36 protein-coding genes and 8 pseudogenes are annotated in these 44,779 nt (G+C 70.5%); 27 read left to right on the forward strand and 17 right to left on the reverse strand.

The annotated features are described in order from the left end of the window. Nucleotides 1-123 precede the first annotated feature (123 nt). Entirely contained in the window at nt 124-492 is a 369-nt protein-coding gene (locus ACIPSC_RS37870) for a PRC-barrel domain-containing protein (protein WP_400834545.1), read from the reverse strand. A gap of 115 nt (nt 493-607) precedes the next feature. On the opposite strand from ACIPSC_RS37870, the pseudogene ACIPSC_RS37875 reads away from it, so the two are divergent. Continuing rightward, nucleotides 608-1,501: pseudogene (locus tag ACIPSC_RS37875) on the forward strand (thiamine pyrophosphate-requiring protein); the annotation flags it as partial. Between the two features lie 753 nt (nt 1,502-2,254). Here the strand turns inward: ACIPSC_RS37875 and ACIPSC_RS37880 are convergent. After that, nucleotides 2,255-3,088, reverse strand: a complete 834-nt coding sequence (locus ACIPSC_RS37880) for an enoyl-CoA hydratase/isomerase family protein (RefSeq protein WP_400834548.1) — start codon at nt 3,086-3,088, stop codon at nt 2,255-2,257. A gap of 122 nt (nt 3,089-3,210) precedes the next feature. On the opposite strand from ACIPSC_RS37880, the gene ACIPSC_RS37885 reads away from it, so the two are divergent. After that, entirely contained in the window at nt 3,211-3,600 is a 390-nt protein-coding gene (locus ACIPSC_RS37885; RefSeq protein ID WP_400834551.1) for a winged helix-turn-helix transcriptional regulator, read from the forward strand. 112 nt (nt 3,601-3,712) lie between these two features. On the opposite strand, the gene ACIPSC_RS37890 is transcribed toward ACIPSC_RS37885, so the two are convergent. Next, nucleotides 3,713-4,753 carry an epoxide hydrolase family protein gene (locus tag ACIPSC_RS37890; protein ID WP_400834554.1) on the reverse strand — a complete coding sequence of 347 codons (1,041 nt, stop codon included), beginning with the start codon at nt 4,751-4,753 and terminating at the stop codon, nt 3,713-3,715. Nucleotides 4,754-4,790: 37 nt separating this feature from the next. On the opposite strand from ACIPSC_RS37890, the gene ACIPSC_RS37895 reads away from it, so the two are divergent. Beyond that, entirely contained in the window at nt 4,791-5,351 is a 561-nt protein-coding gene (locus tag ACIPSC_RS37895) for a TetR/AcrR family transcriptional regulator (RefSeq protein ID WP_400834557.1), read from the forward strand. Nucleotides 5,352-5,789: 438 nt separating this feature from the next. Here ACIPSC_RS37895 and ACIPSC_RS37900 read toward each other — a convergent pair. Then, nucleotides 5,790-6,319 (reverse strand): annotated as a pseudogene (locus tag ACIPSC_RS37900) (hemerythrin domain-containing protein). Nucleotides 6,320-6,751: 432 nt separating this feature from the next. Here ACIPSC_RS37900 and ACIPSC_RS37905 point away from each other — a divergent pair. The 6 genes and pseudogenes from ACIPSC_RS37905 (at nt 6,752) to gndA (ending at nt 11,940) form a co-directional block, all read left to right on the forward strand. After that, complete coding sequence (locus ACIPSC_RS37905) at nt 6,752-7,087, forward strand: hypothetical protein (protein ID WP_400834560.1); 336 nt, start codon at nt 6,752-6,754, stop codon at nt 7,085-7,087. 3 nt (nt 7,088-7,090) lie between these two features. Continuing rightward, entirely contained in the window at nt 7,091-7,330 is a 240-nt protein-coding gene (locus ACIPSC_RS37910) for a DUF6296 family protein (RefSeq protein ID WP_400834563.1), read from the forward strand. Nucleotides 7,331-7,818: 488 nt separating this feature from the next. After that, nucleotides 7,819-8,935 (forward strand): annotated as a pseudogene (locus ACIPSC_RS37915) (molybdopterin-dependent oxidoreductase); the annotation flags it as partial. A 588-nt stretch (nt 8,936-9,523) separates the two neighbouring features. Beyond that, nucleotides 9,524-9,898: pseudogene (locus ACIPSC_RS37920) on the forward strand (DNA methyltransferase); the annotation flags it as partial. A 401-nt stretch (nt 9,899-10,299) separates the two neighbouring features. Then, nucleotides 10,300-10,482: a hypothetical protein gene (locus ACIPSC_RS37925; protein WP_400834644.1), complete on the forward strand. Its 183-nt coding sequence runs from the start codon at nt 10,300-10,302 to the stop codon at nt 10,480-10,482. Nucleotides 10,483-10,491: 9 nt separating this feature from the next. Further along, entirely contained in the window at nt 10,492-11,940 is a 1,449-nt protein-coding gene (gndA, locus tag ACIPSC_RS37930; RefSeq protein WP_400834566.1) for an NADP-dependent phosphogluconate dehydrogenase, read from the forward strand. Between the two features lie 73 nt (nt 11,941-12,013). Here gndA and ACIPSC_RS37935 read toward each other — a convergent pair whose 3' ends face one another. Then, entirely contained in the window at nt 12,014-12,328 is a 315-nt protein-coding gene (locus ACIPSC_RS37935) for a hypothetical protein (protein WP_400834569.1), read from the reverse strand. A 79-nt stretch (nt 12,329-12,407) separates the two neighbouring features. On the opposite strand from ACIPSC_RS37935, the gene ACIPSC_RS37940 reads away from it, so the two are divergent. Next, nucleotides 12,408-12,650 (forward strand): hypothetical protein, encoded by a 243-nt coding sequence (locus tag ACIPSC_RS37940; protein ID WP_400834572.1) that lies wholly within the window; start codon nt 12,408-12,410, stop codon nt 12,648-12,650. A 277-nt stretch (nt 12,651-12,927) separates the two neighbouring features. Then, nucleotides 12,928-13,098: pseudogene (locus tag ACIPSC_RS37945) on the forward strand (glycosyltransferase family 2 protein); the annotation flags it as partial. 102 nt (nt 13,099-13,200) lie between these two features. Here the strand turns inward: ACIPSC_RS37945 and ACIPSC_RS37950 are convergent. Then, a complete protein-coding gene (locus ACIPSC_RS37950) occupies nt 13,201-13,896 on the reverse strand; it encodes a response regulator (protein ID WP_400834575.1) in 696 nt (231 codons plus the stop codon). Beyond that, complete coding sequence (locus ACIPSC_RS37955; RefSeq protein WP_400834578.1) at nt 13,896-15,122, reverse strand: sensor histidine kinase; 1,227 nt, start codon at nt 15,120-15,122, stop codon at nt 13,896-13,898. Before ACIPSC_RS37955 ends, ACIPSC_RS37950 begins: the two co-directional genes overlap by 1 nt. Nucleotides 15,123-15,359: 237 nt before the next feature. Between ACIPSC_RS37955 and ACIPSC_RS37960 the strand changes: the two genes are divergently transcribed. After that, the gene (locus ACIPSC_RS37960; RefSeq protein WP_400834581.1) at nt 15,360-16,757 is read left to right on the forward strand and encodes a tannase/feruloyl esterase family alpha/beta hydrolase; all 1,398 of its coding nucleotides are present in this window, start codon (nt 15,360-15,362) and stop codon (nt 16,755-16,757) included. A gap of 128 nt (nt 16,758-16,885) precedes the next feature. Here ACIPSC_RS37960 and ACIPSC_RS37965 read toward each other — a convergent pair whose 3' ends face one another. Then, nucleotides 16,886-17,839: a helix-turn-helix domain-containing protein gene (locus ACIPSC_RS37965; protein WP_400834584.1), complete on the reverse strand. Its 954-nt coding sequence runs from the start codon at nt 17,837-17,839 to the stop codon at nt 16,886-16,888. 72 nt (nt 17,840-17,911) lie between these two features. Here ACIPSC_RS37965 and ACIPSC_RS37970 point away from each other — a divergent pair, with 72 nt between their 5' ends. After that, on the forward strand, nt 17,912-18,568 hold the full coding sequence (locus ACIPSC_RS37970; RefSeq protein WP_400834587.1) for a DJ-1/PfpI family protein: 657 nt from the start codon (nt 17,912-17,914) through the stop codon (nt 18,566-18,568). Between the two features lie 162 nt (nt 18,569-18,730). Here the strand turns inward: ACIPSC_RS37970 and ACIPSC_RS37975 are convergent. After that, a pseudogene (locus tag ACIPSC_RS37975) lies at nt 18,731-18,904 on the reverse strand (pirin family protein); the annotation flags it as partial. Nucleotides 18,905-18,996: 92 nt separating this feature from the next. Here ACIPSC_RS37975 and ACIPSC_RS37980 point away from each other — a divergent pair. Continuing rightward, a complete protein-coding gene (locus ACIPSC_RS37980; RefSeq protein ID WP_400834590.1) occupies nt 18,997-20,151 on the forward strand; it encodes a tyrosine-type recombinase/integrase in 1,155 nt (384 codons plus the stop codon). Between the two features lie 99 nt (nt 20,152-20,250). Here ACIPSC_RS37980 and ACIPSC_RS37985 read toward each other — a convergent pair whose 3' ends face one another. After that, nucleotides 20,251-20,988, reverse strand: a complete 738-nt coding sequence (locus tag ACIPSC_RS37985) for an SDR family oxidoreductase (RefSeq protein WP_400834647.1) — start codon at nt 20,986-20,988, stop codon at nt 20,251-20,253. A gap of 93 nt (nt 20,989-21,081) precedes the next feature. On the opposite strand from ACIPSC_RS37985, the gene ACIPSC_RS37990 reads away from it, so the two are divergent. Then, a complete protein-coding gene (locus ACIPSC_RS37990) occupies nt 21,082-21,921 on the forward strand; it encodes a LysR family transcriptional regulator (RefSeq protein WP_400834593.1) in 840 nt (279 codons plus the stop codon). A 255-nt stretch (nt 21,922-22,176) separates the two neighbouring features. Continuing rightward, on the forward strand, nt 22,177-23,028 hold the full coding sequence (locus ACIPSC_RS37995; protein WP_400834596.1) for an IS701 family transposase: 852 nt from the start codon (nt 22,177-22,179) through the stop codon (nt 23,026-23,028). Nucleotides 23,029-23,269: 241 nt separating this feature from the next. Here ACIPSC_RS37995 and ACIPSC_RS38000 read toward each other — a convergent pair whose 3' ends face one another. Next, a complete protein-coding gene (locus ACIPSC_RS38000; protein WP_400834599.1) occupies nt 23,270-25,231 on the reverse strand; it encodes a ricin-type beta-trefoil lectin domain protein in 1,962 nt (653 codons plus the stop codon). A gap of 393 nt (nt 25,232-25,624) precedes the next feature. Between ACIPSC_RS38000 and ACIPSC_RS38005 the strand changes: the two genes are divergently transcribed. Beyond that, nucleotides 25,625-27,556 carry a protein kinase gene (locus tag ACIPSC_RS38005; RefSeq protein WP_400834602.1) on the forward strand — a complete coding sequence of 644 codons (1,932 nt, stop codon included), beginning with the start codon at nt 25,625-25,627 and terminating at the stop codon, nt 27,554-27,556. 908 nt (nt 27,557-28,464) lie between these two features. Here the strand turns inward: ACIPSC_RS38005 and ACIPSC_RS38010 are convergent. The 3 genes from ACIPSC_RS38010 to ACIPSC_RS38020 form a co-directional block, all read right to left on the reverse strand. Further along, nucleotides 28,465-29,703: a serine hydrolase domain-containing protein gene (locus ACIPSC_RS38010; RefSeq protein WP_400834605.1), complete on the reverse strand. Its 1,239-nt coding sequence runs from the start codon at nt 29,701-29,703 to the stop codon at nt 28,465-28,467. Nucleotides 29,704-29,994: 291 nt separating this feature from the next. Then, a complete protein-coding gene (locus ACIPSC_RS38015; RefSeq protein WP_400834608.1) occupies nt 29,995-30,372 on the reverse strand; it encodes a DUF1048 domain-containing protein in 378 nt (125 codons plus the stop codon). Nucleotides 30,373-30,374: 2 nt separating this feature from the next. Then, nucleotides 30,375-30,704 carry a PadR family transcriptional regulator gene (locus ACIPSC_RS38020; protein ID WP_400834611.1) on the reverse strand — a complete coding sequence of 110 codons (330 nt, stop codon included), beginning with the start codon at nt 30,702-30,704 and terminating at the stop codon, nt 30,375-30,377. Between the two features lie 140 nt (nt 30,705-30,844). Between ACIPSC_RS38020 and ACIPSC_RS38025 the strand changes: the two are divergent. Then, a pseudogene (locus ACIPSC_RS38025) lies at nt 30,845-31,495 on the forward strand (amino acid transporter); the annotation flags it as partial. Nucleotides 31,496-31,720: 225 nt separating this feature from the next. Here the strand turns inward: ACIPSC_RS38025 and ACIPSC_RS38030 are convergent. Together ACIPSC_RS38030 and ACIPSC_RS38035 are read right to left on the reverse strand one after the other, a co-directional pair. Then, nucleotides 31,721-32,248 carry a universal stress protein gene (locus tag ACIPSC_RS38030; RefSeq protein ID WP_400834614.1) on the reverse strand — a complete coding sequence of 176 codons (528 nt, stop codon included), beginning with the start codon at nt 32,246-32,248 and terminating at the stop codon, nt 31,721-31,723. A 150-nt stretch (nt 32,249-32,398) separates the two neighbouring features. Further along, nucleotides 32,399-33,139 (reverse strand): GNAT family N-acetyltransferase, encoded by a 741-nt coding sequence (locus ACIPSC_RS38035; RefSeq protein ID WP_400834617.1) that lies wholly within the window; start codon nt 33,137-33,139, stop codon nt 32,399-32,401. 285 nt (nt 33,140-33,424) lie between these two features. Between ACIPSC_RS38035 and ACIPSC_RS38040 the strand changes: the two genes are divergently transcribed. The 5 genes from ACIPSC_RS38040 (at nt 33,425) to ACIPSC_RS38060 (ending at nt 38,297) form a co-directional block, all read left to right on the forward strand. Further along, entirely contained in the window at nt 33,425-33,979 is a 555-nt protein-coding gene (locus ACIPSC_RS38040; RefSeq protein ID WP_400834620.1) for a universal stress protein, read from the forward strand. Between the two features lie 7 nt (nt 33,980-33,986). Then, the gene (locus tag ACIPSC_RS38045; RefSeq protein ID WP_400834623.1) at nt 33,987-34,418 is read left to right on the forward strand and encodes a hypothetical protein; all 432 of its coding nucleotides are present in this window, start codon (nt 33,987-33,989) and stop codon (nt 34,416-34,418) included. 512 nt (nt 34,419-34,930) lie between these two features. Beyond that, nucleotides 34,931-35,779, forward strand: a complete 849-nt coding sequence (locus ACIPSC_RS38050) for an SDR family NAD(P)-dependent oxidoreductase (RefSeq protein WP_400834626.1) — start codon at nt 34,931-34,933, stop codon at nt 35,777-35,779. Nucleotides 35,780-36,249: 470 nt separating this feature from the next. Continuing rightward, nucleotides 36,250-37,218 (forward strand): hypothetical protein, encoded by a 969-nt coding sequence (locus tag ACIPSC_RS38055; RefSeq protein WP_400834629.1) that lies wholly within the window; start codon nt 36,250-36,252, stop codon nt 37,216-37,218. Further along, nucleotides 37,215-38,297, forward strand: coding sequence for an NAD(P)/FAD-dependent oxidoreductase (locus ACIPSC_RS38060; RefSeq protein WP_400834632.1), 1,083 nt, complete (start codon nt 37,215-37,217; stop codon nt 38,295-38,297). Before ACIPSC_RS38055 ends, ACIPSC_RS38060 begins: the two co-directional genes overlap by 4 nt. Before the next feature lie 40 nt (nt 38,298-38,337). Here the strand turns inward: ACIPSC_RS38060 and ACIPSC_RS38065 are convergent, their stop codons facing one another. After that, a complete protein-coding gene (locus tag ACIPSC_RS38065; RefSeq protein WP_400834635.1) occupies nt 38,338-39,552 on the reverse strand; it encodes a saccharopine dehydrogenase family protein in 1,215 nt (404 codons plus the stop codon). Between the two features lie 592 nt (nt 39,553-40,144). Here ACIPSC_RS38065 and ACIPSC_RS38070 point away from each other — a divergent pair. The 4 genes and pseudogenes from ACIPSC_RS38070 to ACIPSC_RS38085 form a co-directional block, all read left to right on the forward strand. Beyond that, a complete protein-coding gene (locus ACIPSC_RS38070; RefSeq protein WP_400834638.1) occupies nt 40,145-42,178 on the forward strand; it encodes an APC family permease in 2,034 nt (677 codons plus the stop codon). Nucleotides 42,179-42,515: 337 nt separating this feature from the next. Beyond that, a complete protein-coding gene (kdpF, locus tag ACIPSC_RS38075) occupies nt 42,516-42,605 on the forward strand; it encodes a K(+)-transporting ATPase subunit F (protein WP_238863773.1) in 90 nt (29 codons plus the stop codon). A 1-nt stretch (nt 42,606) separates the two neighbouring features. Continuing rightward, entirely contained in the window at nt 42,607-44,271 is a 1,665-nt protein-coding gene (kdpA, locus tag ACIPSC_RS38080; protein ID WP_400834641.1) for a potassium-transporting ATPase subunit KdpA, read from the forward strand. Continuing rightward, a pseudogene (locus tag ACIPSC_RS38085) lies at nt 44,271-44,779 on the forward strand (potassium-transporting ATPase subunit B); the annotation flags it as partial. The gene kdpA and the pseudogene ACIPSC_RS38085, both read left to right, overlap by 1 nt.

Raw genomic sequence — 44,779 nt, forward strand, 5'->3', positions numbered from 1 at the left:
GCCTGGACCGGTTGAAGGCCATCGCACTCAGCCCGCACTGGCGGCGGTAGCCGGGGGGGGGGGGGGGGGGGGCGCCCCCCCCCCGGGGGGGGGGGGGGCCCCCCCCCCGCCGCTCGGCGACCGTCAGATGATGCGGCCTCCGTAGTAGGGGTTGTAGTAGAGCGCGTAGCGGTCGCGGTAGTCCGAGTCCGGTTCGTGGGTGTGCTCGTTGTAGTCGGGGCTGTTCTTGATCTCGTCCTTCGTGCGGTCGAGGTAGACCTTGCGTTCGCCGAGTTCGATGCGGGTGACCGTGCCGGCGGGCAGCAGAACGTGCTTGCCGAAGATCCAGGGGCCCGTGTCGACGACCAGGTACTGGGCGCCGACGTCCTCGGAGAGCTTGTGGACCTTGCCGATCGGTCCGTCGGCAGCCTCGACGTGGAACCCGATGAGGTCGGTGCCGGCGGTGTGACCGGAGGCGGTTCGGAACTGCCAGATGTCGACGTTGTCGCTCATGCGCTGCCCTTTCACTCGGGACCGGATTCGGACTGACCGGCCTTCGGGCTTGCGCGTGCCCCCACGTGTGCTTTCCATGCCCGCGTCCGGCGGCCCTTCCGCGAACGGGGACCGCGAGATGGTCACCGTCCCCGCACAGCTCCCGAACGTCCTGGGCCGAGCCATGCGCATCGCCGCGACCCGCCGGACCGTGACGGCGCTGATCGTCCCCGCCGACGTGCAGGAACTCGACTACGAGGCGCCCGCGCACGCTTTCAAGCAGGTCCCCTCCAGCCTCGGCGTGCCCCATTACGCGCCCGTGCCGGCCGACGAGGACCTCACGCGCGCGGCGGCTGTCCTCAACGCGGGCGAGAAGGTGGCCGTGCTCATCGGCCAGGGCGCCCGCCACGCCCGCCCCCAGGTCGAACAGATCGCCGACCGGCTCGGCGCCGGCGTTGCGAAGGCACTGCTCGGCAAGGACGCCCTCCCCGACACGCTCCCGTACGTCACCGGCTCGATCGGCCTCCTCGGCACCAGGCCCTCCTACGAGATGATGCGCGACTGCGACACCCTTCTCGTGGTCGGCTCCAGCTTCCCCTATACCCAGTTCCTGACCGAGTTCGGGCAGGCTCGCGGGGTGCAGATCGACCTCGACCCGTCCATGGTCGGACTGCGGTACCCGTTCGAGGTGAACATCGTCGGCGACGCCGCCGAGACGCTGCGCCGTCTGATTCCGCTGCTGGAGCGAAAGGGAGACCAGGCCTGGCGCAAGACCATCGAGGACAACACCGCGCGGTGGTGGGATGTCATGCGGCGACGCGCCGAGGTCACGGCCGACCCCGTCAATCCGGAGTACGTCGTCCACACCCTCGATTCGCTGCTGCCCGAGACCGTCATGCTCGCCGCCGACTCCGGGTCGGCCGCGAACTGGTACGCCAGACACCTGCGGATTCGCGGCACCATGCGTGGTTCGTTGTCCGGGACGCTGGCGACGATGGGCCCGGGTGTTCCGTACGTGATCGGTGCGAAGCGAACGCGATCGCACCCGCCGTGCTGGACCGCTACCTGGCGCGCACCGGCTTCGACTCGCAGCAGAGCGGTGAACGGCGCCGCGCCGGTGATCCGGACAACCTCTTCGAGCCGGCCGACACCGGGCAGGATTTCGGGGCGCACGGCAGCTCGCGGCTGAAGTACCAGCACACGCTGGGATCACCAGCGGTGCAGTCGCATTTCGTCAGGAGGAACGACAGGCATACGGCGTACGGCGTCCTGACGTCGAAGCGCAGCTCGGAGGTGACGGGGACGTCGGGTAACGGGCTGTCGGGGAAGGTGACGGGCACCGGGTGGACAGCAGACCTCATCGGGTCAACCCCCCTCGGGATCGTTTCGTCCGTCCCTGCCTCGGGGCGGCCCTGTACGGGCGTTCGTGTACCCGGTGGTTGCTCGGCCAGTCACCGTGCCCGGTACCTTGACGAACCCAGCTGCGCATCGGTACGCACACCGGTCGGGTAGAGGTCGCAGCGGGCGAGGTGGCGGCAGCTACCGTCGGGGGAGAGCTCCACAAGCAGCCCGCCCGCCGTGTCACGGAACACCGGCCGGCCGGGCCAGAAGTGCCAGCAGCCAGTGCCTGGCGAGCGCGTCGGCGGGTGTCGCCGAAGATGCCGGGCCCGCCGTGGAGGCGTCGGCGCCGCGTCAGGCGGTGCGGTTCAACTCGGCGGCGGTGCCGAATGCGGTGTGCGGGTCGGAGCCGAGCCGGTCGTCGTGAGCCCCGCCCGCGTTCGTCCTATCCGGGCAGTCCCCGGAGCAGGCCTTCCAGATCGCGCTCGCCGTCGCGAGTCTGGGCGCCGCGGGCGAGTCCGCCACGGATCAACCGTTCGGCCGCGGGACGAATGAACTGGCCCGCCCATGCGTGGTGCTCCCGCAGGAGACCCTCGGCCAGGTCCTGGGGGACGATGGCGCGCTTGGCCGCCGCGACGACGCCCTCGGGCAGGGCGGCGATGTTGCGGGCGAGGCGGTCGACGAAGTCGTCCAGCTCGCCGGCAGGAACGGCCCGGTTCACCCAGCCGTAGCGCTCCGCGGTCTCGGCGTCGAACAGGTCGGCACCCAGCACCGCCTCCAGAGCGCGACTGCGGCCGACCCGGCTGGCGAGGTACTGCGTGCCCCCTCCACCGGGGACGATGCCCATGAGAGCCTCGATCTGACCGATCCCGGCGCGGCCGATCGCCGCGAACGCCATGTCCGCGGACGTGACGAACTCGGCACCTCCGCCGCGTGCGAGCCCGGCAAGCTTGACTATGGTCACCTGGGGCTGGTGCCGGAGCAGTTCCCCCAGAGCCTGGAAGACGTTGACGCCGTCCGGAAGGTCGGTCGCGAGCTCGTCGAAGGCGTCCGGCGTGTCGACGAGCGTCATGTCGACGTGGGCGATGAAGAACTCCGGGTCGGCGCTGTCGAACACGATCACCCGGACCGAGTCGTCGTCCCTCAGCGCGGTCAGCAGGTGCCGGAGCTCGGCCATCAGGGTGACGGTGAGGACGTTGACGGGTGGGTTGTCGAGGGTGACGCGGGCGATGCCGTCCTCGCGACTCACCCGCAGGGCCGCATAAGTGTCGTGGTTCATGGAGGTCTCCGATCGGTACCCGCTATGCATCTAGGTTCCTGATGCATACTTACGATGCGATGGCGTGCGACCGGCGTCAATGACGCACTTTCAGCATCCCAAGGATCGCGAAGGATACCGACATGGCCACTTATGACACCGGCGCCGACGCGGGCGTGGACATCGTCTATCGGGCTGACTGCCCCAGCCGCCCGATCCTCGACCAGATCGCTGACAAGTGGTCGATGATGGTGATGGCAGTCCTTGACGAGCCCCGTCGGTTCAACGAGATCAAGCGTCGTCTTGAGGGCGTGACCCAGCGAGTCTTGACGCAGGCCCTGCGCCGCCTGGAACGCAACGGGATGGTCGTGCGGCGCGTGCTGCCGACATCGCCGGTCGGGGTCGAGTACTCCCTCACTCCGCTCGGCGAATCCCTGCGGGAGCCGTTCGGCAGGTTGTACGACTGGACGGTCGACAACGCGGACGAAATCCGGGCGCACCAAATGGACTACGACCAACGCGTCCAGAGCTGAGAGGGCGAGCCCGGGCGGCGACGAGCCCGACCGCCGAAGTTCCCGGCCGTTCGGGCCGCCCCGCGCGGGGCCGTCAGTGCGGGGCGGCGGTGGAGCATGCGCAAGCTCCGTCTCAGCCGGCCAGCTTGACTGCGCGGCGTACGTCGTCGGCGTAGGCCTCGGGCTGTTCCCAGGCCGCGAAGTGGCCGCCGGCCTGGTGTTCCACGTAGTCGCGAATGTTCAGGAACGCCTCGGCGTAGCTTCGCGGCTCCGGTTTGATGTCGTGCCGGAACACGGAGAGCACGGTCGGCGTGTCGATCCGGTCGGGCAGATCGACCGGCTCGACGTAGGTGGTGAAGGAGGTGCCGATCGTGCCGGTGGCCCAGTAGGCGCTGACCCAGGTGAGAAGCTCGTCCGTAGTGAAGGCCGGCCCGTCGGACCAGGACTCCAGCTTCTCGACCATCCACGCCGCGAGGCCGGCGGGGGAGTCGCCGAGGGCGACGGCGAGCGTGTTCGGCCGGGTCGACTGCTCGGCGATGTACCCGCCCTCGGTTCGGAACCACTGCGCCGCCCGGCCGAGGTAGGCCGCTGCGTCGGGTGCGAGCTTCGCCGGGTCCGCCGTGAGCGCACGCTGCGGGGCGATGTTCGTGAGGTGCAGGGCGGCCACCCGGTCCGGGCGCTGGGCCGCGAGGATTTCCGCGATGGTGCCCCCTACGTCACCGCCGGACACCGTGTACCGCGAGCAGCCGAGCGCGTCCAGCCCGTCGGCGAGGATCCCGGCGATCCGGTTGGCCGACATGCCGGGCGCGGTGAGGGGGGCCGCGAACGGGAAGCCCGGCAGCGCGGGGACCACCACGTGCACGTCGGCGAGCAGCGGCAGGACGCGCTCGAACCGCAACACCGAGTCCGGCCAGCCGTGCAGCAGCACAACCACCGGGGCGCCGGGATTCGTGGACCGCTGGTGGATCAGCCGCAGATCGTGGTCGCCCGCCCGCACCGTCGCCCAGGGGAACTCTCCGATGCGGCGCTCGTGCACGCCCCAGTCGTATCCGGTCTCCCAGCGTTCGAGCAGTTCGTCGAGGCGGGCGCCGGTGGTGCCGCGCCTCTCGTCGTTGCTCCACGGGGTCGTGACACGCCGCGTCCGGTGGAGCCGCTTCCTGATGTCGTCAGTCATGTGTATGAGCGTACACATGATGTGTATGATGATACACATGACTTTGCGCAATGCGGCCGCCACCAGGCAGCGGATCCTGGACCACGCGCGACGCCAGTTCGCCCGGCATGGGTACGCCGCAGTCGCGGTCAAGGGCGTGGCCGACGCGGCCGGCGTGTCGCCCAACCTCATCACGCGCTACTTCGGCGGCAAGGACGGCCTCTTCCTGGCGGCGACCCGGGTCGAGATCCCGGTCTCCGACTCCTTCGACGGCGCCAGATCCGAGCTGGGCGCGCGCCTCGCGGCGAACATCGTCCAGCGCTGGTTCGGTGCAGCGGGGGAGGATCCGCTGCTCGCACTGCACCGCGCGTCCGGCGAACGCCCGGAGGCGGCCGAGGCGCTGGCCGCCTTCCTCGACACCAACTCGCTGGAGCCGCTGCACCGTTACCTGCGCGAGAGCGGTCTGGACGACACGGAGGCCCGCAGCCGGGCTGCGGCGATCGACGCCTTCGTGCTCGGCGTCTCGACCCGCCGCCGGGTCCTGCGTTCCGAACTCGGCGACCCCGCGCATCTCCAGGCCTGGCTGAGCGCGGCCATCCAACGCCTCGCCGACGGGTGAGGGAGAGCGGCAGGGCGCCACTCGGTGCCTGGCGCCTCCTGGAAGCGGTGGCCGCGCGATTTGCACCGCGACGTTCACGGGTACCGGCGCTACGGATCGGATGATCGAACCGTCCCGCCGGTTTGGTCGAACCAGCCCCGTAAGGGCGGGGCGGCCAGCCAGTCCGGATGCCCGTCCCGGGGGTCAGGGTCGCCGCGAAGGCCCGGGAGCGGACACGGGCGCCGCAACCACTACCAGGGCCCCGCGAGCTGCGGTTGTGGAGCTCCGCTGCTCCGCTTGTGGAGCTTCGCTGCTCCGCTTGTGGCGGACCGGTGTAGGCAGGGTGGGCCGTGTGGCGGCATGATGCGCGTCACCCCTGCCCGCTCGGGTGACAGGCCCAGTGTTCGCCCCCGGGCCCGGCGCCGGAGGGGCCGCCGGGCCCGGGGGACCCGGGGTGGGTCAGGAGTTCTTGCCGCGGCCGGTCACGAAGTCGCGGGCCCGGTCGACCAGCCCGGCACGGGTGCCAGCAGCTTGCTGGCCATCGGGGTGTCCGGCGCGGCTGGATGCGGTCGGGTGGGAGCCATGGACTTGGCGCGGCGGACCTTGTCTCCGAGGTCGTTGAGCATCTCGGGCGTACAGGCCTGGCGGAGCATGGGGAAGAGGTTGGACTCCTCGTCCTGGACGTGGGCGGCGACCTCGTCCATGAGCTGCTGCAGCAGCGGACTCATCTGCGGATCGTCGGTCCTGGTCTTCTCCAGTTGCTTGAGGAGCTTCTCCACGCGCCTGTGGTCCTCGAGTTCCTTGTCCGCAAGCCGGTCCCCGCCCTCGATGTGCTCGCGGACCGCCGGGTAGAGGTACTGCTCCGCGGCGACCGAGTGCCGGACCAGCTCGATGGTGACCTCGTCCACGAGGTCACGCAGCTGTTGGTCGCCGCCGGTCATGGCTTGGATACGGGCGAACATCTCCTCCACCTCGCGGTGGTCGGCCATCAGCTCGTCGATCACGTTCCCGCCGTGCCCCGTCTCGCCTCCTGTTCCCTTCGGGCGGGCCTGTCCCGCCCAGCCCGGAGGGGTCCCGGAAGCGCCTGCGGTCACCGGCCGCGCGCGTACGGCTCACCTGATCGGACGCAGGGTTCGAGCCGCACAGGCAGGCGCCGGTCAGGGGCCGGTGCTGGGCCGGCGGACGGGTGGGCACGGTGGTGACGGGCACGTTCAGGCCGCGGACGGTGACCAGGCCGGCGGCGGACCATTCCCCACTGCAGCCTGTGCGGCCGGCCGATGCGTGGCGGTCCTTCGTTCATCCGGTCAGGGCAGGGATTGTCGCGCCGAGCGCGCGTACCTGCAGGGAATCCGGCACGGTGGTGCGAATGCCGATACGAAGGTCTCAGGGTGGACGAGTACCTACCCCTCGCGAGGTGATACGTGCTGTACGAGTCGACGGAGAAGTTCATCGCGGTGCGCTCACGCGAGCAGATCGCCGCCGAGGCGGCTGAGCTCGCAAGGCGTTGTCAGGGCCCGGCCGCGGAGGCAGCCGGTGCCCTTGCGGTCTACCGCTGGGTTCTCAACCCGCGGGGCTCGGCGCCGGTCACCGGGAGGGCCGTTGATACCCCGCTGGCCGACCTCGATCTTGTTCTGGAGGAGCGGGCCGCCATTCGAGCTTCCCGTGACAGGAGCCGGAGTGGACCCGAACGGGACCGTGCGGCGGGGGCGGCCCGCGCCCTGGGCTGGGTCCTGGGCTTCGTACCCATGGGCAGATGAGTCGTGGCCGCCCCCGTCCCCTTGCGCCCCTTGGGGTCCGGCTACCTGTTGTGGCTCCGGGACGCCGCCGGCTCGGTCAGCGCCTCGTCCGTTGTCGCCACTGGCCGTCTGGGCCCGGCAGGGCACGTCGTGTACAGCGATTGCGACGGCCACCTGCAGGTCGAGATCACCGCCGACGGTCGCCACCGGGTGCTCACCCGTCCGGCCCGGACCCATGTCGTGGCGACGGAGCCCTTGCCGTGACGGGGGGACGCCCCGCCTGTAACGCAGACCTTCGACCGAACGCAGTCGCCGCGACGGGCCGAGCTCTCCACGGGACGTCGCCGACGGCGCTGAAGGTCCCCGACGGTGGTGGCCGCCGGTCGAGACGGCCGAGCACCTCGACTGTCGGCAACACACCGGCCGTCCTTCGTGCCTCGTACGTGCAACCCGAGGCTGTTGGAGATCTACGACCAGGGCCCGACCATCGCCGAGGCGCTGCCCGACCTCGCGGCTTGTCCCGAGGGGGCCCGGGTTGCCCGGGACCGGCGAGGAGGCGGAGCGGGCCGTCCTCGATGTGCTGAGGGAGCACGGCTCCGGCCGACTTCGACGGACGTCCCCACCGGGTGAGCGTGCGTGGAACACGGTCGGTCGGGTACCCGTCCGGTCCGGACGCGAGCACGGAGGTGGCCGATGCGGCGCGAAACGGACCGGATCGCGGACCCCTGGGGCGCCCGCACACCGTACGGGCCTACACCCTCGCGGTGATCGCCCGGGCCGGAATCGGCACCAACCACCTGGACGGCAACACCCGCCTGTGCACCGCCACCGCCGCCGAGGCGCTGAAGGAGAGCTTCGGCTGCGACGGCCAGCCCGCCTCCTACACCGACGTCGACCACTGCGACACGCTCGCGCTGTTCGGGCACAACATGGCGGGAGACGCAGCCCGTCCTGTGGATGCGCGTTCTCGACCGGCTGGCCGGGCCCGAGCCGCCCCGGCTGGTGTGCGTGGACCCCCGACCGACGGTGGTGGCACGGCACGCCACGGTGCACCTCGCTCCCCGCGCCGGCACCAACGTGGCCCTGCTGAACGCCCTGCTGCACGAGATCATCCGCACCGACCGGATCGACCGCGAGTTCCTCGACGCCCACACGGTCGGCTTCGCCGAACTCCGGTCGCAGGTCCGGACGTGCACCCCGGCGTGGGCGGCCGGCATCTGTGACGTCCCGGCCGCGGAGATCGAGCGGGCGGCGGAGGTCCTCGGCGGCGCCGAACGCCTCCTGTCCACCGTCCTCCAGGGCGTCTACCAGTCGCACCAGGCGACCGTCGCCGCCTGCCAGGTCAACAACCTCCAACTGATCCGCGGCATGCTCGGCCGCCCCGGCTGCGGCGTCCTCCAGATGAACGGCCAGCCCACCGCCCAGAACACCCGCGAGTGCGGCGCCGACGGCGACCTGCCGGGCTTCCGTAACTGGGCGAACGAGCGGCACGTCGCCGACCTCGCCGAGGTCTGGAACGTCGAACCGCACCGGATCCCGCACAACGGCCCGCCCACCCACGCGATGCAGATCCTGCGCCACGCCGAAGAGGGCACGATCCGGATGCTGTGGATCTCCGGCACCAACCCGGCCGTGTCGCTCCCCGAACTGCCCCGGATCCGCCGCATCCTCGGACAGAAGAGCCTGTTCACCGTCGTGCAGGACCTCTTCCCGACCGAGACCGCGCAACTCGCCGACGTCGTCCTGCCGGCCGCGACCTGGGGCGAGAAGACCGGCACGTTCACCAACGCCGACCGGACCGTCCACCTCTCGGAGAAGGCCGTCGACCCGCCCGGCGACGCCCGCCCGGACCTCGACATCCTCCTGGACTCCGTGGGCAAGCGAGCTTCGGAAGCCCAACCGCCCCGCGCGGACGGGAGGGCACCACCACGGTGCCCCCTGTCATGGGTCAGCGGTTTCACTTCCGGGACGCAGGAGCTCGTGGAGGAGTTGAAGGGCGACGCGACCGTCGTGGTGGTGATCCGGAGGGTGACCTTGTCGCCGTCGGGGTCCGCCGAAGATCCCTGGCGCCGGGTGGACACGAGCGGGCCTCCTACCCGCCGGGGGGAGCCGTTCGCTTCCATCATGCGTCGCACGTCGCGTCCGCCCAGCCCGCAGCCAGGCCTGGCCCCGTCGTGCTGGAAGCGGTCCTCTTCAGGTCTCCACGAGCCGCTGCACGACCATGGCGAGGGGGATTGCGGAACTCCCCTACCATCAAGGCGTTTTCCTGATGCTCGGTGGGCCGGCGACAGCCCGCGCCGCGCCTGCGACTGCCCGCATCTCGAGGGGAGAGGGATGCGGGCAGGGGATGGATGGCTCCGACGGCAGCAATGCCGCCCGCCCTCTCCACCGTACGCCGATCGGGCCGGGGCGAGGTCAGGGCCTGTCGTCGTGGTGGCCGCACAGCCAGGCCGGCGCCCGCCGTACAACAGCGGTGGCCGGACAAGGGCCGAGCGCATCAGCCGCGACGCCCGCGCCAAGTACGTCACCAGCGGCTCTGCCCACGACCTCAAGACAATTCCAGGCGAGAACCGCGACCAGCGCTCCTACCGCTCCTGGCTGACCGAGCTGCTGACCGAGGCATACCGCGCCTCCACCGAACACGCCGTCGCGATGGTCCTCACCGACTGGCGCCAGGAGCCCACCACGAGCGACGCCCTGCAGATGGCCGGCTGGACCTGGCAGGGCACCATCCCGTGGATCAAGCCCGCAAGCCGGCCCCGCGAGGGCGGCTTCAAACAGAGCGCGGAGTTCATCACCTGGGGCGTCAAGGGCACCCTCGGTGAGCGCCGCGGTGGCTGCACCGCGACCAGGATCCGCGACGGAGCCGGGCGGGTGCTCGGCTCGACTGTGCCCGGGCGGCCCACCGGACGAGCATCTGCTCGACGGGGCGTCGGCGGGCCGGGCGCGCCACCGCGCGATCCTGCGGAGCCGCACTTCGGCGGGCGAGGCGTCGGGCAGCCCGACTCCATGAGGCCGAAGGCCTGTGGTCATACCGTGCAGGATTCGGGAACCCCGGCAGAATCGAATGTGGACCGCTTCGTCCGCGCCTCCGTCGCCCGGTTCCGCCGGTCCCCCTGCTTGCACCCGTACCGCCCAGTTCAGAGGAGCACCCCATGCCCGACTTCTACCCGGAGCACGATCGCCTGGTCGTCAGGCCGATCGGGGAACCCGCCGCGGACGCCGACACCCGTATGGGCGAGGTGGTGGCGGTGGGACCCGGCCGGCCCCTGGAGAGCGGCAAGCCGCACCCGGTGGACGTCAAGGTCGGCGACCGGATCGTCTTCGCCGCGTTCTCCGGCTCTGCGATCGAGGTCGAGGGGGAGACGTACCTGGAGGTCCCCGAGGACGAGGTCCTCGCGCTGTCCGCCGAGTAGGAGAGCCTCATGACCGAGCAGCCGCAGGCCCGGATCGGCGTCACCGGACTGGCCGTGATGGGCCGCAACCTGGCCAGGAACTTCGCCCGGCACGGCTACCGCGTCGCCGTGCACAACCGTACGCAGGCCAGGACCAACGCCCTGCTGGACGAGTTCGGTCACGAAGGCGAGTTCGTCCCGGCCGAGTCGCCGGAGGCTTTCGTCGCGGCGATCGAACGCCCACGCATGATCGTCATCATGGTCAAGGCGGGTGATCCGACCGACACGGTCATCGACGAGCTCGTCCCGCTGCTCGACGAGGGCGACGTGCTGGTGGACGGCGGGAACGCCCACTTCCTCGACACCCGACGGCGGGAGTCCGCCCTGCGCGAGCGCGGGCTGCACTTCGTCGGCAGCGGCATTTCCGGCGGTGAGCAGGGCGCGCTGGAGGGGCCCAGCATCATGCCGGGCGGCACGGCGGAGGCGTACCGGTTGCTGGGGCCGCTGCTGGAGGACATCGCCGCCCAGGTCGACGGCAGGCCCTGCTGCACGCACGTCGGACCGGACGGTGCCGGCCACTTCGTCAAGATGGTCCACAACGGCATCGAGTACGCGGACATGCAGCTGATCGCTGAGGCGTACGACCTGCTGCGCCACGCCGCGGGCATGCAGCCGGCCCAGATCGCCGAGGTGTTCCGCACCTGGAACGGGGGGCGGCTGGAGTCCTACCTGATCGAGATCACCGCGGACATCCTCGCCCACACCGACCCGGAGACCGGACGGCGGCCCTTCGTCGACGTCGTGCTGGACCGGGCCGAGCAGAAGGGCACCGGACGCTGGACGGTCCAGACCGCGCTGGAGCTCGGTGTCCCCGTCGGCGGCATCGCGGAGGCGGTCTTCGCCCGCTCGCTGTCCGGCAGCGTGCCGCTGCGCGAGGCGGGCCGCGGCCTGCCGGGACCGACCGAGACCTGGCTCGACAGCGCGGCCTCCGACCGCTTCGCCGAGGACGTCGAGCAGGCCCTGTACGCCTCCAAGATGGTCGCGTACGCCCAGGGCTTCAATCAGATCCAGGCGGGCAGCGCCGAGTACTCCTGGCAGATCGACCCCGGCGCGATGGCCGCCATCTGGCGCGGCGGGTGCATCATCAGGGCCCGGTTCCTCAATCGGATCAAGGCCGCGTACGACGAGGACCGCGCGCTGCCCACCCTGCTGACCGACGCGCATTTCAGGGAGGCGCTCGAGTCCGCGCAGGCGGCCTGGCGGCGGGTGGTCTCGACGGCGGCGCAGCTGGGCGTGCCGGCACCGGGCTTCGCAACCGCGCTCGCGTACTACGACAGCCTGCGGGCGGAGCGGCTGCCAGCCGCCCTGATCCAGGGGCAGCGGGACTTCTTCGGCGCGCACACCTACCGACGGGTCGACCGCGAGGGGGCCTTCCACACCCGCTGGGAGGAGGCGGACCGCCCGGAGGAAGAGCGCTGACCGGCCGGACCGGCTGACGTGCGCCGCGGCCCCACCGGCGAACCCGGCGGGGCCGCGGCACACGGGCGCGCCGTCAGCCGGTGGTGACGACCATCCGGAAGCGAGCGGCGCCGGCGAGCATCCCGGCGGCACCATCACCGCGGAGGCCGAGACCAGCGAGGACGTCCCGCACCTCGCCAAGCTGGACCGGCAGGTCGAGAAGCGCCCGCTGCTCTCGATGCACAAGGGCAAGCTCGGCAAGAAGATCCCCAACCGCTTCGGCACCTTTCGTGACGACACGGGCGACTGGCTCGGCGGCCTGGTCGGTAACACCTGGACCCCCATCCAGAACTGCGAGGCGTTCGCCTTCCTGGACGAGCTGGTCGGCGGCGGCCTTCAGCAGGTCCACCGCTTCCCGGTGCCGGCGGTAGGCGTCGGCTTGGTCGCCGGTGAACGCCTCGTGGGCGGTGTCGTGCAGGGCGACGGGGGTGATTCGCCTCGGCCGTCGGCTCGGCGCCGAGGACGGCGGCCACCGTCTCGGTGTTGCCGGCCAGCCAGTCGGCCGCGCGCCGGCCGTGGCCGGGGTCGTCCCGGTCGGTGTGGCGCCGGCAGTCGTGGCAGGCCGCCGCGACGGCAAGGGCGCGCGTCCGGGCGGGGTCGATACCGCGGGTGTGGGCCAGGAGCTGGACCAGGACGGCAACGCGGGCGCCGTGCCGGACGCCGTGATTTGATCCGGCCGTCTCCGTGCGGGCGAACCAGGACTCATCGGGTGCCAGCAGGAGCGGGCGGTGTGGCATGGTGGCCCGGACACCCGGTCCCGCCGGGCGGCTGCGGGTGATCCAGGACAGGGTGGCCGCGTCCATCACCTGGTGGTCCGGAAGCCGGTTGGCCTCGGCGAGTTCGCGCAGTGACGGCCTGCTGCCGGGACGCGGTGTCGATGTGATCACGAAGTTCCTGGAGTTGGGATCAGGTGCGGTGGGCGTCACGCTGGGCGTAGTGGCGCTGACCATGGGGAACCGGCCTGCGGAACTGCGGGCGCTGCTGGACTCGGTGGAGACCCAGGAAGGTGACGGCGCCGTTCGGGCCGTGGTGCTGGGGCAGGGCATCAAGCTGCCCGAGCTGCCCGAGTGGGTGGACGCGGTGGAGCTGCCGGAGAACCTGGGCATCCCCGGCGGCCGCCGGCCGTTGACGTTCTGGACCTACTCGGCCACTGGTCGGGTCGGCTGCATGTTGCAGGGTCTGACCGGATGGATGCTGATCTGTTCCTCCGAGCGGCTTCGTTCAGAGCAGTCCGTGGTCGCGGGCGTACAGGGCGGCCTGGGTGCGGTCACGCAGGCCCAGGCGGCCGAGGATGCGGGATATGTGGTTCTTGACGGTGCCTTCGCTGATGAAGAGCCGGGAGGCGATCTCCCGGTTGGTCGCGCCGCCCGCGATCAGGCGCAGTACGTCCACCTCGCGTGCGGTTAGCGGCTCGGCCGGGCCCGGGCCATGGTCGCCGGGTGCCGGCTCCGGGGCAGGAACCGCCGTGTCGGGGGCCGTCAGGGCGGCGGCGAGGCGGGCCATCACTGCGGTGTCGAGTTGGGCGACACCGGCGTGGACGAGGCGTACGGAGCGGGCGAGTTCGGCGGAGGGCAGGTTCTTGAGCAGGTAGCCGACGGCTCCCGCCTTGAGCGCGCGGGCGACGTAGTCCTGGTCGTCGAAGGTTGTCAGCATGACGACCCGGCAGGTGGGCACCCGGGTGGCGAGGGCGGCCGCGGTGTCGATGCCGTCCGTGCCGGGCATCCGGATGTCGACCAGAGCGACGTCCGGCCGGTGGGTGACGGCGGCCTCGACGGCCTGCCGGCCGTCGGACGCGGTGGCGACGACGGTGACGCCCGGCTGGATGCCCAGCAGGGAGGCGATCCCCTCCCGGACGAACTCCTGGTCGTCGACCACCAGGACGCGCACCGGCGCACCGGGATCCTCGGGGCCGCTCATCAGATACTCCCGGAGAGCAGAGGGCTGCGCGGGACGGTGACGGTGACCACTGCTCCGCCGGCCGCCCGGGGAGCCGGGCTGTCGTCGATGTCGACGTTCCCGCCGAGGAGTTCGACCCGCTCGCGCATGCCGCGGATCCCGAAGCCGGTGCCGCTCGGACGCGCGGTGGGGGCGGTGGTGAAGCCCTGTCCGTTGTCGGCGACGACCAGCCGGGCGGTGGACTCGCCGTAGGCGGCGGTGACGTCGATGCGGGTCGCGCGCCCGTGCCGGTGGGCGTTGGTGAGCGCCTCCTGGGCGGCCCGGTACAGGGCGGTGAGTGATTCGGCGTCGTACCCGGCCTCGTCCCCGGTGACGTGGAGGGTCACGGTCAGGCGGTCGTTGCCGAGGTGGCGGACCAGGTCGGCGAGCGCGCGGGTGAGGGAGAAGGGCCGGGCGTCGCGCAGCGCGCTCACGGACTCGCGGACCTCCGTGAGCGCGCGCCCGGCGGACCAGCGGGCGTCCGACACCGCCTTGGCCGAGGCTGGCGGGTCGAGCTCGCGGAACGCCTCGGCCTTCTCCAACTGGATCGCGACGGCCGTGAGATGGTGCCCCAGGCTGTCGTGGATCTCCCGGGCGACCCGGTTGCGCTCGTCGGCGGTGGACAGCTCCGCCACCCGCAGCGCGTACTCGGACAGCCGCGCGTGGGAGTCCTCCAGCTCGGCCAGGACGCCCTCCAGCCGCGCCCGCGCCTGCTGCTCCCGCACGGCGACGGCTGCCATCGATCCGGCCAGTGCCAGCCCCAGGCCGAACATCAGCAGGTCGGAGACGTACTCCGCCCGCACCCACCACCGGGGCACCCACAACGTGTAGCCGGTGACCAGTAGAGCGACGCAGCCCACGCCGCAGACCAGCCCGGCCCTTCGGCCGAAGGCGAGGTAGGCGGTGAACGGCACCAGGACGAACAGGGCCCGCGAGATGCCCGAGCCGTCCAGCACGGCGACGGCCGAGAACAGCACGAGGCGGACGGCCAGCAGGCCAGCCGCCACACGGGCGGGCGTGCTCGGCGACCAGCGGCGCCGTTTGAGGAGTTCGAGGGCGAGCAGCAGGACCAGCCCCGCCGCGAAGCCCGCGATGCGACTGGCGTGCACGGGGCCGTCCGAAACGGCGGCGTGGTAGATCCCGCCGGCCAGGACCGCCGTGTACAGCACGGGTGGAATCCACGGCACGGCGGACGGCTGCGAGGCCATCGGTTCCCCCTTCCAAGTAGCGGTTCACCAGGGACGATACGGGACCGTAGCCGGCGGCTGCAGGCCTGGCCGGAGATGTGGCCACAGGTCATGTGCCGATCGGCAGGGGGTGGCCAGCGGCGGGGTGCCGAACGACGCGGAGGAGTGGCCGTCCGGCACTCCTCGGCATCCGGCCGCGCGGCCTACGGTCTGACTGTCCCGATCAACCGCATCACCCACCCGAGGAGTGCCGGACCCGTGTCCGTCCCGAATTCCCGCCCCAATTCCCGCCCCAATTCCCGTCGTTGGCGCCCGCTTGTCGCCCTCGTACCCGCCCTGCTGGCGGTCGGCCTGCTCCCCGCAGCCGGGGCGGGCGCCGCCCGCCCGGCCTGCGAAGGGCAGCGGCTGCGCGTCCCCGGCGCGGAGCGCCTGGTCAGCCACTGCCTGGACGACCTGACCACGACCGGCACCGAACCGCTCGGCCTCACCAAGCGCGAGGACTTCGACAAGCTCCAGGCACTGAACACCGTCAACCCCTCGCACGTGCCCGGCATCCAGCTCGACGGCTACTTCCCCGACACCTCCACCACCAACACCAACAACGGCTGGAACCACGACAGCCAGTTCGTGATTCGGCTGCCCGAGCACTGGAACGGCGGCCTGGTCGTCGCCGGCCCGCCCGGCACCCGGCGGCAGTACGCCAACGACCAGATCATCAGCGACCAGGTCCTGGCGAAGGGCTTCGCGTACGCCGCCACCGACAAGGGCAACACCGGCCCCGAGCTGTACAAGGACGGCGACAAGCCGGGCGACGCGATCATGGAATGGCACCTGCGCGTCGCCCAGCTGACCGTCGCCGCGAAGCAGGTCGCCGCCAAACACTACGGCAAGGCACCCACCCGGACGTACGCCGCCGGCCTCTCCGCCGCCGGCTACCTGGTGCGCTGGCAGCTCGAGCACTTCCCCCAGCTGTACACGGGCGGCATCGACTGGAACGGCCTGCTGCTCACCCGGGACGAGCCCAACCTGCTGACCAACCTGCCCCCCGCCCTGCGCGCCTACCCCCGCTTCGCGAAGGGTGAGCCAGGTGCAGCGGAAGCCATGTACGCCGAGGGCTACCCCAAGGGCTCCGAGGACCTGTGGCAGGCCCACTACTACACCCTGTGGGACTCCCTGCAGCGCACCATCCGCGAGGAGCTCGACCCCGACTACGACGGCGCCGCCCAGGGCGGCACCCCGCTCTGCCACGAAGGGACGGGCGCCGGCTGCGACACCGACTACGACTACGCCTCCCGGCCCGACAGCGTCCACGACGCGGTCGAACGGGTCTCACTGACCGGCCGCATCACCCGGCCACTGATCACCATCCAGGGCACCTACGACGTCCTGCTCCCCATCACCCGCACCGGCGACGTCTACGACCGGATGGTGAACGACGCCGGCCGCGGCGACCAGCACCGGTACTACCGGATCGATAACGGCACCCACACCGACGGCTTCTACGACATCGCGCCGAAGATAGTGCGACCGATGCAGCCCTGCTTCAACGCGGCCTTCGACGACCTGGTGGCGTGGACCACGCACGGTGCCACCCCACCGCCCAGCCACACCGTGCCCATGCCCACCGGCAACACCACAATCGGCTGCACCCTCTGACCACCCGGGCTGCGCGGGCGCCGGTCCCCGTGGGGGCCGGCGCCCACCTTCTGCGTCGGGGGAGGGGCAACGATGTGGCCGGGCAGTCTCCCCGTGCCGGGCCTTGAGGGCGTCCCGATACAGGGCCGTCAGTGCTGGAACTGGCGGCGGTAGGTCGAGGGGCTGATGCCCATCGTCTCCCGGAAGTGGTGGCGGAAGCCGGCGACGGTCAGTCCCACACGGCCGGCCACCGTGTCGATCGGCTGGTCTGTGGCTTCCAGCAGGACGGCGCCGGCCCGGATCCGCTGGTCGGTGATCCAGCGTCCCGGCGGCAGACCTGCCGCCTCGACGAAGCGCCGTTCGAACTGCCGCACCGACAGGTGCGCGACTCCGGCGAGTTCGTCGACGGTGAGCCGCCGGTGCAGGTTGTCCAGCGCGTACCGTATGGACCTGCCGATCGGGTCGTCGGACGGCGCTCTGCCCACCGGATGCTCCGCGAACTGGGCCTGGCCTCCCTCGCGGTGCGCGGCCACGACCATCCGGCGCGCCACCCGGGCGGCGATGTCGGCGCCATGGTCCTTGCGGACGAGGTGCAGGCAGGCGTCGATTCCGGCGGCGGTGCCTGCGGCGGTGATGATGGATCCGTTGTCGACGTAGAGCACCGACGCGTTGACCTTCACCTCCGGATGGCGTTCCTGGAGCAGCGGGGCGTGCCGCCAGTGCGTGGTCGCCTCCTTGCCGTCCAGCAGGCCCGCGGCGGCCAGGGCGAACGCGCCGCTGCAGATGGACACCACGCGCGCACCTCGCGCATACGCGTTCCGTAGCGCGCCCAGGACGGGCGGGGAGACGTCGCGGCGCACGTCCGGAACCCCCGGGACGATGACGGTGTCGGCGTGGCGGAGCCGGTCCAGTCCGTGGTGCACCACGATGTCGAAGCCGCCCACGACCCGGTGCGGCCCAGGCGCCTCGGCGCACAGCTCGAACCGGTACCACCACCTCACGTCCAGCTCCGGACGGGAGACCGCGAACACCTCGGCGACCGTGGCGAGCTCGAACGGGGCCATCCCATCGAAGGTGAGGCAGGCGATCCGGTGATGGTTCATGACGGAATCCTAGCGGTGAGCGCCGTTTCCGGCACTGTCGCATGGTGTCCGCGAGGCCCGAACCTTGTGGGCATGACACCTGACACCACTACTCCGCTGACGTTCGGAATGCTCGTCTTCGACGAGGTCGAAGTCCTCGACATGGGAGGCCCCTTCGAGGTCTTCAGCGCCGCCGGCCGCCTGGCCCGCACCGCCGCCGACGAGCCCCTGCTGCGCGTCCTGACGATCGCGGCCACCGACCGGCCGGTCCGCGCCCGCGGCGGACTGAAGGTCGTGGCCGATCACACTCTCGACGAGGATCCCGCGTTCGACGTGCTGGTGATCCCCGGCGGCGTCACCACGGCGGTCGAGACGGACACGGACGTCATCGACTGGCTGGCCCGGCGCCGCAAGACCGCCGTACTGACGCTCAGCATCTGCACCGGAGCCTTCCTGCTGGCCGCCACCGGCGCACTGGACGGCCGTCCGGCCACGACCCACTGGGAGGACCAGGACGAACTGGCCCGGCGCTGGCCGGCCATCCGGGTGTGCACCGACCTCCGGTGGGTCGACGACGGTGACATCGTCACCTCCGCCGGAATCAGCGCCGGCATCGACGCCAGCCTGCACATCGTGAGCCGGCTCTTCGGCGAACAACTCGCCCATCGCACCGCCCATCAGATGGAATACACGTGGACGACTGCGCCACGCCTGGGCCAGGGAGCGTCAGGCGAGCGCGGCGCCGGGTGACAAGACCTGGCGGGCGGCTGCGATCCGGTCAGCTGAGCGGCACGCGCTGACTGCTCAGGACGGCGGGACACGCGGGTCGGTGAAGGGCCTGGTGCCGGGGGGGCGTCGGCTCGGGGGCGGGGCGGACCCGGACGCCGCACCCCCGAACGCGTAAAGCGCAGGTCAGCGCGCGTTTCCGCGGGGCTTCAAGGGGATTCCCGGGAGCTCGGGGGCGGGGAGGCGGTCGCCCGGGTAGTCCTGGACCTCGCCGAAGCGGTCGGGGTTCGCGGAGGCCATCCATTCCTCGCGGGCTCGGGTAATGTCTTCGTGAGACCGCCCGATGAAGTTCCACCACATACCACGCATCTGGCGGTTCTTCCCAAGTCAGGGGCTTGATCGACCATCCGGGGTCAGCAAAGGGTCAGCAAGACACCCGGAGGCGATCGACGATGGCGACCACGAACCTCATCCGCGGCATGGGCACTGTCTTCAAGGAGTGCGAGCACCCGGAGGCGCGGTGGAGCGGGTGCCCGCACGAGTGCAAGATCCGGTACCGCAACGCGGCCGGGAAGCAGACCGAAGAGTCCGGCTTCGCCACCCAGGACAAGGCGAAGGCCCGGCTCGCCGAGGTGTACCAGGCCCGGAAGAACGCTCCGCAGAGCCAGCGCAAGGCTGAGCGGATCCAGAAGTACGGGCCGATGCAGTTCGAGCCCTATGTCGAGGACTGGAAGGCCGGCCAGCGTCACCTCGGCGCGGCTTCCCTCCGGCATCTCGACTCGTTGCTGGAGCACCACCTCTACCCGGCCTTCCGCAGCCGGCGGATGGGCACCTTCGACCACAAAGTCGTCGAGGCCTTCATCCAGACCATGGAGCGCAACGGTGTCGGCCTCGCCACCCAGTCCAACGCCTTCGACAAGCTGAAGGCGATCCTGCTCGACGCGCACCGTCTCGGCCTGTACGACGAGAACCCGTTCGACGGCGTCAAGCCACCCCAGTACGACCCGAAGCGCGCCGTCATACCTTCCCCGGCCGAGCTCCAAGCGATACGCACCGCTGGCGACGACACCTTCCTCCTGGTGGTCGACCTGATGAGCGGGTGCGGCCTACGCAACGGCGAGGCCTTCGCAGTGAACCTCGCGAACGTCGTCGCGGACGACGTCTACCGCGTCACCGAACAGGTCAACCAGACCACCAGGAACTACTCACCCCTCAAGCACCGCAAGGCGGGGGAGTACCGCGACGTCCCGCTGACCGCTCGGGTGAAGCAGACGATCGAGTGGTACGCCGGCAAGTACGGCACCATCGACGGCTACCTCCTGCGTCACCCGCAGGACCTGCGCAAGCCATTCCCGCACCACTACGTCCAGAACCAGTGGCAGCGGATCAAGCGGGCCGGGCTGGCGAACATCCCCGAAGGCGTGACGTTGTACGGGAACCGCCACTTCTTCGCCTCGAACTGCCTCACCCACAACATCCCGATCACCGATGTCGCCGAGTGGATGGGCCACAAGAGCATCGACGTCACCTTCAAGATCTACCGCCACCTGATGCCCGGCTCCATCGGCCGCGCCGCCCAGGTCCTTGACCTCGGCCTCGCCGCCTAAGGCCTTTCTCCTTGGTCACCAGCGACAGCGATCTTCGCAGGGTGCACGTGGGTCCGACCGGCGGCGGCCTGATCGACGAGGACGTATCCGAGGGTCAGGTCACCAGGGCACGACCCCGTTGTCGTCGAACAGTTGGCCGGTAGGGCCGTCGTCCGGCAGGGCCGCCAGCCTGACGGCGATCGCCGCGCCCTGCGCGGGGGTCTGGGTCCCGCTGAATCCGTTGAGGTCGGTGGCCACGTAACCGGGGCAGGCGTTGTTGATCAGGATGTTGGTGCCGCTCAGCTCCTTGGCGTACTGGATGGTGACGGCGTTGAGGTAGCTCTTCGTCGGCGCGTAGCCCCCGCTGATCCCCCCGAGGTCGACGCCGGGCGTGGTCTGCAGTGCCAGGGAGCCGACGTGGCTGGACTGGTTGACGATCCGCGGGTGCTCCGAGCGGCGAAGCAGCGGCAGCATCGCGTTGGTGACCCTGATGACGCCGATGACGTTGGTCTCCAGCAGCAGCCGCACGGTCTCGAGGTCGATGGTCGTGGGTTCCTCCGGCCAGCCGCCGGCAACACCGGCATTGTTGACCAGTACGTCGAGCCTTCCTGCCCGCTCCTCGATCAGTTGGACCGCGGCGGTCACACTCTCGCCATCGGTCACGTCCAGGGGTACGCCGAACGCGTCGGCGCCGGCCGCGCGCAACTTCGCCACGGCGTCCTCCCGGCGTTGCGCGTCCCGGGCGCCGACACCGACACTCCAGCCCCGCGCACCCAACCCGGCCGCGATCTCGTACCCGATCCCCTTGTTCGCGCCGGTGACCAGCGCGATCGTCTTCTCGCTCATGACAGCAAGCATGCTCGTGCTGCGGCCCGGCACCAACACCATCTGGGTAGTGCAGCGATACCCGGCCGGTATCGATCTGCCGTCTGCCGTCATTAGCATGGACTCATGGAACTACGCGAGCTGCGGTACTTCGTCGCCGTCGCCGAGGAGCTGCACTTCGGCAAGGCTGCCCAGCGTCTCGGGATGGCCCAGCCGCCCCTGTCCCGTGCGATCACCCAGCTCGAACGGCGGCTCGGAACCGCACTGCTGGAACGCACCAGCCGCAAGGTCACGCTCACCGCGGCCGGAGGCGTGCTGCTGGCCGAAGGACGCGCGATCCTCAGCGCAGTGACCGCAGCTGAGCGGCGAACCCGTCGGGCCGCGACAGCGCACCCCAGCCTTGTCCTCGCCGTGAAGTCCGGCACCGCTGGCGAACTGCTGACGAAACTGCTCGACGCCTACGCCGCGGAACCCGGCGCAGCCACCGTCGAGCTACTGCTCTGCGAGGCACACCAGCACCAGCTGCTGCTGCAGGACGGGCAAGCCGACGTAGCTCTGCTGCACCTGCCCTTCGACTCAGCAGCCGGGCTGGACACCGAAACCCTGTACACCGAGGGACAGGTCGCGATCCTGCCGGCCTCACACCCGCTCGCCAGCCGCTCTCAGATCCGGATGGCCGACGTCACCACGCTGCCAGAGCTTCCGATGGCGCGCTGGCCCGGTCCCAGCGGCAGCTACCCGGAGGGACCGGGCGCAGAGGTACGGAACCTGACACAGCTCTTCCAGCTGGTCGCGCTCGGCCGTACCACCGTGGTCATTCCCGAGTCGGCCAGCGCCGACCTGCGCCGGGACCTCGCCGCCGTGCCGGTCCTGGACGCTCCGCCCGTGACAACTGCGATCGCCTGGCCGCCGCACAGCCGCCTTCGTACGGTTGCTGACCTGATCCGCGTTGCAACACGTCTTTGAACTCGGATTAGAAGGGCGGCCCTCCAAGGGCAGCCCCGATCAAGTAACTGGCACGTCAAACGCCTCCCCTGTCCGCTGGCACAACGCCCGCGCCGCGCCGACGACCCGCTTCGCACTCGAGTCCCCACCCGGCAGTGGACCGAATATCCGGCCAAGGCTGCGTGACAAGCCACTAGCAGGACTTGGTCAGGTATCCGCGCGGGAGGCGTGTCCTGCTTGAGCTCTGCGCGTTGATCGTGTGTGACACCTGGGGAGTTGGATCAGGTCCGGGAGGATCTGGTGGCGTTCACGGCGGAGATGCTCGAGGCGTTCACGCGCACCGATCAGCACCGCTGGGGGCAGGCATACGTGCGCGGGCTGCTGCTGGACGGGCGGCGCAAGTCGGTGGAGCCAATGGCGGCCCGGCTGGGCGAGGACGGCAACCGGCAGGCTCTGGCCCACTTCGTGACCTCCAGCCCGTGGGACTGGGCCCATGTGCGGGCGCGGCTCGCGTGGCGAATGCAGGAGGAGATCGATCCGACCGTGCTGGTCGTGGATGACACCGGGTTCCTCAAGGACGGTGACGCCTCAGCGTGCGTATCGCGGCAGTACACCGGCACCGCGGGCAAGGTCACCAACTGCCAGGTGGGAGTGTCGGTGCACCTGGCCCGCGACCACGCCTTCGCGCCGGTCAACTGGCGCCTGTTCCTGCCCAAATCCTGGGACTCGGGCTCGGATCTGGCGGACCCGCTCAAGGTTGCCCGACGGGAACGCTGCGGCATCCCCGCCGACATGGGCCACGTCGAGAAGTGGCAGCTCGCCCTCGACATGATCGACGAGACGAGATCCTGGGGAGTGGACGTCCCCCTTGTCCTGGCCGACGCCGGTTACGGCGACAGCGCCGCGTTCCGGCTCGGGCTGAAGCAGCGGGGCCTGCAGTACGTGGTCGGGGTCTCCAGCACGCCGACCGCCCATCCCGCCGGCGCCCGCCCGGTCACGCCGCCCTACAGCGGCACCGGGCGGCCGCCGGCGGCCAAGTACCCCGACCCGGCCCGCTCGGTCAAAGCCCTGGTCATCATGTGGCGTGATCGAGACGGCTCGGGACACGCCACCATTCTGTTGACCTGACCAAGCCCTAGTAGTGCTTGAGCACGACAACCTCCAGCTCGCCGTACAGCTCCCGCAGACACTCCGGGGCCTCCACCGAAGCAGACTGCGCCGGTGCCGCAACGACCTCCCGCAGACCCGTGCTCCTCGACCACCGGGGCGGCCGGAACCGGCCCTATGGAATCGATCACTTCGGGAACCTCTCGACGCGGTGCAGCATCAGCAGCCCCGGTCGAAGAGCCGATATCGTCAGGGCGGCCGATCAGAGGAGCTGGAAGGACCACTCCTGCTTCCAGCCGCCCTCGCAGCTCCACACCCCGAGCTGCTTGAAGTCGGCGTCGTGGGTGAGGCAGTCGTCGTCGGAGATCTGGATTCGGTACTTGCCGTTGCCGAGGCTGACGAACTGCCACTTCTGGTTGGAGGTGTTGCCCCACGCTTGCTGCTCGGCGAGGTAGGTCTCCGGGTTCTCGGTGAGGTTGTAGCCGAGGTCGTTGACGATCCGGTAGCGGTCGCCGCCCAGCGGCTTGATCGTCCATCGCGACCCCTTGTATCCCAGGATCCCGCCCACGATCGGCGAGCCCCAGCTCGCGGTCTCGGTGGGTGCGCTCGCGCCCAGCCCGTTGGAGAGTTTCAGGAACAGCGGTCGCTCGGTCGGGATGCCGGAACCGCCACCGGTCGTCGGGGGCTTCGGGTTGGTCGGAGTGCCCGGTTCGGCAGGCGTGATCACGCCGCCGGACTTGGACTCCAGGACCCACTCCTGCTGCCAGCCCCGCTTGCACGTCCACACACCGAGTTGCTTGAAGTCGGCGTCGTGGGCGAGACAGTCGTCGTCGGAGATCCGGATCTGGTACCGGCCGTTGCCGACTCCGAAGAGTTCCCACTTCTGCTGGGAGGAGTTGCTCCACGGCTGGAGTTCGGCCATGTAGTTGCTGTTCTCGGTGAGGTCCAGCCCGTAGGAGCTGGTGATGCGGTAGCGACCGCCGCCCACCGAGGTGATCTTCCACTTGGATTCGTTGCCACCCCGGATCCCGGGGACGACCGAGGCGCCGGCGGAACCGCTGAGCGGGACGGCGCCCAGTCCGTTGTCGAGCTTCAGGTACACCTCTGCGCCGTTGTTGCCGGGCGTGGTCGGGTTGGTGGTCGGCGGGGTGCCGCCCCAGGCCCAGTTCTGGTCGGGCGCGTCCCGCCTGTCCTCGGAGCCGCAGGCCCAGGCGGTCACCGTACTGCCGTTGGCGGTCTGGCCGTTGAAGTCGTCGATGCAGACGTCCTTGGACCGGTCGTCCTGATCCGTCATGTGCCGAAAACCGCCGCTGGCCGACATGTGCCAGCGCTGACCGGGGATCTCCAGGCAGTCCCAGACCTGGAGCTTGGCCCCGTTCGCTGCGTTGTTGTCCGCCAGGTCGAGGCACTTGCCGTTGGCCGCCCGGAGCTTGTAACCGTTGTAGGTCCACTTCTGGGCGTCGCCGCCGTTGCACTCCCACATCTGCACGGGGGTGCCGTTCGCGGTGCCGTTGCCCCTGACGTCCAGGCAGGCGTGGTAGCCGGGGCTGCTGGAGTCGGGGGTCAGGCTGCCGGTCCTGGTGGCGTAGCCGGATCGCGCGGGGAAGTGGATGGTGCGCACGTCGCCATCGCACTTGTAGGGCCGCGCGGTGCCCGACCGGCAGGTCCACGACTCCTTCTTGACGGTGTCGCCGTCGTTACCGACGAACGCCCAGTTCATGTAGCCGCCGTCGCCCCGGTTGCGGAAGGTCGAGTCCCCCTGGAAGACCCAGATCCGGAACTTGTCGTAGCCGGACGGCTCCTTCTTCTCCTTGTCCATGAAATGGTTGAGCTTGTAGGTGGTGTCGAGTAGTACCCCCTTCATGTCGGCCTTGTGCTCGTTGGTGAACCACTCGGTGTCATACAGGTCGGTGCCCACGGTTTTGAACACCATGACGTTGAACCCCGGAAATTCCTGGCTCAACTTCGTCGCGGTGTTCTGGGTGAACTCCGCATTGTCCAGCTTGTTGAGGTTCGCGGCGTTGTGCATGAGCTTGATCATGTCGAAGGCAGAGCTGATCAATGAGGTCATGCAGTTGCCGCCGCCCGGCACGGCAGGGGTTCCGCAGGTCTTGTCCACGGGGGCCGCCGGCGCGGCCTGGGCCTGCACGGTCAGGCCGGAGATCACGGCGACTGCGGCCACCCCGCAGGCCAGGGCACGTTTCAGGCGGGACAGTGATTTCATGTCAGAAGCATCTTTCTTCTCGAAGAAGATGGATGCTAGACCTCGGAAATCCTCCGTCTCGGGATTCCTAATGGGATCCATACGACAAGGCCGAGAGGTCTGCCCTTTCGTGCACCGCCCGGCCGGCGAGCTTTGTGGGTCAAGCGGCCTTGGTCGATCTCGGCGCCCTTCATGACGGCTCGTCAGCTCGGTCGGCGGGCCGTCTCATCCTGGCCGGGCCGGGTCTTCTGCCCGTGGGTAGGCGAGGGCCCGGCTGTCGCGTCGGGCCGGCGCCAGGATCCACGGCTCCGGAGGTGCTGGACGTCGAACCCCCGCGTGGCCCCCGGCCGTGTGCGTACGATGCCGGGAGCGGTGCCCCGGGCACGAGAGGGCGGCGCGCGAGAGGTGGGGGCCTTGAACGTCGCGGGGACGCAGATCGCCGGCCGGTACCGGCTGGAGGTGCCGCTCGGGCGTGGCGGCATGGGCGAGGTGTGGCGGGCGTACGACCCGCGGCTGGAGCGGCAGGTCGCGATCAAGTTCCTCTCCCGGCAGTCCGCCCCCGGCCGCGCCCACCTGGACCGGTTCCAGCGCGAGGCTCGGGTCACCGCGCGGCTGCAGCACCCGGGCATCACCCAGGTCTTCGACAGCGGTGCGCACGACGGGCAGCTCTACCTGGTGATGGAGCTGCTCCACGGGCGGGATCTTGCCACCGTGCTGCGTCACCGCACCGTGCTGCCGGTCGAACAGGTGGTGGACCTGACCGCACAGGTCGCCGACGCCCTGGCGTACGCGCACCAGGCGGACATCGTTCACCGCGACGTCAAGCCGGCCAACTTGATGCTGGTCGACGGCGGCCGGGTGAAGATCTGCGACTTCGGGCTCGCCGGGTTCGTCCGCGCCGACTCCGGCCTCACCCGCACCGGCGACATCATGGGTACACCCGACTACATGGCCCCCGAGCAGTGGCGGGGACTGCGGGTCGACGGCCGCGCCGACCTCTACGCGCTGGGCTGCGTGCTCTTCGCGCTGCTCACCGGGCGCGCGCCGTTCACCGCGGGACACGGGGGCTACGCAGCGGTGATGATGCACCACATCCTCACCCCCGCGCCGAGCGCGGCCGGCCTGAGGCGTGAAGTCCCGCACGCGCTCGACCGGTTGGTGATGCAGCTGCTCGCCAAGGATCCGGCGGACCGGCCCGCCGACGCGGCGGCCGTCTCGGACGCGCTGAGGTCGCTGGGCAGCGAGCCCGTCGGACCGGTGCCGCCCGCGTGGCCTGCCACCCCGCCGGCACCGCGCGCGCGACCCGATGGCGCGGCCACGACCGACGCCGAACCCGCGCTGCGCCTCACGTCCTTCTACGACGACCACCTGCCGTCGGGCGCCACCGAGGCCCAGGCGCTTATCGAGGTGATCGGCACCGGCGCCGGTGCGAACGGAACAGCCGCCGCTCCGCCGCGGGCACTGGTCTTCCTGCTGGGCCTGTCCGAGGAGCTACCGGAGGCCGACCTCCGAGCGGTCCGACAGGCCGTGGCCGAAGCCGTCGACGGCCTGGACGACAACGCGTCCTTTGCGATCGTGGCGGGCTCGGAGTACGCCCGGATGCTCTACCCCGAGACCCTGCGGCTCGCCCCGGCGAGTGCGGCGGCCAAGGCCGGGGCCCGTGCGGCCCTGGAACGGCTGGAGCCCATCCGGGACGCCGCCTTCGGGCGCTGGATCCGGCTCGCCGACCAGCTGTTCTCCGCCCACTCCGCAGCGGTGCGCACCGCCGTCATGCTGATCGACCTGGTGGCCGAGGCCGAGACCCCGGATGCACTTGCCGCCGCGCTCGCGTCCTGTACGGGCCGCTTCACCTGCCACGCCCGGGGCCTCGGCACCAACTGGGAGGTGGCGCAGTTGCGTTCCGTCTCCGAGGCGCTCGGGGGGACCGTGAACATCGTCGAGGCCCCCGCTTCCCCCACGTCGGGGATCGAGCAGGAACTGGCGCGGATCGTGGGGCGGACGCGGCAGTCCGTCGCCCGTGACCTCGCCCTGCGGATCACCGCGCCCGCCGGAGGCCGGGTCCGGTTCCTCAAACAGGTCACCCCGGAGCTGGTGGACCTGACCGCGCGGGCGCACCCCGTCGGCCCCGGCACCACCGAGTATGCCGTGGCCGCCCCCGACAACGAGACCCGCGACTACCACCTGTGCCTCGACCTTCCGCCCGGCCGGCACGGTGACCAGATCGCTGCCGTGGCCGAGATCGTCCTGCTTCCCCCGGCGGGCGACGGCCAGGTGCTGGCGCGGCTGGAGTTGCCCTACCGCTTGGGTGAGCTGGGGACCGGGCCGGGCGGAGAACATCGGCTGTGAGCCCTGTGGTTCCGGGTGAGTGTGTCAGGAATTCGTCAAGGGCTCATCTCGGGATCTGCCGGCGATACCGGAAGAAGCAGCCGGTGGGGCCGCTGTCCCGGAGCTGCGCCGACCGGACGGCGGTGTCGGCGCTCTGGGCGTGTTCATCCCCGAATCGTGGCGGAGCGTCAGGTGCCGGCGCGGTAGCGGTGGACGAGGGCGACAGCCATGGCGCCTTCGCCCACACCCGCGGCGACTCGCTTGACCGAATGGGCGCGACGTCGCCTGCCGCGAAGACGCCGGGAACGCTGGTCTCCAGCGGATACGGGCTGCGCGCCAGGGGCCAAGGGATGGACGGCTTGTCGGAGCGTGGCAGATCGGAACCGATCAGGACGAAGCCATGCTCGTCGCAGGCCACGGCGGCGCCGAGCCAGCCGGTGCGAGGCCGTGCCCCGATGAAGGTGAAGACGGCTGCCTGCCCGGCCGAGTTGGCGCCGCCGACGACGTGGACGTGATGCGAGATGCAGGAGCTGCTCTCGGTCGTCGCGCCGCCGCAGGTACAGGCCCTCGCCCGCGAACCGCAGGGCCTGCACCGACGATGACCGTGTCGTAGTGCGGACGGGAGGCGGTGGTGGAGAGCCCGAGCCGCGCGGCGAGCGCGGCGCTGTCCGGAGCGGCGAGCACGGCCCCGTCGGGGAAGGCGACGAGCGGCGGCTGCGCCCTGGCATGCTGAATCAGCAGCCGCTGGGCCTCCGGGTCGGTCTCAGGTTCAGGAACCGAAAGGGATTCCCGTTGCCGGCGAGGAAGCCGCGCACCGCGTGCGTCCCGGCCGACACCGGGTGGCCGACGACGCGGATGCCCCGGTAGGCGGGGCGGTACGCGGCGAGCCAGTCGGGTCTTCTGCCGGACGCATCTCGACCAGGTACAGGTCAGTCGTTGATTGCCTGATGGAGGTTGGTCCAGAAGTCGTGGATGGCGCGCGCCGAATCCGGGGTGGACATTCCGGTTTGAGTGAGCAGGATGCCGACGACCTGGTTGTGCGGGTCGGCGTAGGCAGTGGTGCCAGCTCCGCCGTCCCAGCCGAACTGGCCGATGCGCGCGTAATCACCGCGGCAGGTGCGCACCGTCATCCCGAAGCCCCAGCCACCGTTCTGCCCCAGGCCGTGTGACAGATGGACGACGCTGCGGGCCCAGGCCTGCACGGCGGATGTCTGCTCGGGCGTGAGCCGGTTGGTGGTCATCAGCTCAACGGCGGGCCGGGACAGGATCCGCTGGGTACCGTGCATCCCGTGGTTCAACAGCATCCGGAAGTAGGCGTGGTAGTCGTCGACGGTGGAGTCGAGTCCGCCGCCGCCTGACTGGAACGCGGGGGGCCGACTGTGGTGTCCCCCTTCGGCCTCGTCCGCCACGATGAACTCTCCGGTCTGCGGATCGGGGGCGTACAGGGGTGGCAGCCGGTCGATCTTGTCGGCGGGCACGTGGAAACCGGTGTCCTTCATGCCCAGCGGATCGAGGACGCGTTCGCGCAGGAACTCCTCGTACGACTGGCCGGTGACCCTGGCCACCAGCACGCCGAGCACGTCGTCGCTGACGTTGTACAGCCACCGCTCGCCGGGCTGGTACATCAGTGGGAGTGTGCCCAGGCGGCGTATCCACTCATCCGGCTCCGGCGCCGGCAACAGCCATCCGTCCTCCTGGCCGTAAACCCCCTGCTCGAAGAACTCGCCCATGATCGGAGAGGTCGGTGCCGTCATATCCACTCCGAGCCCGAACGTGGAGGTGAGCAGGTCCCGGACGGTGATCGGACGTCGCGCCGGCACGGTTGCGTCCAGCGGGCCGTCGGCCCGCTGGAGCACCCGTCGGTCAGCGAGCTCGGGCAGCCACTGATCCACCGGGTCGTCCAGCCGTATTCGGCACTCATCCAGCAGGACCATTGCCGCCGCGACCGCGACCGGCTTGGTCGTCGAGGCCATCCGAAAGATGGTGTCCCGGCGCATCGGTAACCCACCGTCATGGCGCATCGTCCCGATCGCTTCGACGTGTGTCTCCTCGCCCCGGCCGACCAGGGCGACGAGCCCGGGAATCCTGCCGGACTCCACATGCCGTGCCAGCACGTCGCGCAGTCTGCGCAGCCCCGCTTCGGAGAAGCCGTTGTTTCCATTTCCCATCGTGAATCTCCTTGCATCCAGTGTTCGATCTTGTGTGACCCGTCCCGGCGTGGCGCTCATGGGCTTTGTCCGGGCGCGTTCGGCGTGGCTCAGGCCGCTGCCCTGGGGGCGCATCGCCGAACCGTTCGTGGCATCCCTCGCCAACCTCTCTGTCGCCGTCCTGGCGCCGCTGACATGCGGCGAGAGGTAGCCGGTCGGGCATGACCCAGGGGCCGGGTGGCGCAGACAGGCGATGAACGCGGTGCCCGGCCCCGGGCGCGATGTGCTGTGTCGTTAGCAGACCGTCTTGTCTTAGTCTCCGGTCTTCTCGTTGGCGGCGCGCTCGATATCGTCAGTCAGCCGCTTGCGCGCACTGGCGGGCACGTAGGCGCCGCCCTCCGAGTAGTTCTGGGCGAACGCGTCGGCGAACTCCACCGGGTCCTGGCCGACGATCCCGCGGATCGGCGTTCCGTCCGCCACCGCCTGCTCGAACAGGTCGGCGAGGTCTTCGAACATCGACGCATTGCTGTCGGCGTCGGTCGGCACGAAGTGCATCAGGTACCGCTCGATCGCCTCGACCGCTGTGCGGTAGTTCCCGGGAAGCGCCTTGGCGCGCGCCCTGTAGGCCCGCCAGCGCTTCTTGGGCCCGATCATCTTCGCGATGAAGCCGCTGTTCTCGGCATCGGACATGGCTACTTGCCCCCTTCGCGTAGCTGTTCCAGTCGTTGTGTGAGGAAGTTCCACGTTTCCCAGAACTCTTCGAGGTACTTCCGTCCCTCGGCGTTGAGGGAGTGCACCTTGCGTGGCGGCCCCTTCTCGGACGGGACCTTCTCCACGTCGACGAGACCACGCTTCTCCATCCTGAGGAGCAGCGCGTAGACGGTCCCTTCGGCGATCTCGGAGAAGCCCTGCTCCCGCAGCCGTGCCGTGATCTCGTAGCCGTAGGCGGGTCGGCCGGACAGGGACGCGAGAATGAGGCCCTCCAGCGTGCCCTTGAGCATCTCCGTCAGCAGCTTGGCCATAGAACACCTCCTCTCTGCACTAGTAAGCGGTGTTGAGTACCAGTGCACTGTAACGCTGACTACCGGTACTTAGCAAGACGGAATAGCTGGGTCGGCGGCGCCCGGGCTGGTACTTTCCGGTCTCATCGCGGCGACCGTGTAACTGGACCATCGCCTTCGCGGTGATCGCTGCGGTCTTTCTCTACACCACGGCGGTCAACATCGCCGAGCGGCCGGACGGCGTCAAGATCGGTGCGTGCTTCATCGCCGGCATCATCCTGGTCTCGCTGCTCTCCCGGCTCAAGCGCGCATTCGAGCTGCGGGTCACCGACGCCACCTTCGACGAGGCCGCCGAGCGCTTCATCCGTGACTGCACGCACCGCCCGCTGCGGCTGATCGCCAACGAGCCGAACGGTCGCGACCTGGCTGACTATCAGGCGAAGAAGCGGCAGATCCGGGCGGACAACGACATCCCGGCCGAGGACGACCTGGCCTTCGTCGAGGTCACCGTTCTCGACCCCTCCGAGTTCGAGGCCGCGCTGACTGTCCGCGGCGAGGTGCTGCACGGCCGCTATCGGGTGCTCTCCCTGGAGAGCTCCAGCGTGCCGAACGCCCTTGCGGCCCTGCTGCTGGCCGTCCGGGACCGCACCGGGCAGCAGCCGCACATCTACTTCGAGTGGACCGAGGGCAATCCCTTCGCCCAGTTCTTCCGGTTCTTCCTGTTCGGGCAGGGCGAGGTCGCCCCGGTCACCCGCGAGGTGCTGCGCGAGGCCGAGCCCGACCGCTCCCGCCGCCCCCGCGTCCATGTCGGACAGGGCGCAGCATGGAGGCCTGAGACCGGGAGGCGACGGGTCGGCGGTGACCGGGAGGCTACGGGCGTTCCTGGGGACAGCGTCAGGGTGCGGAAGATGTACGCCGTGCTCGCTGATCGGCACCGGCTGTGCGGTGGGGCTGGACGTCGCGGTCGGCCTGGTAGAGACGTACGGCCGGCGGGGCAGTGAGCAGCAGCTCGGCTGGTCCGTGTGCCGGGCTGACGCTCAGCGCGCGCCCGCGGTCCGGGCGAACCGGCTGCCCGTGGCGAGGGGGAGTGGCGCCCCGCTGCGGGCGGTGAGCGTGAGCTGCTGCAGCAGCTCGGACGGGGAGACGGCGATGACCGGGCAGGTCGCGTAGGTGCGGCAGTAGCGCAGGACGGAGCCGTGCAGCAGGCGGTCGAGGCGGCCGTGCGTGCCGGTGCCGACCACGATCAGGTCGGCCGGGCCGGTGACGGCGCGGACCAGGGCTGCACCGGCGTGCCCCCGGACCACCAGCGGGCGGACGACCAGGTCGGCGGGGTAGCCGCCGAAGGGCTGGTCGAATGCGGTGTCGAGGCGCCTGCGAGCGGCGTGCTCCTGCTCGGACAGCGGGCGCAGGCCGTCGCGGTCGGTGCCGTCGGACGGGGTCCAGGCGACGACCGGGACGAGCGTGGCCCCGTGCCGGGCGGCCTCGTGCACGGCGCGGTACAGCGCGGCGAGACTGCTCAACGAGCCGCTCAGTCCGACGATCACGCGGGTGGGGGTGCCGGTCATGGCGGTTCGCCTCCGTCATCGGGTCTTTCACTACCTCCAGTGAACGCGTGTCCTGAGTGGTGGGGGCGTCCGACAACGGCATCATGACGTCCGGCAGCGGCTTTCTGACGCAGCCCTGACGTGCGAGGTCTCCGTGGGTTACCGGTCGGCTCAGCGTGCGAGGGCCGGGCCGGCCCAGTACACCACCTCCCGCCGGACGGGTCGGTAGCCCGCGGCCTCGGCCAGGGCCCGGCTGGCGTGGTTGCTCCGGGGCGCCGACCAGGTCGGGACGAGGCCCTGCCGGTGGGCGGCCGTGGTGGCGGCCTGGACACAGGCGAGCGCGAGGTCGAGACGGCGGAACGCGGGTCGGTGGCGACGCCGAGATCGATGTGGTCGCGCCCCACGAGGTAACCGCAGGCCAGGGAGGCGAGGCAGGGGCCGAGGAAGGCGCCCCAGGCGAGGCCGCTCGTGGCGACCGCGCGGTGGCCGGCCCAGGTCCGGGCGATCCAGTGCGGCTCGTTCGCAGCTGGATTGCCCCGGAGAGCGAAGCGGTCGAGCCGGGCCTCGTCGCCGGGAGCGAGCGGACGGATCCACGCGGCGGTGTGCGGCGATACCCGCCGCCGGGGTGGCTCCGCGTGCACGTAAACCACACGCACCCACGGGGTGAGGTGCGTGAAGGTACGTCCCAGTAGCGGCAGGAAGCGTTCCGGGGCGTGGAACTGGCCGCGCCCGAAGCGGGCCAGGACGGCGGTCTCCAGCCGTGCCGGGTCGCCGGACAACAGGCTCTCCGGCCCGCAGTGGACCAGCAGCGCGCGAACGTCCGCAGGGTTGTCCGCCCACCAGCCGCCATGGGCGCTGCGCCCGACATGGGCGGGGAGACAGGTGGCCCCGGTGCGCTCGGGGGTGAACCACGTGGTGGACGGCAGAGGGGCGGCAGTGGTGAGAAGCACGCGTCCAGTAGCAAGGCTCGACGAACCCATGGCCCGGTCATTGACGAACGCCTGGCGGCAAGGGGGCCGTCCTTGATGACCCCTTGTCATCGGCACCCGGGGGATCCGGCGTTAGGGACACGTTCTGATCGTGTCCGTCCACGTCAGGATCCCGTCAAGATCGCGTGGAGAACCCCGGCCGGGCCGGTTGGCTGGAAGTCGCTGAGAAACAGCAGATGACTGAGCGGTACGGCGACGAGGACGGGACATGAACGGGAGCCACCAGGACGACGGACGGCCGGTGGGCCGGGTGGTGGTCGGGGTGAGCGGGTCGCTGGGCAGTCTGACTGCCCTCCACCGGGCCGTGGCCGAGGCCCGACGCACCGGCGCGGTGCTCGTGCCCGTCCTGGCCTGGGAGCCGCCCGGTGGCGAGATCGGCTACCGGAGGTCCCCCTGCCCGCCGCTGCTGGCCGCCGTGAGTGCGGCCGCCGAGCAGCGCTTGACCGTGGCCCTGGACACGGCCTTCGCGGGTGGCGACCCGGGCGTGCCGATGCACCGGGTGGTGATCCGCGGTGAGACCGGCCCCGCGCTCGTCGAGGTTGCCGACCGCGCCGGCGACCTGCTCGTGGTCGGTCAGAGCGGCGGCCTGCTGCGGCGCCGGCTACGTCGTTCGGTGACCGCGTACTGCGTCCGGGAGGCCGGTTGCTCGGTGCTCACCGTGTCCAGGCCGGAGCTCCAGCACGAGCTGGAGGTGCTGCACCGGCGCAACCAGTGGCACCTGCCGGTCGGGCCCGCGCCCGAGCTGGTCCGGGCGAAGGGGTAGACGGACCGTGCGGATGTACTCGGCCCGGCCCGGCGGTCACCGGTTCCGTCCGGTGGTGGACCGGCTCCCGGCCTCGATGGCCGGTACGGTGACGCTGGTGGCCGGCGGTGCGCTCGCGCTCGGCCTGGGGTGGCTCGGGGAGCTGCACTCCGGCTGGTTCGCCTACGTCGCCTACACCGGGCTGGCCGCGCTGGCCGGAGGGTTCTCCCGACCGGCGGCCGCACCGGCGATCGGCATGGCCGCCTGGCTGTGCTGCAACGCCTTCGCGGAGCACCGCCACGCCGAACTCGGCTGGGCCGGCCCCGCACCCGAGGCCGGCCACCTTGCCCTCTTCACCACGGCCGCTCTGCTGCTGTCGCTGCCCGCGGCCCTGCCCCGTCGGGCGGTCCGGGTCGAGCACCTGTCCCTCCCCGGTCGGCGGCAACGCCGTCTCGGCTGACCGCCCCATCGAAGCCACCTCCGGCTGCCCGCCGGAGGTGGCTTCCGTCGTTTGCCGACAGACCCAATCCCCCGATAGGCCAAGGCGTGTGACGTTCGGTCGTCTCACCGTCGTCAATGGGACGTCAGGGAGGTGCAAGGGGTTCGTCAGGGAGGGTGAACGGGACTTGTCCCCGGCGTTGGCGGAGGCTTTGATGGGGGACATGAACCGCTCGACACGTCACCACGACCGCCCGCCGCATACGCGGCCGCAGGTCGTCGCTGTCGCGGTCATCACCGCCGCCCGGTAGGACCGAGCCTCCCCGCTCCGCCCGCCGGTCGTGCGTACGGGCCCGGTGCGCCGTTACGTCGTGCCCGCGCCGCTCACCGCCGTCCGCCCCCTCCCGCCTGTCGTGCGGGCAGGGGCGGGCGCGCTCTCTCATCGCACCAACCTTCCCGCACAGGCGGCCCCGCAGACAGCCGGCACTCGCCGTGCTTGCGCACCCCGCCGTGCCTTCCACCCTTGGATGGGTCATGTCCGACGCTGTTCTGCCCGCCCTCCCCCAGCCTTCGGCCGGGGGTACCCCCATCGCCCTCGTCACCGGCGCCTCCTCCGGGATCGGCTGGGAGACGGCCCGCCTGTTGGCCGGGTTCGGTGCCACCGTGTTGGTGCACGCCCGCACCACCGCCGAGGCCGAGGACGCCGTCGAGCGCCTGGTCGCCGCAGGCGCCCGACGGGACCAACTCGTCGAGCTTGCTGCCGACTTCACCAAGCTGTCGGAGGTCGCTGTGCTGGCCGGCAAGGTCGTCAAGCACTACCCGGCGCTGGACCTGCTGGTGAACAACGCCGCCGTGATGGCTCCGGAGCGCTGCACCCTCACCGACGACGGCAACGAGGTCTCGCTCCAGGTCAACTTCCTCGCCGCGCACCTGCTCGCCAAGCTCCTGCGCGCCCCGCTGTCCGCGGCCGGCGACGCGCGGATCGTCAACGTCTCCTCCTCCCTGCACCGCACCGCCTCGATGAACTGGACGGACCCGCACCGGGTGAAGAAGTACTCGCGAGTCGCCGCCTACGCGCAGTCGCAGCTGGCGCTGACCATGGCGACCGCCGACATGGCACCGGCCGGCTCCGGTATCACCGCGGTCAGCCTCAACCCGGGTCTGTGCGACACCGCCTTGCTGCCGCTGTACGGCCGGGTCGGTGCGCCGGCGGCGGAGGGTGCGGCTGCGGTGGTCCGGCTCTGCCTGCCGGAGGTGTCGCTGATCAACGGCGAGTACTACGACGGCGGCGAGCTCGCCCCGACCGCCGCGGCAGCCCAGGAGGAGCGCTCGCAGAAGCGCCTCGCCAAGCTGGCCGACCAACTCGTCGGTCGTGCCGCCTGAACCTGCCGCCCCCACGATCCGAGAAGAACTCCATGTCCAAGCGCGCCCGCAAGAAGAAGGCCCGGCGGAAGAAGAAGGCCAACCACGGCCGGAAGCCGGGCCAGTAGCCCACTGACCCACCCGGTGCCGCGTGCCACCGGCACCGGGTGCACCTCGTGACCCCTGGCGTTCCCTGTCCGGACTGTGGCGGACAGGGGATGCCGGGGGCCGTGTCATTGCGCCGGGCGTCAAGATCACGTCAGGACCGACGAGGTCGGCGTCAGGAATGCGTAGGAAGCGGCGGGCGGGTCCGGGCCGCCGCACGATCGTCACAACCACGATCGACGCCTTGCCCCGGTGAATTCTTACCGAATCGGAACGTCTGCCGGTCTGCAGGAGCTTCCGGAAGGAAGGCCACGTTCGCCTGTGCCATGATCGGCCGACCACTCCGTTTGATCTTCCTGACATTTCGCCGAACGAAGGAGAACGCCTTGGCAGGGACGTCTTCCGGCCGCCACATCGAGATCGCCTGGCCCGATATCGGCATAGCCGTGACCGCGGAACTCGACGGCCGCAACCCTGCCCTGGCCGATGCGTTATGGGAGGCGCTGCCCTACCGGAGCCTCCAAGGACATGCCCTGGTCGCCGGAGAGCACCTCTACCACGTGGCGCCGATTCCTTCGCTGCTCCACCTGCCCGCAGACCACAAGATCGCCGACCGGCGCGAAGCGCCGGACGGGACGGTGTTCTGCTCCGCTCTCCAACACCTGGGCATCAAGTACGGCACACTCACCGAACCCATGCCGGCCACTCCGGTGGGCCGGATCCGCGAGCAGGACATGCCCGCCCTGGCCGAGGCCGGCAGCGCGGTCTGGGATGCGGTCTACTCGACGAAGAAGCCGATCACGGCCGAAGTCCGGAGGAAGGGCGAGCAGGGCGGCCACCGCATTCCGCGCCTGCACGCCTCCGACAAGGACGTCGACGCCCTGGTCGCCGACATTCATGCCGAGACCGAGAAGATCTGGCTGACGGAACCGTCCGAACTCGGCGAGATCCACCGCGGATGCATCCCGTCCGGAGCCGGTACGTTCGAGACCGTCCTTCCCACGCTGCTGTTCGTCAACGGCGAGATCCGCCCCCTCGGCTACGCCTCCTACGGCGGCCTCGTGCGCGGGGCGGCCCAGGGCATGCCGATCGGAGCCCTGCAGCACATGGCGCGCCTACTCGTCAGCGTCCCCGCAGAATTCCTGGGCTACTGCGGCCTGGAGAAGCTGTGGCACTTCACCCGGCGTTTCCTGGCCCTGCTCGACGAACTGGACCACGGCGACTTCATGGCCGTCACCAGTCAGATGGCCCTCTACCTCAACTGCCTCGGCGGCTGGAGCCTTCAGCTGTACCCGTGGACGACCGGTGACCACCTTCGCCGGCAGCCGACCGGCCGGACGGGCGGCCAGGCATGAACACGCTGCCCGAGCGCGCCGGCACAGTCGTCATCGGCGGAGGACTGATCGGGACCTCGATCGCCTGCCACCTCGCCGAAACCGGCGAAAACACCGTGCTCCTCGAACGATCCACCCTCGGATCCGGCTCCTCCGCAGCCACCGCGCACGTCGCCCGCACCTACTTCCCCGGCGACCCCCGCACCGGCTCCCTGGCCGTGCGCAGCCTGCGCGCCTACCACAGCTTCACCGCCCGTACCGCAACTTCCCTGGGGCTGCGCCGTGTGGGATTCCTCGTGCTGTTCGACGAAGAAGAGCAGGTGCGGAAGTTCAAGGCCGACCACGATGCACAACGGGAAGCCGGAGTGGACGTCTCCCTGCTCACCCCGGCCGAAGCCCTGGCGCTCAACCCGCTGATCGACGAGCGGTCCATCGTGGCTGCCGCATGGTCCCCGGAGGCCTACGACTGCGACCCGTCCGCGGTCGTCCGCGGCTACGCCACCGCAGCCCGGGCGGCAGGCGCGCGGGTGGTGACCCACACCCCCGTCACCGCCATCAGCAGTGCCGGGCGCGTCACCACACCCGCAGGTGACATCCTGGCCGGCACCATCGTGTGTGCGGCAGGACCGTGGTCGCGTGAAGTGGCCTCGATGGCCGGCATCGACCTGCCGGTCGACACCTATCCGGTCGAACTGCTGCTCACCGGCCTGCCTTCCACGCCGGTCGGCGCCCTCCCGATGACCCTCCATGCCACCACAGGCCTCCGGATACGCGCATGGAAGGATCGGGTCCTTGTCGGAATGGGACGCCCCCGGCCCGGCGAAGGCCGAACCGCCTGGCTCACACGCGTTGCCCGGCAGCTCGGAACCCTCTACCCCGCCCTGGACGGCATCGGCCTGCACCGGGGCTGGAGCGGAGCCTTCGACGCCACCCCCGACAACACCGCCCTCATCGGCGCTCACCACGCCCGCCCGTTCCTGTGGGCGGCCGGGTTCTCCGGCCAGGGCCTGTGCCAGGCCCCGGCGGCCGGTGAAATCATCCGCGACCTGGTCGTCAACGGCCGGGCGCGGCAGGGTGGATCCGCTCTCCGTACGTCATAGGGCAGTTGATTCGGCAGCTGGTTGAGGGTGCCTGGGCCCTCTACCGGCCAGGGGCGGTCGTCGGCGGAGTGTCCAGCACCCGGAAGGAGATGCCCGCCGCGACCAGCCGGTCGATCAGCGGGCGGCCCATCGCCACCGCCGTGGTCAGCTGCCCTGCCACAGGCGGCAGGTCGTCGTACGACAGGCAGAGTGCCGACTCGGCCAGCATCTTCGCGGTCTCCTGGTAGCCGGGATCGCCGCCGGACACCTCGGTGAGGACCACCCGCCCGCCCGGCGCCCGCGCCACGAACCGCACGGCGAACCACGACCGTGCCCGCTGATCCGCACTGGGCCCGTCGCCGGGCTTGCGCAGCCGCCCCAAGGCCCGGCGCAGCGCCGGCAGCTGGGCAGCGAGGGCGACCGCCACCACCGCGGCGACACCGCCGAGGGCGATCGGCAGCCGCTTCACCGCCGCGTAGTGCGCGTAGCCGAAGTCCGGGCCGTACTCGTCCAGTGCGGCGGCCGAGCGGGACACCACCTGCGGGTCGATCGAGGGCATCGGTACCGCCCAGGCCCGGGCCGCCCGCGACCGGTGGGGCCGGCCGGCCGGTGTGCGGATCAGCCGTCCCCTGGGCCGGGGCTCGGCGGCGCGGCGCGCCCGGGCGGCCCGGGCCATCGCCCGCGGTCGGGAGAAGGCCGTCATCGCGGAGGCGAAGGTGCCGCCGGAGATGGTGCCGCCGGCGCGGACGAAGCCCTCGACCGAGACCCGGGCCGCCGGGCCGCCGCGGCGCAGCAGTTCCTCGACGGTGAACAGCACACCGAGGTCGTGCGGCACCGAGTCGAAGCCGCAGGCGTGCACCAGCCGCGCGCCGGTGGCCACCGCGCGCTCGTGGTGCCGGAGGTACATCCGGTCGACGAACTCCGGCTCGCCGGTGAGGTCGACGTAGTCGGTGCCGCTGTCCGCGCAGGCCGCCACCAACGGCTCGCCGTGTCGCAGGTACGGGCCGACCGTGGACACCACCACCCGGGCCGAGGCGGCCACGTCGCGCAGCGCCCCGCGGTCCGCGGCGTCCGCGACGAGCAGCGGAAGGTCGGCGCAGCGCGGGTCGATCTGCGCCAGCTTCGTCCGGACGGCGGCGAGCCTGCGTTCGTCCCGCCCGGCGAGTGCCCAGCGGCAGTCCTCCGGCGCGGCCCGGGCCAGGTATTCGGCGGTGAGCCCGCCGGTGAACCCGGTGGCTCCGAACAGGACCAGGTCGTACGGGCGCGGCTCGGCCATCAACAGTCCCTACTTGCGGGTAATCGACTGCGTCACGCTAGGAGCCCGTCGGGGCACTGTCAACGGTCTCGGCCATCGGCGGCGCCGTGTGCCCGGTGCGCAATGCCGTCGATGCGGGCCTGAGCGCCCTGCTGCTTCGAGGTGGGAGCGGTCGAGGTGCCGAGGCCCTCCGGGCGGTGTCGGTCGACCCACGATCCACCGGCCGCCGATCAGTCCTTCAGGGCCGCTTGCACCATCGCAAGGCCCTGCGACGATGTGCAGCTGTACCGTGCGGGCGCTGCAGAACCGGCGCGGCGCCGTCATCGACCGGGCCCTGCACCGCCACACCGACGCGGTGCTCTGCCGGCTCCGGATGCGGATGTGAGGTGTACGTAGCTGGGCCCTAGAGACCGATTTGTCCTATTTGTGCGCCACAGCTGGGCATCTTGACGACACCTTAACGCCACCCCTTAACGGCCTCCATCGCCCCTTCGGCACGTCTCCGATATGCCTCTGAGCTGGGGATATGATGCGCCGAACGGGTGTATCGGCGGCCCGCCGATGGTCGGAAGGGCCGCTTGTCTTAACGCCGCAGCGGCATACGCTCGCCGACGTGTTCAATCTGCCCCAGGCGCTCAAGCGCCTAGTGATCGGCAAGGCCATGCGCAGCGAGGAACTGGGCGAGACCCTGCTGCCCAAGCGCCTCGCTCTGCCGATCTTCGCTTCCGACCCGCTCTCCTCGGTCGCCTACGCGACCCAGGAGATCCTGCTGGTGCTCACCGTCGGTGGCACCGCCTTCCTGTACCTGACCCCGTGGATCGCGGCCGGCGTGGTCGCGCTGATGGTCGTCGTCGTGGCGTCGTACCGCCAGGTCGTGCACGCCTACCCGAGCGGCGGCGGCTCGTACGAGGTGGTGTCCCGCAACCTCGGCCCGAACTCGGGGCTGGTGGTCGCGGCGTCGCTGCTGGTCGACTACGTGATGACGGTCGCGGTGTCGGTGGCCTCCGGCGTCGACAACATCATCTCGGCGTTCAACGGGCTCGCCGACTACCGGGTCCCGATGGCCGTCGGTTTCGTGGCGATCCTGGCGGCGATGAACCTGCGCGGGGTCCGGGAGTCCGGCAAGGCCTTCGCGGCGCCGACCTACCTGTTCATCGGCGCGATCCTGATCATGATCATCACAGGCCTGATCCGGGCGCTCTTCGGAGACACCCCGGTCGCGGAGAGTGCGGCCTTCGGGATCGTCCCCGTGGACGGCAAGGACACCCTGGCCGGGCTCGGCCTGCTGATGCTCGGCCTGCGGGCGTTCGCCTCCGGCTGCACCGCGCTCACGGGCGTCGAGGCGATCTCCAACGGCGTGCCGGCCTTCCGGGCGCCCAAGTCGAAGAACGCCGCCGCCACGATGAGCGTCATGGGCATCACGGCCATCGTGATGTTCGTCGGGGTCACCGCGCTCGCGCTGATGTCGAAGGTGCACTACGTCGACGACGCCTGCCAGCTGACCGGCATCGCCGGGGACTGCTCCGGCTACACCCAGCAGACCGTGATCGCCCAGCTCGCGGCCTCGATCTTCGGCGGCACCGACAGCATCCTGTTCTACGTCGTCCAGGCCGCCACCGCGCTCGTCCTGATCCTGGCGGCCAACACCGCGTTCAACGGCTTCCCGCTGCTGGCCTCGATCCTGGCCGAGCACCGCTACCTGCCGCGCCAGATGCACACCCGCGGCGACCGCCTCGCCTTCTCCAACGGCATCATCGCGCTCGCGGTGGTCGCCGGCGGACTGCTCTGGCTGTACGGGGCGGACGTCACCAGCCTGATCCACCTCTACATCCTGGGCGTCTTCACCTCCTTCACGCTCTCCCAGATCGGCATGGTGAAGCACTGGAACCGGGTGCTCGCCGACGAGACGGACAGCTCGGTGCGCGGCGCCGCCCACCGCTCCCGGATCATCAATGCGCTCGGTGCGGTCACCACCGCGCTGGTGCTGGTCATCGTCCTGATCACCAAGTTCACCCAGGGCGCCTGGCTGGCCGTGCTCGCCGCCGTCGTCCTGTGGGTGATGATGCGCGGCATCCGCCGGCACTACGACGCGGTGGCCGACGAGCTCGCGATCGACGACCCGCGTGAGGAGTCGGTGCGGCCGTCCAAGGTGCACGGGATCGTGCTGGTCTCCAAGCTGCACAAGCCCACACTGCGGGCGCTCGGCTACGCGCAGGCGTTCCGGCCGGACTCGTTGGAGGCCCTCACCGTCGCGGTGGAGCAGGACGCCACCCAGGAGCTGGAACGGCAGTGGGAGAACCTGGACGTCCAGGTGCCGTTGAAGGTGCTGGACTCGCCTTTCCGGGAGATCACCAAGCCGGTCGTCGGCTACGTCCGGACGGTGCGCCGCACCAGCCCGCGCGACGCCGTGGCGGTCTTCATCCCGGAGTACGTGGTCGGCCACTGGTGGGAGCACCTCCTGCACAACCAGTCGGCACTCTGGCTGAAGAGCCGGCTGCTCTTCACACCCGGCGTGATGGTGATCAGCGTTCCGTGGCAGCTCTCCTCGGCACCACGTGCCGACCACCCTGCCCGCCGGGCCCCCGGCTCGGTCCGCCGGGGTGAGCCCGCCCGGGCCAAGGACGTCCCGGAGCCGGAGAAGGTCTGATCCGCGTGCGTACAGGTGGTCCCGGGCAGCGCGCTGCCCGGGACCACCGACACGTTCGGGCCAAGGTGAGCTCTCAGGCGTGTGAAGCCGGTATCAAGGCCGCGTCAATGTTCCGGATCCACCCGTATGGACGGCGTCAGGGATCCCGTGGAGGGTTCCCGCGGCTGCTTTGCTGCTTCCGCCGGTCTTCCGCCGGTGCCGCGATCTGGCCCATACGGGCAGGCCGTGGCCACCTCCGAACCACCGTGGTGGAGCCCATGTCGGATCTCATCTACGTCGCCGTCACGGTTGCCGTGTTCGGCGTCATCGCCCTGATCGCGCGGGGGGTGGAGAAGCTGTGAGCGCGGAGAACGTCGCAGGTCTCATCGTCGCTGTCGCGCTTGTCGGCTACCTCGTCGTGGCGTTGATCTACCCGGAGAAGTTCTGACATGAGCTCCACTCTCGCGGGCTGGCTGCAGGCCCTGGCCCTGGTGGCCGCGCTGGTGCTGTGCTACCGCCCCCTGGGCGACTACATCGCCCGTATCCTCACCTCCTCGAAGCACCTGAGAGTCGAGCGCGGCCTGTACCGGGTGATCGGCGTGGACGGCGACGCCGACCAGCGCTGGCCGGTCTACCTGCGCTCGGTGCTGGCCTTCTCGGCCGTCTCGGTCCTCTTCCTCTACGGCCTGATCCGGCTGCAGCAGCACCTGCTGCTGAGCCTCGGGGTCGAGCAGATGGCGGGGCACCAGGCGTGGAACACCGCGATCTCGTTCGTCACCAACACCAACTGGCAGTCCTACAGCGGTGAGTCCGCGATGGGGCACCTGGTGCAGATGGCGGGCCTGGCGGTGCAGAACTTCGTCTCCGCCGCCGTCGGCATCGCGATCGTGGCGGCGCTGATCCGCGGGTTCACCCGCAACCGCACCGACCGGCTGGGCAACTTCTGGGTGGACCTGACCCGCGTCTCGCTGCGCCTGCTGCTGCCGGTCTCGATCGTGTTCGCGCTCGCGCTGGTGGCGACCGGTGTGGTGCAGAACTTCCACGGCTTCCACGAGGTCGCCACCCTGGCCGGCGACCCGCAGTCGATCCCGGGCGGGCCGGTGGCCTCGCAGGAGGTCATCAAGGAGCTGGGCACCAACGGTGGCGGCTTCTTCAACGCCAACTCCTCGCACCCGTTCGAGAACCCGACCGGGCTGAGCAACTTCCTGGAGATCTTCCTCATCCTGCTGATCCCGTTCGCGCTGCCGCGGGCGTTCGGCCGGATGGTGGGCGACAACCGCCAGGGCTACGCCATCGCGTCCGTCATGGCGATCTTCTGGGTCGCCTCGGTGGCGCTGATCACCTTCTTCGAGTCGCAGCACTCGGGTGCGGCGATGAGCGCGGCCGGCGGGGCGATGGAGGGCAAGGAGCAGCGGTTCGGCATCGCGGCGTCCAGCCTGTTCGCGGCGTCGACGACGCTCACCTCGACCGGTGCGGTCAACTCCTTCCACGACTCGTTCACGCCGTTCGGCGGCGGGATCACGATGTTCAACATGATGCTGGGCGAGATCGCGCCCGGCGGGGTGGGTTCCGGTCTCTACGGAATGCTGATCCTGGCGATCGTCGCGGTCTTCGTGGCCGGTCTGATGGTCGGCCGCACCCCGGAGTACCTGGGCAAGAAGCTCGGCGGCCGGGAGATGAAGTTCGCCTCCCTCTACATCCTCACCACTCCCACGATCGTGCTGGTGGGTACGGGTGTCGCGATGGCACTGCCGGGCGAGCGGGCCGGGATGCTCAACTCGGGCGCCCACGGCTTCTCCGAGGTGCTGTACGCCTTCACCTCGGCGGCGAACAACAACGGCTCGGCGTTCGCCGGTGTCACGGTGAACACCGACTGGTACGACACGGCGCTGGGCCTGGCGATGGTGTTCGGCCGGTTCCTGCCGATGGTCTTCGTCCTGGCGCTGGCCGGCGCGCTCGCCCGCCAGCAGCCCGTCCCGGCCACCCCGGGCACCCTGCCCACCCACAAGCCGCTGTTCGTGGGCCTGCTGTCGGGCGTCGTCCTGATCGTCGTCGGTCTCACCTACTTCCCGGCCCTGGCCCTCGGGCCGATCGCGGAAGGTCTCTCCTCCTGATGTCCACGCCAACGCTCACTCCCGCTCCGGCTGACAAGGCCGAGAGCACGGTGCCCCACAGAGTTTCCGGTGGGCTGCTCGATCCCAAGATGATCGTGAAGTCCCTCCCGGACGCGGTGAAGAAGCTCGACCCCCGGGTGATGGTCAAGAACCCGGTGATGTTCGTGGTCGAGGTCGGCTCGGTGGTCACCACCATTTCGGCCATAGCGAACCCCTCAGTGTTCGCCTGGTCGATCACCGTCTGGCTCTGGCTGACCACGATCTTCGCCAACCTGGCGGAGGCCGTGGCCGAGGGCCGCGGCAAGGCGCAGGCCGACACGCTACGCAAGACCAAGACCGACACCATGGCCCGCCGCCTCACCGACTGGCCGAAGAGCCAGGCGGAGGAGGAGGTCTCCGGCACCGCGCTGCGCCTGGGCGACCACGTGGTGGTCGAGGCCGGGCAGATCATCCCGGGCGACGGCGACGTCGTCGAGGGCGTCGCGAGCGTGGACGAGTCGGCGATCAC

It is taken from the genome of Kitasatospora sp. NPDC090091, assembly GCF_044747365.1.
GTDB lineage: Bacteria > Actinomycetota > Actinomycetes > Streptomycetales > Streptomycetaceae > Kitasatospora.

Bases quoted from the DNA above. Each gene is read 5' to 3' on its own strand.
- ACIPSC_RS37870 (WP_400834545.1), bottom strand. From the start codon at position 492: ATGAGCGACAACGTCGACATCTGGCAGTTCCGAACCGCCTCCGGTCAC.
- ACIPSC_RS37880 (WP_400834548.1), bottom strand. From the start codon at position 3,088: ATGAACCACGACACTTATGCGGCCCTGCGGGTGAGTCGCGAGGACGGC.
- ACIPSC_RS37885 (WP_400834551.1), top strand. From the start codon at position 3,211: ATGGCCACTTATGACACCGGCGCCGACGCGGGCGTGGACATCGTCTAT.
- ACIPSC_RS37890 (WP_400834554.1), bottom strand. From the start codon at position 4,753: ATGACTGACGACATCAGGAAGCGGCTCCACCGGACGCGGCGTGTCACG.
- ACIPSC_RS37895 (WP_400834557.1), top strand. From the start codon at position 4,791: ATGACTTTGCGCAATGCGGCCGCCACCAGGCAGCGGATCCTGGACCAC.
- ACIPSC_RS37925 (WP_400834644.1), top strand. From the start codon at position 10,300: ATGGGCGAGGTGGTGGCGGTGGGACCCGGCCGGCCCCTGGAGAGCGGC.
- gndA (WP_400834566.1), top strand. From the start codon at position 10,492: ATGACCGAGCAGCCGCAGGCCCGGATCGGCGTCACCGGACTGGCCGTG.
- ACIPSC_RS37950 (WP_400834575.1), bottom strand. From the start codon at position 13,896: ATGAGCGGCCCCGAGGATCCCGGTGCGCCGGTGCGCGTCCTGGTGGTC.
- ACIPSC_RS37955 (WP_400834578.1), bottom strand. From the start codon at position 15,122: ATGGCCTCGCAGCCGTCCGCCGTGCCGTGGATTCCACCCGTGCTGTAC.
- ACIPSC_RS37965 (WP_400834584.1), bottom strand. From the start codon at position 17,839: ATGAACCATCACCGGATCGCCTGCCTCACCTTCGATGGGATGGCCCCG.
- ACIPSC_RS37970 (WP_400834587.1), top strand. From the start codon at position 17,912: ATGACACCTGACACCACTACTCCGCTGACGTTCGGAATGCTCGTCTTC.
- ACIPSC_RS37980 (WP_400834590.1), top strand. From the start codon at position 18,997: ATGGCGACCACGAACCTCATCCGCGGCATGGGCACTGTCTTCAAGGAG.
- ACIPSC_RS37985 (WP_400834647.1), bottom strand. From the start codon at position 20,988: ATGCTTGCTGTCATGAGCGAGAAGACGATCGCGCTGGTCACCGGCGCG.
- ACIPSC_RS37990 (WP_400834593.1), top strand. From the start codon at position 21,082: ATGGAACTACGCGAGCTGCGGTACTTCGTCGCCGTCGCCGAGGAGCTG.
- ACIPSC_RS38000 (WP_400834599.1), bottom strand. From the start codon at position 25,231: ATGAAATCACTGTCCCGCCTGAAACGTGCCCTGGCCTGCGGGGTGGCC.
- ACIPSC_RS38010 (WP_400834605.1), bottom strand. From the start codon at position 29,703: ATGGGAAATGGAAACAACGGCTTCTCCGAAGCGGGGCTGCGCAGACTG.
- ACIPSC_RS38015 (WP_400834608.1), bottom strand. From the start codon at position 30,372: ATGTCCGATGCCGAGAACAGCGGCTTCATCGCGAAGATGATCGGGCCC.
- ACIPSC_RS38020 (WP_400834611.1), bottom strand. From the start codon at position 30,704: ATGGCCAAGCTGCTGACGGAGATGCTCAAGGGCACGCTGGAGGGCCTC.
- ACIPSC_RS38030 (WP_400834614.1), bottom strand. From the start codon at position 32,248: ATGACCGGCACCCCCACCCGCGTGATCGTCGGACTGAGCGGCTCGTTG.
- ACIPSC_RS38040 (WP_400834620.1), top strand. From the start codon at position 33,425: ATGAACGGGAGCCACCAGGACGACGGACGGCCGGTGGGCCGGGTGGTG.
- ACIPSC_RS38050 (WP_400834626.1), top strand. From the start codon at position 34,931: ATGTCCGACGCTGTTCTGCCCGCCCTCCCCCAGCCTTCGGCCGGGGGT.
- ACIPSC_RS38060 (WP_400834632.1), top strand. From the start codon at position 37,215: ATGAACACGCTGCCCGAGCGCGCCGGCACAGTCGTCATCGGCGGAGGA.
- ACIPSC_RS38065 (WP_400834635.1), bottom strand. From the start codon at position 39,552: ATGGCCGAGCCGCGCCCGTACGACCTGGTCCTGTTCGGAGCCACCGGG.
- kdpA (WP_400834641.1), top strand. From the start codon at position 42,607: ATGAGCTCCACTCTCGCGGGCTGGCTGCAGGCCCTGGCCCTGGTGGCC.